The following is a 57,671-nucleotide window of genomic DNA, read 5'->3' as shown; positions in this document are numbered from 1 at the left end:
GATCGCAGCAAATAGCGTCTTGATACCGTTTGATTGTGATAGTTTTGCTCGCCAGAGCCTCTACGCACTGATGGATAACATTGCTGAATTGCGAGAGGATCACAACGAAGATCTCGCAGTTGAGGGTATCGTTATTAATCAGTTCAACAGTCAGGCCAGGTTGCCGGGGGAGCTGGTAGCTGAGCTTGAGGCAGAGGGTTATCCGGTCGTCTCAACCTTTCTTAACAGCTCTGTAAAAATGAAAGAATCGCACTACCTACATCGCCCTCTTATTGATCTTGCGCCGTCACATAAGCTCACGCAGCAGTACCTCGATCTGCATGCCGCGTTGGACAAAGGCTAGCGTAGGGGCGTCTTGACGGGTTCAAGGCCCGGCTCTGGCTGTGCAGCGATAGAACACCACGATTATGCATGGTTTACGGAGTCTCTAAAGTGACTTGGCGATCGGGTCTGGCTTGTACCATACTCAGGGTATGAACGAAGTCGCCAAGCCTGGCGCGGCAATAAAAACAGAGCCGCGACTGTCAGTTTCCGAGGCCCGTCAGCAATTGGCCGGCCTGCTATCGGGTGAATATGACCTGGTGGCCAATGCTGCTAATACCTCCGCGTTTCTCAATACCTTATTGCCAGACATCAATTGGCTGGGTTTTTATTTTCTAAAGGACGATGAATTGGTTTTGGGGCCCTTTCAGGGAAACCCCGCCTGCGTACGCATACCTGTGGGCCGCGGTGTATGCGGTACCTGTGTTGCTTCTGGTGAAACTCAACGGGTGGACGATGTGCACGCCTTCCCTGGTCATATCGCCTGCGATATCCGATCACGTTCCGAGCTCGTCATCCCAATCCGGGCTGACGGCGAGGTGATTGCGGTGTTAGACATAGACAGCCCTTCTACCGGGCGCTTCAGTGAGGACGACCAAAGCTACGTCGAGGCCTTAATCGATGAATTCACCCTGCACCAATTCGTGCGGGCAGGACGCTAGAGTGCTTAGGCTTGCGTCCCTGCATTTCACGGCTGTTTCGTCTAGCGCCGTGACGCCCGTGACTCGTATGATTTTGCTTGCGTGCACCGCACTGTTTCTCGGGGCCTGCGCCACCGGACCAAAGTGGGCTTTTGATGTACAGGATGTCCCGCCATTGAAGCTGGATGGTCAGATTTACACTTACGATCGAGAAGGTTCGTTAGCGGATGATCCTGAGATTTTGATGGTCACCGAGGAGATGCGCGATTTTGTCGAACTCTACACCGGTGAGTCCAACAACGCGCACAACAAGCTCATGGCTCTGCATCGCGCGATCAAGGGGCAGGGTGCCCTGGCTATGCAGTATGACCCCTTTGCCGATGGCACAGCCCGAGATGCCTTTGACCGAGGCACGGCAAATTGCCTGAGCTATGCCCATATGTTCACTGCGTTGGCTCGCGAGGCTGGGCTTAATGCCCAGTATCAGTGGATGGAGGTACGGCCCGAGTGGCATCGTATGGGAGACAGGGTTGCTGTACGACTCCACGTAAACGTGCAGGTGAAGATGCGCGACAGCACGGAGTACATGGTCGATATCGATCCTCTCAATCGCAATGAAGTGGCGGGTGCCCGCCTCATGAGTGATGCCGAAGGCTTTGCCCTCTACTACAACAACCGGGCCATGAATGCTTTGGCTGTGGACCGGCCGGTTATCGCCTGGCAGCAGTTGGTCCGTGGGCTCGAAGAGGCGCCTGGTTTGTCTCAGTTGTGGGTGAACCTTGGGGCAATTTATCGTTACGCAGGACAGTACGCCGAAGCCGAGCAGGCGTACTTTCATGCCCTGGAGATAGACGGCAGTGATCGATCCGCAATGAACAATCTGGTGGTGCTATATGAGCTCCAGGGCCGCGGTAACGAGCAGAGTTACTGGGAAGACCGTCTTGAGCGCTACCGAAGTCTGAATCCTTATTACCACGCGAGCCTTGGTGATGTCGCGATGGAAGAGAAGGATTGGGAGCAGGCTTACGAGCACTTTGCCCGCGCTACCAAGATGCAACCTGATGATGGACTACTCATTTATAGCCAGGGGCTGGCGGCTCACGAGCTGGGGAACGACGAAGAGGCGGAGCGTCTTATCTCCCAGGCGATAGAGCGTGCTTCCTTTCAGGTAGAGAAACAACGCTACCGTGTGCAGCTAAAAATCATTCGTGAACAGCAGGCTGCAGCACTCTGAATCACCGCTCGCCATGGCGGTAACTTGATTCTTTAGTTATCCTCCGCGCCTTTGAGGCGGAGGCTCCAGATGACAACATTTTCACGAGTTTTGGATCTATTGCGATCGGACCCCACCGCGGGCGGCGAAGTCGCTGTTCGGGGTTGGCTGCGTAGCAAGCGAGATTCTAAGGCCGGTATTTCTTTTCTGGCGATACATGATGGCTCTTCCTTTGACGCGATTCAGGCAGTGGTTCCGGCGGATCTAGATAATTACGAAAGTGAGGTTCTCGCGCTGGGCACCGGTTGCTCCGTGGAGCTCCGCGGGACCTTGGTGCCGTCCCAGGGCAAGGGGCAGCAGGTAGAAATTCAGGCGAGCGAAGTGCGCGTGCTGGGGTGGGTCGACGATCCCGAGACCTACCCCATTGCAAAAAAGCGCCACAGCTTTGAATACCTGAGAACCCAGGCGCATTTGCGACCGCGTACTAATACCTTTGGCGCGATCACCCGCGTGCGCCACAGCCTGGCAAACGCCGTTCACAGTTACTTTCACGACAACGGCTTTTACTGGGTAAACACGCCCATCATCACCGGCAGCGACTGCGAAGGAGCCGGAGAGCTTTTCCGCGTCAGCACCCTGGATATGACTAACATCCCGCGTACTCCTGAGGGAGGCGTTGATTATGCGCAGGACTTTTTTGGAGGCGATGCGTTTCTCACTGTGAGTGGTCAGCTGGCTGTGGAGTCTTACTGTTTGTCCATGAGCAAGGTGTACACCTTTGGGCCGACCTTTCGCGCCGAAAACAGCAATACAAGCCGTCACCTCGCAGAATTCTGGATGATCGAACCTGAAGTGGCGTTCGCGGATCTGGCAGAGAATGCAGATCTGGCCGAGTCGCTGCTAAAACATGTTTTCAACCGCGTCTTGAATGAGTGTGAGGACGACCTCGCGTTTTTTAATCAGCGGATTGATGACACTGTTCTATCCCGGCTCACCGCTATGGTGGATCAGGACTTCGAGCGCATGGATTACGGAGACGCCATCAAGATACTGCAAAGCAGTGGCGAGAAGTTCGAGTTCCCGGTGGAATGGGGGGTGGACCTGGCGAGTGAGCATGAGCGCTTTCTGTGTGAGAAACACGTCGGACGACCGGTAGTTCTTATGAACTACCCGCGAGAGATTAAGGCGTTCTATATGCGCCTGAACGACGATGAGAAAACGGTAGCGGCGATGGATGTGCTCGCCCCAGGCATCGGAGAAATTATTGGTGGTAGTCAGCGTGAAGAGCGGTTGGATGTGCTTGACGCGCGTATGGACCCGCAGCTTCGCGAGGAACTTTGGTGGTACAGGGATTTACGTCGTTATGGAACGGTGCCGCACTCGGGCTTTGGCTTGGGCTTTGAGCGCCTGATCAACTATGTGACGGGCATGGAGAATATTCGCGATGCCATCCCATTTCCGCGTACTCCCGGAAATGCACACTTCTAAGCGTCGATTTACCCAGCTGCTGGCGATAGATACCTTAGTTATCTGTCGCCTCGCTGGGCTTTGCCACAACCTCTAACTTCCGCCCGGAGTTGGGGTCGAGCTTAAACAACGGCAGATGTACCGTCTCTTCATCGCTGCCTATGAGTGTTACGTTCACTGGCGTGTTCACTCGAAAGTGACGGGTCTTGCTCTTTAGAGTTGCCGTCCACTTGTCGAAGTGGAATTTTTCGCCCGCCTTGCGCAAATCCACATAGCCCTCAAGACCGCTGTTATCAAGACGGACGCTGAACCCGTTATTTCCCATATGAGATACGTGGGCCGCCCAGGGGCCAGGCGTGCTCTTTGCCTGACGCTGAAGGTATTCCAGCGTTAACCAGCGCTCTGCCTCGTTGCTGATTAGGCGCAATTTCTGCAGTTTCTGGCTTAGGGAATCCAGCTCGGGCTGTTCGCAAATGGTGATCGTGTCACCTCGAAGCGTTGCCTTGATTTGCAGGTGCACCAGAAAATCCAGGTACTTGCGCAGCGGAGATGTGCAATTGGTATACAAGGGCAGGGACATGCCCATGTGTGCACCGGGCTTTTTGGAAAGCCGCGCGCGGGTCAGCAGGCGATTCACCATACTTCGAAGGGGGAGTTCATGGTCACTGCTGGCGAGTTGACGCAATAAGTCGCGATACCCCACCAGGGAGTCTGGATCGAGGCTTTCGGCGTCAGACACATAAAGCTCCAGGAACTTGGCGCGATCCTTCAAGCGATCCCTGCGAAACCCATCGTGCACCACAAAGGGGCCGTGGGCCCCTGCCTCTGCAAGGAACATCGCAGCGCAGCGATTGGTCGCGACCATGCACTCTTCTACGAGACGTTGGGAGCTGAGCTTTTCGCAGGGTTCAATATTTTCAATGTGGCCCCGGTCATCAAGGAGCCAGCGAAACTCCTGACGATCCTCCATGACCAATTCCTGAGCCTCTCTTCGACCGCGAAGCGCTCTGGATACTTGATAGAGAGCCTCCAGGGGCGTGGCATGACAAATCAGAGACTCGTCCTGCCCGCTGAGATAGCGGTCTACGGCGAAGTAAGAGAGCTTGGCCCGAGAACGGATTGTCGCTTCGAAGAAGCGATACTCTCCGACGCTACCGTCTTCGGCAATGGCTACGCGGCACACCAAGGCAGGTCGAAGTTCGTTCTCAGCGAGGGCGCAGCGCTGTTGCGCGATATTTTCGGGAAGCATGGGTACAACAGCCCCGTGGAAATAGGCGCTGCTGGCGCGCTCCGCAACGGTTGCCCTTAAGGGGGAGTCTGCGTCGATGTAAGCGGTGGGGTCTGCGATAGCGACGTAAAGTAGCCAGCCGTCATTGGTGACCTCCGCATAGAGTGCATCGTCGATATCCTGGGTACGTGCAGCATCAATAGTGACAAAAGCGAGATCAGAAAAATCCTCTCGATGACTGTCGGTTTCCGGCGTCATAGCACCGAGTACCTTTTCAAGTTGTTCCTTGTCGCTATCGGACCATTCGCTTTGGAGGCCGTACTTGGCCATGGTGTAGTTGTTTTCAATCCCAGGGTCGTCCGCCGCGCCGATAGTGCTCAGTACCTTCGCCTGAGGTTTCCCGTCTCGGATTGGGTGCCGCTGAAGCGCGCAGCGCAGGTAATCGCCGGCTTTTGCACCGTTGCGCGATTGGGGTGGTAGAAACAACCAGCGACTAACTCCCGGAATGTCAGGCTCTACGAACATTGCCTTGCCCTTGCTGACGCAACGACCAGTAAATTCGCCGATGGGGCTTTCGACGAGGCCCTCAATGTCGGCGACGGGTCGCTTGTCCTTGCCCGGTCGTATGCAGACGCGTACGCGATCTCCCGGAAAGGCTTTGAGCATTTCGTCGGGCGGTACAAAAACCTCGCGCCCGTCATCCGTGCGTGCAAAACCATAGCGCGCAGGAGTGCCTCGAAGCACCGCCTCGGTGCGCTCCTTCTCGGCTTCAATTTGAGTTTTCAGCCCTTTTAGCTGGGCAAGGGCATCTCGATCTAACATCGGAAAGTTGTGGTTGACCTACATCTTATTTAGGGGCGCTATGCTATCGGAAATGCCTGCGACTGTCAGTTTGTAAGCGCCTTAAGTGGCTCTTACTGATGAATCTCCGTGACGCCGCCCCTCGCGAAGCCGCTTTGGCAGCTGTGCGCTCTGCGCGCGCACACTTTGTCCGCGATATATTCGAAAAATACCAGTAAATCGAGAGAACTCCGTTGACAGTGTTTAGGACGAACGCTAATAATCGGGGTGTTTCCGGCTTCAGGTGGATGCGGCGATCTTTCCAGCCTTAGAGGGTGATCAGCAAGGCATCGGGCGTTTAGCCTCGGGTGTCATTGAAACTGAAGGTGCTATCAGAGCGCCGGGAGTGAGTGTCGCTCCAGCAGATGTCCCCCTCGCACAATTCTCTCGTTTCTTTTCTCGCGCCTCCACACCGGTTTTAGGACTGTTGCCCAGTTTTTTACTGCTTCTCTCTGTTTTGTGCTCGCTACTTGCCCTATCGATTGCTAGGGCTATTTCTGATCGTCCCGATCGTATGTTCTGAGGAATTGCTTATGGAATCTAGCTCCGTTGTGCACGACCTGACCCCGCTCGTCGAACCAGCCAAAAAAGTCTACGTGCTGGATACCAACGTGCTTTTGCACGATCCGACTGCTGTCACGGCGTTCAACGAGCACCACATTGTCATACCCATGACCGTGTTGGAGGAGCTTGATCACATTAAGGATCGCCGGGATAAAACGGTGAGTCGCGAGGCGCGTATCGCGATCAACATGATAGATAAGATAGTTGATTCAGCGTCGCCTCAAGCTATTCAAGAGGGCGTGGGAATCCCCTCTGCCGATACGCAAGGGAGCCGCGGCACCCTTGCGATTTACCCTGACCAACTAATCAATGATGACAGTGACGTTCCCTATCTGGATGGGACGCAAGACCAGGCAAACGATAATCGGATTATCAATGTTGCGCTGAAGCTTCAGGCAGAAAACGAAGCTGCGTTTGTGTGCCTGGTCACCAAAGACATCAATATGCGTATCAAGGCCAAGGGATCGGGGCTACTGCACGTTGAAGACTATCGACGGGATCGTGTGCTCGATGACATCGATCTGCTGTGCAAAGGATATCAGCATGTAGAGGGTGATTTTTGGGCGGGGATCGAGGAAGTCGACACAATCCGGGAAGACAACATAACGCTCCATCGCGTGCCTCGAAATGCTGTGCCCGATGCTTATCCCAATATGTTTCTTCATGATGATCAGGATTTTCTCGCCTTTGTACACAGAATCGATGCTGACTATCTGTACTTGCGTTGTGACAGTCGGGACAACTTGATGAATCGAAAATTCTGGGGCTTGTCACCCAGAAACCTCGAGCAAGCCATGGCGATGTCGCTCATCGGTAACAGCGAAGTCGATATGACCGTCATGACAGGGCCCGCGGGGTCGGGGAAAACACTCATAGCGCTGGCTTACGGCTTGCACGCGATTCTCGAAGAGGGTCGTTACAGTAAATTGATTGTGGCGCGCTCGACGCCGCCCATCGCCGAAGACATCGGTTTTCTTCCCGGCACAGAAGAGGAGAAAATGGCGCCCTGGCTCGCGGCGTTCGACGACAACCTCGAAATCCTCCACGGGTCCGACGAGTCCTGTACGGGTAGCATCGATTATGTAAAGGAGCGAGCCAATATCCAGTTTAAGTCGCTCAATTTTATGCGCGGCCGCTCTTTTAATAACGCCTATATCATCATCGATGAAGCGCAGGGTCTTACGCAGTTTCAGTTGAAGTCAGTGATAAGCCGGGTGGGGGAAGACTCGAAGATCGTGGTGTTGGGCAATCTCGCACAAATCGACAACAAGTACATTTCTCCACTCACCTCTGGTCTCACCTATCTGGTGGAGCGCAGTAAGGGGTATGATCACGCCGGAATCATGCATGTGAATGGCATCGTTAGATCGCGACTCGCGGCTTTTGCCGAGGAGAACCTGTAAACGGGTTTCTCGAGCCCCGTAGCTCACGAAGACTTACGGCATCGTGAATGTTTTAGAGCTCGTTGTAGCCGTTTTGTGGGTCGTTGTAGCCGTTTTGTAGGTCGTTGTAGACACTTTGTAGACCGCTGTGGAGTATTTGTAACTCGTCGTGGACACTCTCTTTATCTTGCTTCAGCGCTTGCTGCCTCAGCACGCGCTGTCCAGACTCGTTGGTCGCCTTGCCGCGGCCAAGGGCCCTCGTTGGTTAAAAGACCGCCTTATAGGCGCCTTTGCCAAACACTATGATGTAAATCTTCAGGAAGCCGAGAGGCCATTTCCCGAGGCTTACGAGAGCTTCAATGCCTTTTTTACTCGTGCCTTAAAGCCCGGCGTGCGACCGCTGTGCAGCAGCGGCATCGCTTGCCCTGCGGATGGGGCTATCAGTGAGATCGGCGACATTGATGGCCAGCGTATTTTGCAGGCTAAAGGTCGAAGCTTCTCCTTGGAGGCATTGCTTGCTGGAGATCGGGCTCGCGTCGAGCAATTTACCGGTGGCAGCTTCGCTACGATCTATTTATCACCGAAGGACTATCATCGTGTGCATATGCCTCTGGACGGTCAGCTGCAAGCCAGCAGCTATGTTCCGGGAGACCTGTTTTCGGTGAACGGCACTACCGCAGCCGCGATCGATGGCCTCTTCGCTCGAAACGAGCGGCATATCAGTTACTTCGATACGCCTCGGGGACCCATGGCCATGGTGTTAGTAGGCGCGATGATTGTTGCCGGTATCGAGACCGTATGGGCCGGGCAGGTGGCGCCACAGCGCAGACAGGTGCAGTGCTGGGATCATGCCGGAACGCCAACGCCAGTGTTACTGGATCGCGGCAGTGAGATGGGGCGTTTTTTGCTTGGTTCTACGGTGATTTTGTTGTTTCCAAAGGGCGTGGCGGCCTGGAACGAAGACTGTGTCGCGGGTGCCGCTGTGCGTATGGGCCAGCAGCTGTCGGCATAGTCGGGTTCGCGGCATCAGGCATCCCGGCTCTGGGCTTGCACCGCTATTATCCTTGCAGGGGCTGATCCAGCGATGCGATGATTCTTCGATAGCTATCCAGTCGCGCCGGGTGGATGGCTCCTGTTTCTATTGCCTCGGTGAGCGCGCAGCCTGGCTCGCTCTGATGTTGGCAGTCGCGGAAGCGACAATGGCCAATACAATCGCGAAACTCTCGAAATCCTTCTTCAACCTCATCTCGCGTCATATGCCATAAGCCAAACTCCCGAATTCCTGGCGAGTCGATAAGCGCGCCTCCCCCGGGAACGTCGAATAGGCGCGCTGTGGTGGTGGTGTGACGTCCCTTTTGCTTGTCAGGGGACAGTTCTGATACCCGCTGCTGCGCATCGGGGAGGAGCGCATTAACGAGAGTGGTTTTACCGACGCCAGACTGGCCTACCAGAATGCTGGTGTGTCCAGCTAGCAGTTTTGTGAGTTCGTCGATCGCGCCAAACTTACCCTGAGCCCTGATGCTTGCGTAACCCAGCGGAGCATAGGGTTCCAGGAGTATGTCTATGGACTCCTCGAGGTAGGGGTCCTCCAGTAAATCTGCTTTGTTGAGTAAGATCACGGCCTCGGCGCCGAGGTTTTCGGTCGCTACAAGATAGCGATCTATCAGGCCTCCATGGGGCTCTGGGTAGGGCGCTATGACGATGATGACGCGGTCTATGTTGGCAGCCACACTACGAAGCTTGCCAAACTTATCAGGACGCTGAAGCTCCGTAGTGCGCTCTTCCCGGGCGACCACCACCCCCGTCTCTTCGCCCGCGCAGAAAATCACCTGATCTCCAGCCACCACTGATCCGAGGTTCATGCGCAGATGGCAGCGATGGACTTCACAGTCTGTAGCCTCCACATCCGCTTGGGTGCCATAGCGGGCGATGACACGGCCTTTCTGCTCTGTGCCCAGCTGTCCCCCAGCGAGGGCTTCGTCACCGAGCGCTCCAGCGCGTTCAGCGCGATCAGCGCGCTCTTGCTGCTTGCGTTCGATGCGCCAGTTCTGGCGGCGATTAAGTTTGCGTTTACTCACGGGTGCATTATTCGTGTCTGCGGGGAGACTGTCGAGCGCGTGCTAAACTGCATTGCCTCTTGGAACGGGAAATAGACATGGTCGACGAGCGTAATTTCATCTGGGTAGACATGGAGATGACCGGTCTGGATCCCGATGCCGATCGCGTTATTGAGATTGCCACTATCGTTACCGATAGTGATTTGAACACGCTTGCAGAGGGTCCTGTGATTGCCATTCACCAGCCCGAAGCGGCTCTCGACGCCATGGATGAATGGAACACGACTCATCACGGCAATTCCGGTCTGTGTGATCGCGTGCGGGCTAGTTCCATCGATGAAGCTGAGGCGAGTCGTTTAACCATTAGCTTTTTGGAAGCCTGGGTCCCGGCGGGTGCTTCACCCATGTGTGGTAACAGCATCTGTCAGGACCGGCGTTTCATGGCGCGGCATCTCCCGGAACTGGAGCGCTACTTCCATTATCGCAATCTCGATGTGAGTACTCTGAAGATTCTCGCCCAGCGCTGGAGACCAGACGTTGCTGCGGGCTTACAAAAGCGCGCGGTGCACTTGGCACTGGAAGATATTCGCGATTCTATCGATGAGCTGCGCCACTATCAGCAGCATTTTTTGAACTGCGATTCGAGGGCCTGATCGCATAGGCATAGTCGTTTAGAGGGCGCCGTGTCGCCCCAAAGCCCAGCTTACATGTTCCTGCACAAGCTCAGATGGGTCGTTAGCGCGTTGTCGGAGGCCTGCAACAGTTTCGGGCGTACTCGGCGCATTCCCAAGAGCGATGGCAAGGTTTCTCAGCCAGCGCTCATATCCAATTCTTCGTAATGCCGATCCCTCGGTGTTTGCAGCCCAGGTTGCTTCGTCCCAGGCAAACAGTGTGAGTAATTCTCCGTCGTCCAACCCGTGACGGGGTTGAAAGTCCGGCTCCTCAGTAACTTGCGCAAACTTGTTCCACGGGCAGACAAGTTGGCAATCATCACAGCCGAAAATCCGGTTGCCCATCAATGGGCGCAACTCTGGATCGATGCTACCTTTATGTTCGATGGTCAGGTAAGAAATACAGCGCCGAGCATCCAATTCAAACGGCCCGACAAAGGCATCCGTCGGGCAAATGTCCAGGCAGGCTCGGCAGGTCCCGCAATGCTTGCTGTCCTGAGGCGGGTCGACGGTTAAGGGAAGGTCCGTATAGATTTCGCCAAGGAAAAACCAAGAGCCAGCATCCTGGTTGATCAGCATGGTGTTTTTTGCAATCCAGCCAAGGCCTGCGCGCTCGGCAAGCGCTCGCTCCAAGACCGGAGCGCTGTCCACAAATGCGCGGTATTGGCCTTTTCCAAGGTGGCTCTCGATACGTTTCGCGAGCTGTGCTAGTCGCTTTCGGACGAGCTTGTGGTAGTCCCGACCAAGGGTATAGCGCGCGATGTACGCTTTGCTCGGGTTCTCCAAAACGGACATGGGGTCGGTACCGTCGCTGAGATAGTCCATGCGCAGGGAGAGAACCCTGCAGGTACCGGGAACCAGTTCTTCGGGGCGAGAGCGCTTGGTGCCGTGGTCACCCATCCACTGCATCTCACCTTGATGTCCAGCCTCAAGCCAGCGTTTCAGATGCTCCTCATGATCGGCGAGGTCGATGTCGCTGACGCCAAGTTGCGAGAAGCCAAGCTCCTCCGCCCAGCCACGAATCGTTTCGACGAGAGCGTCTTCGTCGGAAATGGCCAGAATATCCGTCATTGCTGTGCAGCCCTTTTGACACGCTGACCGTATAATTGCGCTATGAGATTTGAAGCCATAGTGACGATTGTGCCAGAGGCGTGGTCTGTATGAGTATCCAGGCGCCGCGTTTTCTGTATACAGCTGAACAAAGTCGAATCGTTGATCGCGAAGCGATTGATGTGCATGGCTTACCCGGCCCTCTGCTAATGGCCCGCGCAGCGCGGGTTGCTTTCGACTTTTTGCTTGCGCAATACGCTGAATCTGCAAGCCTTGCTCCCCCTTTAGTGCAAGTGTTTTGCGGGGCGGGAAACAACGGCGGAGATGGCCTCTTGCTGGCCGCACTCGCCAAGGGACGAGGTCTGGAAACCCGTGTTTTTCTCGTGGATGGCGTGCTACGCAGCGAAGATGCGATAGCCGCCGCTGCTCGTGCAGAGTCTGCGGGCATCGAGCTCGAAGCAGCTGTTCCAGATACTGTAGCCGAGGGGGGGGTCATTGTTGACGCGATGCTCGGTACGGGCATTTCTGGCGAGGTGCGGCCAAAGTACAGGGCCGCCATTGATCTCATTAACGCGAGTGCGGCACCGGTGCTCGCTCTGGATGTTCCCTCAGGAATAGATAGTGATACCGGTGCTGTTTGCGGTGCGGCGGTGAGAGCGTCGTGGACCATGAGTTTTATCACCCCCAAACGCGGACTCTACACCGGGGCCGGTGAGGAGTATGCCGGAGCGTGTTTTTGCGACGACTTGAACGTCCCGGCGGCGGCCTTTGCTGCCGTGGCCCCGGTTTTTGAAGTATTGAGCCTGAAGGCAGAAATGCAATCCCTGCCTCCTCGGTCATCTGCAGCCCACAAGGGCCACTTCGGACGCTGTCTGGTGATTGGTGGTGATCACGGTATGGGCGGGGCGATCATCTTGGCCGCAGAGGCGGCACTGCGAACGGGCGTTGGTCTTGTGCGGGTCGCCACCCGGGAGGCTCATATCTCTGCATTGCTGGCGAGGCGGCCCGAGGCCATGGTCAGTGCGATTGATCATCGAAACGCATTGATGCCCCTTCTCGAGTGGGCTGACGCTGTCATTGTGGGCCCCGGACTAGGTCAGGATGTCTGGGGGGAGCAAATGCTGCATGCCTGTCTGGGTGCCCAGAAGCCGCTTCTAGTCGATGCAGACGCGCTGAACATTTTGGCAAAACGCGAACCACAGTCTTTACCCAACGGATCGGTGATTACTCCCCATCCCGGGGAAGCTGCGCGTTTGCTGTCCTTGGGAACTGAAACTTCGAGGAACCCCGTACAGAGTGATCGCTTTGCTGTGGCGCAGCAGCTAGCGGATCTTTGGGGCGCCTCGGTGGTGCTGAAGGGGAATGGAAGCCTTGTTGTTGGCCCCCAGCGCCATGCGCTGTGCCTTGATGGTAATCCGGGGATGGCGTCAGGCGGCATGGGTGACGTGTTGAGCGGTGTGGCGGGGGCATTGCTTGCTCAGGGGCTGTCCGCAGAAAAGGCCGCTGCTCTGGCTGTTGTCGTTCACGCTCAGGCAGGCGATAGAGCGGCGGCTGGATCTACTGAGAGATCACTTTTGGCTACGGACCTCATTCCTTGCATAGCGGAGCTGCTACAGTGATGGGCACTTCCTTTCAGGACCTGCAGATTGACTTACAAACTGAGGCCGAGGTGGTGGATTTTGGGCGTGTACTGGCAACACACATGCCGCTTGGCACGACGCTATATCTTTATGGTGAACTTGGCGCGGGTAAAACGACTCTAACTCGTGGAATTGCATGGGGTCTGGGACATACCGGGGCGGTGAAAAGCCCGACCTACACCCTCGTTGAGCCCTATGGTGATCTGCACAAGCCCTTGTATCACTTTGATCTTTACCGCCTGGGCGATCCGGAAGAGCTGGAGTACATGGGGATTAGGGATTACTTCGGTGGCCAGGCGCTGGTGGTGGTTGAGTGGCCTGAGCGTGGAGGACAGTTTTTGCCGCGGGCGGATATGGAGATTAGACTCGTGGTCAAAGGACAGGGAAGGCAGCTTGAGGTGAATGCCTACAGCGACATTGGTGTCGAGTGCCTGACTGCCATACGATCTCTGTTTGGGAAGAACTCCGAGTCATCAGTGGAATCGGGAGATGGTCACAATCAAGTGTGAACCGACATCACAGTCTCGTCCGCGGGCATGGTTCGCTGCGGCCCTTGTGCTGTGGGCCCTGCCGTCGCTGCTCCATGCCAAAGGAGTCGATGTAAAAGATCTGCGCTTATGGCGGGCGCCGGACCACACGCGTCTCGTGCTGGATTTGTCGGGGCCAGCGGAGCACCGTTTGTTGGAGTTGGACAACCCGAGACGTCTGGTTGTGGACGTGATTGATGCGAAGCTGCTGGCGAAGGTCGATGCTCTCGAATTGGACAAGACTCCTATTTCAGGTGTTCGCAGTGGTGTTCGCGAGGGCGATGATCTGCGTCTCGTACTGGATCTTAGCGAAGCTGTGAGACCTCGAAGTTTCGCTCTGAAAGCCTCGGAACTCGCCGACGATCGTCTGGTTATTGACCTTTACGATCTTGAGACAGAAGTCGCTGCACCCGCAGTTAAAAAGAGCGCTCGCAGCAGCGATCGCCGCGATATTGTTATCGCCATTGACGCGGGACACGGCGGGGAGGATCCAGGGGCGTCCGGCCCCGGGCGCCTTCGCGAGAAGCAGGTGGTACTGGAAATCGCAAAAGAGCTGCATAGTTTGTTCAAGGCTGATGCGGGATTCGCTCCGACGCTGATTCGCAGTGGTGACTACTATGTCAGCCTGAAGGGGCGTCGAGATCTGGCTCGCAAGCGCCAAGCTGATATGTTCGTTTCGGTCCACGCGGATGCCTTCAGAGATAAACGCGCCCGAGGTGCTTCGGTCTATGCCTTGTCTACCAGAGGTGCGACCAGTACGACGGCAAGCTATCTCGCTCAGCGAGAGAATGCAGCGGATCTGCTGGGCGGTGTTAGCCTCGGTGATAAAGAAGATGCCCTTGCAATGACCCTGGCAGATTTATCGATGACCGCGACTCTCGATAGCAGCTTGAATGTCGGTGCCAGTGTCCTCGGCGAGATGAACCAATTTGCCAGACTTCATAAAAAACAGGTGGAACAGGCTGGGTTTGCGGTGCTGAAGTCTCCCGATGTGCCATCGATATTGGTTGAGACAGGCTTTATCTCCAATCCCGAGGAAGCAAGAAAGCTCGCTTCCGCAAGCTATCGGAAACGAATGGCTAAAGCGATTCATAGCGGCATCGTGCAATGGTTTCGTGCCCATCCTCCGCCCGGCTCTCTCCTTGCACACCTACGTGACGCCGGAGAGACGGAGTACACCATAGTGGGTGGGGACACACTCTCGGGTATCGCCCATCGATTCAATGTGAACGTCAATTTGCTAAGCCAATACAATAATCTGCGTAACAGCAAGATTCTTGTGGGCCAAACCCTCCGCATTCCCGCGAGTTGAACCGAGTAGATACCCGCTATGCCCGTTATTAAGCGCCTTCCTCCGCGCCTCGCCAATCAGATCGCTGCTGGAGAAGTGGTTGAGCGTCCGGCCTCCGTGGTCAAAGAGTTGCTGGAGAACAGTCTGGACGCGGGTGCGCTTCGGGTAGATATCGATATAGAAGCAGCGGGAACCAAGCTCATCCGAATTAGGGACAACGGGACGGGTATCGATTCTGAAGACCTGCCTCTGGCCCTTGATCGTCATGCCACCAGCAAGATCAGTTCTCTGGATGACCTGGAGCAGGTGGGGAGTTTTGGATTTCGAGGGGAGGCTCTCGCAAGTATCGGTTCCGTGTCCCACTTGCTGGTTACCAGTAATACGGCGGAAGGGGGTAGCGATGGGCAGTCAGCGAGCTGCTCTGGACGGGATATGCAGGTTACGCTCAAACCGGCGGCTCACCCTCAGGGCACGACCGTAGAAGTCCGTGATTTGTTTTTTAACACGCCAGCAAGACGCAAGTTTCTACGTACAGAGCGCACAGAGTTTAATCACCTGGAAGATGTTGTGAAACGCGTTGCGCTATCGCGTTTCGACGTGAGTTTCTCCTTGCGCCATAACGGCAGGCAGTTACGTGATTTGCGTCGCTGTGACAGTGAGGCTGATCAACTGCGGCGGGTGGCAACACTTTGCGGGCCGGCCTTTGTTGATAACGCGGTTGCGATTGATCGTGATGCGGGAGAGTTGCGGCTGCACGGCTGGGTGGCACAGCCGAGCTTTTCGCGAAGCCAGGCTGATCTCCAGCACTTTTACGTTAATGGTCGCTATATTCGCGACAAATTGGTGGTCCACGCTGTGCGCCAGGCCTTCAGTGACGTTCTGTATCAGGGCCGTCATCCCGCGTTTGTTCTGTACCTGGAGCTGGACCCGGCTGAGGTGGACGTCAACGTACATCCCACCAAGCATGAAGTGCGATTCAGGGATGGTCGCAGCGTCCACAGTTTTATATATAGCACCTTGCACAAAGCCTTGGCAGACATCCGGCCGAGCGATACCTCAGTGCCAACCCAGGCGAGTACCTCTCCTGTATCGGCATCGACTGGCCGACTCGATTTGCTAACCGGTGAGCTTGTTCGCCAGCAAGAGATGGGTTTGGCAGATCAAGCGTCTCCCAGTTTAAGTGCGGGAAGTACCGCGGTGTTTTCAGACCGTGGGAGTCGCGGTGATTTTCAAGTGGGCAGGGGTGGTGCCACCAGCTTCGATAGTGCTACTGCCGCTAGTTATCAGCAACTCTATGGCTCGAGTCAGAGTGATACTGCGGTTGCTGAAGGTGACGCTGCGGATATCCCGCCCCTTGGTTATGCGCTAGCTCAACTCCATGGCATCTACATACTCGCCCAGAATAGGGAGGGAATGGTGCTGGTGGATACGCACGCGGCCCACGAGCGCATAACGTATGAACGCCTGAAGCAGGCGCGAGATGAGCAGGGGATTAGGAGCCAACCTCTACTAGTGCCCCAGAGCGTATCTGTGAGTAGTCGCGAAGCTATTTTGGTAGAGGAGCACGCGGCATTGTTCGAAAGCCTGGGCTTACGCGTCGATATTGCGGGCGAAGAAAGTCTGATGATTCGCGAGATTCCTGTGTCTCTGCAAGGCGCTGATGTAGAGCAGCTTCTCCGCGATGTGTTGGCGGAGCTTCTGGAGTACGGAACGTCGGAGCGGATTGCCCGTCACGAGGATGAGCTATTGTCGACTATGGCCTGTCATGGCTCTGTGCGTGCAAACCGACGCCTCACAGTGCCGGAGATGAATGCGCTGCTAAGGGACATGGAAGTGACAGAGCGATCCGGACAGTGCAATCACGGTCGACCTACCTGGACTGCGCTCAGCGTGCAGGACTTGGATCGATTGTTCCTTCGCGGACGTTAGCGTGGACACGCCACTGCTGTGCATCATGGGGCCTACAGCCTCAGGTAAGACCGATCTTGCGATATCCCTTGCAGAAGCCCTCAATGGTGAATTGATCAGTGTGGATTCAGCGCTGGTGTATCGAGGCCTCGATATTGGTAGTGCTAAACCTGAGTATCCTCATCACCTGATAGACATTTGCGATGCGAGTGATGCCTACTCCGCGGCACGTTTTGCCAAGGATGCCCACCAGGCTATTACTGCTGTGCGAGAACGCGGACGGCGTCCCATTCTTGTGGGCGGAACGATGCTGTACTACCGCGCTTTGGTGCAGGGTTTTGCGGCTATGCCGTCTGCCGACGCTACTGTGCGTAAAGACATTGCAACGCTTGCGGCCGCTGAAGGTTGGCCTGCGGTGCATCGGGAGCTGACGCGAGTCGACCCTGAGTCGGCAGCACGTATTCACCCCAACCATTCTCAGCGTTTGTCTCGCGCGCTGGAGGTTTACCGCCTCACTGGTAAGACCATGACTGAGCTTCACGAGCAGGACGCACAGTCATTGCTAGGCGAAGAGGTGCTGGCGGTTGCAATCGCGCCGGCGGATCGACAAGTTCTTCACCAGCGCATCGAGACGCGTTTTGCCCACATGATGAAAGCGGGTTTCCTCGACGAGGTTCGCTGCCTGAGAGCTCGGGGTGAGCTCCATGCAGATTTACCAGCGATCCGAGCTGTAGGTTATCGGCAGCTCTGGGCGTATCTAGAAGGCGACTGTTCACTCGAGGAGGCACAGGAGTTAGGGGTTATCGCTACCCGCCAGCTCGCAAAACGACAGTTCACCTGGCTGAGGAAATGGCCGGACTTACAGTGGATACATACAGACGCCATCGGAGAGGTAGTAGGGAGCGATCTGGCCCTAAATGACCCCAAACTCGCTAAATTCACTGATCCGGTAAATCTGCTCTTGAACTACCTAACGTACTACCCCATGTAGTAAGCTGCGAGAGCAGCAAACTAACGCCTAGCCTGTTTTTATGGGGAGCGGCTGCTACACACACGGCCTTTGAGCCGTACTTTGGTTTTTTTTGGCTCGACTTGAGCCCCACACAGCCTTCGTGGCTAAAGGAGAATAGCGTCATGTCTAAAGGGCATACCCTACAAGACCCTTATCTGAACCTCTTACGAAAAGAGCGTGTTCCGGTATCTATTTATCTGGTTAATGGCATCAAGCTGCAGGGCCAGATCGAGTCTTTTGATCAATTTGTTGTTTTGCTGAAAAACACCGTTAGCCAGATGGTTTATAAGCATGCGATCTCTACGGTTGTGCCTGGGCGTGTAGTTCGTATGCCCATGCAAAACCCACCAGAGGATGATGGTGAGAGCTAAACCTCCGACGCAAGGCAACACCTTTTCTCGTCGACCTGCTGTTTTTCGAATTGTTATTCGTAGGGTCGACGGGATAGCTAAGACACACGGGAATCCCATTGTTTTTTGATCGGCCGGACAGCGGAGAACGTGCTGTGCTCGTCAATATCAGCCTGGATAACGACGGTGGTGGTATTGATCCCAGAGAGTTTGAGGCATTGGTGATTTCGGCGGGAGGTGATCCTGTAGCTCTGGTTACCGGCCATCGCAGTACACCGAAAGCGCGAAGCTTTGTGGGCAGTGGAAAGCTCGAAGAGATTGCGGAAGTTCTGCAAGCTGAGGACGCGTCGCTGGTAATCTTCAATCACAGCCTGAGTCCCAGCCAGGAGCGGAACCTAGAAGCTTCCCTCAGTGCCCGGGTACTGGACCGCACGGGTTTGATTCTGGATATTTTTGCGCAACGCGCACGAACTCACGAGGGCAAGCTGCAGGTGGAGCTCGCTCAGTTGCGGCACATGAGCACGCGACTCATTCGAGGATGGACCCACCTCGAACGCCAGAAAGGCGGAATTGGTATGCGTGGCCCAGGGGAAACCCAGCTGGAAACGGATCGCCGCTTACTGCGCGCCCGGATTAAATCGATTAGCGCTCGGCTAGACCGTGTGAGGCGGCAGCGCGGACAGGGTCGCCGTGCGCGTCAGCGTGCCGAACTGGCGACCGTCGCCTTGGTCGGTTATACCAACGCAGGTAAATCGACCCTGTTTAACACTCTGACTGACTCAAAGGTGTATGCGGCGGATCAGTTGTTTGCGACCCTTGATCCGACCCTCCGTCGCCTGGAAGTGGATAATCTAGGGCCTGTGGTGATCGCGGATACTGTAGGTTTTATTGCACGATTGCCTCACGGGCTTGTCGAAGCATTTAAGGCCACGCTGGAGGAGACGCGAGAAGCGGACTTGCTCTTGCACGTGGTTGACGCCGCTAGCGAGGAACGTGACGACAACCGTCGCGAGGTGCAGGCGGTTCTTGAGGAGATCGGAGCAGAAGAGCGCCCCGTATTGGAAATTTACAACAAGATTGACCTGCTGGAGATGCAGGCGCGTATCGATCGAGATGACGAGGGACGCCCTTATCGTGTCTGGATCAGCGCTGAGAAGGGTTTAGGCCTCGATCTTGTTCTGGAAGCTTTGGCAGAGCTTCTGGGTGATGATGTACTGGCCCAGGACGTAGAGCTACGACCGGATCAGGCAAAACTTCGTGCCGCGCTTTATGCCTTGGGCGCGGTAGAGAACGAAAAATTTGGCGACGATGGTAGTGCGCATTTACAGGTGCGCTTGCCTCGCTCGGACTGGGAACGATTGATTTCCCGGGAAGGCGCCTAATCGCAGTAGCGGATTTTAGCGTTGGCCACATAGTTGGCTTGAGATTTTGCTAGAATGCCGCGCTTCCTGTTTTGAGGAGATAGATCATGGCCTGGAATGAACCGGGTGGCGGTAATAACTCACGCGACCCCTGGGGTGGCGGTAATCAGGGTCCACCAGATCTTGATGAAGCGCTGAAAAAACTGCAGCAACGCTTTGGCGGCCTGTTTGGGGGCGGCAAAGGTGGCGGTGGAGGTGGCGGCGGTGCGTCAGCCTCGTTGTTCATCGTACTTATTTGCGGTGCCGCTTTAGTCTGGGGCCTCATGGGCTTGTACCAGATTGACGAGCAGGAGCGCGCCGTTGTGCTGCGATTCGGCAAGTACCACTCCACGGTACGTCCGGGCCTGCATTGGAACCCCCCGGGCATCGACGAGGTTATTCGAGTCAACACTACCAAGGTTCGCGCGGCGAGCTTTAGGGAGATCATGTTGACTCAGGATGAGAATATCGTCGAGGTTCGCATGTCGGTCCAGTACGTGATCGATGAGGTCAAAGATTACGTTTTACAGGTTCGCGAGCCGGAAAACTCTTTGCAGCAAGCTGCGAAGAGTGCGCTTAGGCACGTTGTCGGTGGCATGACCATGGATCTGGTCCTCACCGAGGGTCGAACACGCATCGCGACAGAAGTTGACGAACGGCTGCAGAACTACCTGACCAGCTATACCACGGGTATACGCTTGTCGGCAGTCAACGTTGACGATTCAAAGCCGCCCTCGCAAGTTCAAGCCGCGTTTGATGATGTGATCAAAGCGCGAGAGGACGAAGAACGCGTAAAAAATGAAGCCCAGTCTTACGCTAACGGCATCGTGCCGGAAGCCCGAGGTCAGGCGCAGCGGCAAATCGAGGAAGCGAGCGCTTATCGAGAGCAGGTGATCGCAAATGCCGAAGGTGAGGCCGATCGCTTCAACAATTTGCTTGCGGAGTATCGCAAGGCACCAGAGGTTACCCGAGAGCGTTTGTATCTGGATGCAGTGCAAAACGTACTCACCAACACCAGCAAAATCATGGTGGATGTTGAAGGCGGCAATAACGTGATGTATCTGCCGCTGGATAAACTTAACGCTGGGGCTGGCGCGACTCGCAGAAGCGCGCCAATGGACATTAACTCCAGCAACATCCGTGAGCTGACTGACGCGGTAACCGAGCAGCTGCGCCGGGATGCTGCGGCGCAGCAATCACGACGGGGAGGACGTTGATATGACGGGACGTTCATTAACGCTATTGGTAGTTGTAACGCTTGTGATGTTCGTAGCGAGTAACTCGCTGTATGTCATCAAGGAAACGGAACGGGGCGTACTGTTGAAGTTCGGTGAGGTCGTCAATCCGAACCTCGAGCCTGGGCTCCACGTGAAAGTGCCCTTCGTGAATAACGTGCGTAAGTTTGATGGTCGAATTGTCACACTGGATTCCCAGCCGGAACGATTTTTCACCCAAGAGCAAAAAGCTCTGATCATTGATTCTTATGCCAAGTATCGAATCGCAGATACCGCAACGTTCTACACCGCAACAAATGGTGAGGAGTCGCGCGCAGCAGGACTGTTGGCCCAGCGTGTCAACAACCGCCTGCGTAACCAGGTAGCTATTCGTACAATTCAGGAGGTCGTTTCCGGCGAGCGGGATCAGCTGATGGAAACGATTACCCGAGAGTTGGATGTCGTTGCCCGCGAGGAGCTCGGTATCGAGATCGTCGATGTTCGCGTGAAGCAGATTGATCTGCCGCCCGAAGTGTCCGAGTCGGTGTATCGACGTATGAATGCGGAGCGAGAGAAGGAAGCCCGGGAGCGTCGCTCCCAGGGACAGGAGCTCGCTGAAGGTATTCGCGCTGCGGCCGATCGTGAAGTAACGGTAATCAGCGCTAATGCGTATCGCGAAGCCCAGCAGGTGCGTGGTCGAGGCGACGCTGACGCCACGCGAATCTATGCGGAGGCCTTTGGTCAGGATCCGGAGTTTTACTCCTTTACCCGAAGCCTACGAGCCTATCAGGACTCATTCCAGAGCAGTGGGGACATCATGCTGGTGCGACCCGATAGTGAGTTTTTCCGATATCTGAAGGACTCTAGCGGAGGCAATTAAGGCATCGGCTGCATTGGCAGCCCTGTGCTAAAATACGTAAACCGTGGAGGATGGTGCGCTAGGTAAGCGCGTCCAAATCCACGGTTTTTTCTTGGGGGAGTGTTTTGCAGGAATTTTGGCAGGTATTTCCCGTTGCCGTGGCGCTGGTCTTCGTGATGGAAGGCTTGTTGCCTTTTATGAGTCCTGGGCGCTGGCGCTCAATGATTGCGACCGTCGCTCAATTGGATGACGCGGCTATACGGCGCTTTGGGTTGGGTAGCATGTTGTTTGGCGTCGTGATGTTGTATCTGGTGCATTAACAGTGGATAAGCAAAGCCCCATTAGGGCGTGGCAGTTGCCGGACGGTATTGATGAACTTCTACCGGACGCAGCGGCACAAGTAGAGGAACTCCGTCGCAGCCTGTTGGATTGCGCGTCCCGTTGGGGCTACCGCTTGGTAATGCCTCCCATGGTTGAGTTTACAGATTCGCTGTTGGTGGGCGTCGGCGAGGATCTTGATCTCCTTACTTTCAAAGTACCGGACCAGGTGACGGGTCGGATGCTGGGTCTGCGCGCCGACATGACACCTCAGGTTGCGCGCATGGATGCCCACAGCCTCCACGGTGATCAGGTGAATCGCCTGTGTTACGCCGGTTCTACATTGCACACGCGTTCAGGGTCCCTGGCGGCCTCGAGATCCCCCTTACAGCTGGGCGCGGAGCTTTATGGGGCTCAAGGCCTCTCCGCGGACATTGAGGTTATTGCCCTGATGTTGAGCATGCTCGACGTGGCAGGTGTAGAGATCGGCAACGCCTTAACCCTGGATATAGGGCACGGCGATATTTTCAAACACGTTCTTGCAGCCAGTGGAGCCAAAGACGCTGGCATCGAATCGGAAATTTTTGATGCGCTGCAGCGCAAATCCCGGCCGGATCTCGAGCGGCTATTGGAGCAATTACCGGCTGGTTCGAGCTCCGGTTTGCGTGCCTTGATAGACATGCACGGCGATCTCGATGTTCTCGATCGAGCCGAGGCTGAGCTTGCGGGGACCGCGCCGGAGATTCGCAAGTCCCTGGAGGAGCTCCGAGCGCTGTCTTCTGCGTTACAAGCTCGCTACCCGGACGTATCGCTGTATGTAGATCTGGCAGAGCTTCGCGGATATCGATATCACACAGGGGTCGTGTTCGCCGCCTACACTCAAGGCTTGGGTGAAGCCCTTGCCAGAGGCGGGCGCTATGACAACGTGGGCAAGGTCTATGGTCGATCTCGTCCCGCCACCGGTTTTGCTACAGATTTACGACTACTGGCTTCGCAACTCAAAGCCCAGCATTCTTCTACGGATGCTATCGCTGCGCCCGATCTGGAAGACGCGGCACTGCAGGATGCCGTCCGATCGCTACGCAACGCCGGAGAAACGGTGATCGTAGAGTTCGATGGAGATACGGATTCTCGCTGCGCGCGGGAGATGACAAAAATTGATGGTCAGTGGCAGCCCCAGATGCGGCAAAAGTCACTCGTTGGAGAAGGTAAATGAGCCGGAATGTGGTAGTACTGGGCACCCAGTGGGGCGATGAAGGTAAAGGGAAGATCGTTGATCTCCTGACCGACCGCTCCGAGGCGGTTGTTCGTTTTCAGGGGGGGCACAATGCTGGGCATACCCTCGTGTGTGATGGTGAGAAAACCGTTTTGCACCTGATACCCTCCGGCATTCTTCGCGAGAACGTTGTCTGCTGTATTGGCAACGGTGTGGTTTTAGCGCCCGATGCTTTGCTGAAGGAAATCGTTGAGCTGGAAGAACGCCAGGTGCCGGTACGTGACCGTCTGAGAATTTCTCCCGCCTGCCCTTTGATTTTGCCCTACCACGTTGCTTTGGATAACGCGCGCGAAGTACGTCGCGGTGCGGACAAGATTGGTACCACCGGTCGTGGTATCGGCCCCGCTTACGAAGATAAGGCGGCTCGACGAGGCCTGCGCTTGGGCGACCTTCAGGATCCCGTGCGTTTTGAGCGAAAGCTCCGGGAAGTCATGGAATATCACAACTTCCAACTGGAAAACTACTACAAGGTAGATCCTGTCGATGTGGAGGAGGTTCTGCAGTCCAGTCTGACGATGGGTGAGCAGTTGCTGCCGATGATGACTGACGTAACCGCGATGCTGCATCAGTTCAGAGCTGAGTCCCGCAGCATCTTGTTTGAAGGAGCTCAGGGCTCTCTTCTGGATATCGATCACGGCACTTACCCCTTTGTGACCAGCTCCAATACCACGGCAGGTGGTACCGCAACAGGCTCTGGTTTTGGCCCCCTGTATTTGGATTACGTTCTCGGTATCACCAAAGCTTATACAACGCGTGTGGGTTCTGGCCCTTTTCCTACGGAGCTCTTTGATGCGACGGGCGAGCATCTCGCGAAACGCGGACACGAGTTTGGTGCTACCACGGGCCGTGCGCGGCGCTGTGGATGGTTCGATGCCGTGGCATTGCGAAATGCCGTGAACATTAACTCTGTCAGCGGTATTTGCCTGACTAAGCTCGATGTTCTGGACGGCCTTGAGTCGATTCAAATTTGCATTGGTTACACCAATGCGTCCGGGGAACCCGTAGCCAACCCCATGGACTCCGAGGATTACGAAGGGCTGGTACCAGTTTACGAGACTGTGCCGGGCTGGAGCGAGTCTACCGTGGGGGCGAAATCCCTTGATGATCTGCCCAAGGCAGCACGCGACTACATCTCGACTATAGAAACGGTGGTCGGTGCGCCTATCGACATTATTTCAACCGGTCCAGATCGCGTAGAGACAATTATTCTTCACGACCCTTTCAGCTAGGTTTAGTGATAGCGCTGGCGATAATCACTGTAGCTGATGCCGGTCCAGCGCCTGAACGCCCGATAGAAGCTGTTCACCTCTAGGTAGCCCAGTTCGTCAGCGAGGCACTTTCCCGGAAGCCAGCGCTCCCGGAGACGGGATTCGCAGCGGTACTGCCTCGCTCTATCCAAGAGGAACTGATAGCTAGTGTGATCGTTGCGCAAGCGTCTGCGCAATGTGGTGCAACTGATACCCAAGGTGTCAGCAACACTTTCGGCCCGCACTCGAGAAAGGTCATCATCCAGCAATATGCGCAGTACCCGGTCAGTCGTTCGCGAAAGGGGCATGTAACCCCCTTTGTGTTCTTCGTCGTGATTTGCGTTCGCGCTGGAGAGTGTCCGCTGTTGAATTTCATGTTGTGGCCCTCTATGACCTAGATCCTCTTTAGCACCCGGACAATATGCCTCTGTTAGGACGTCAGACTGATAACGCGCGAAGTCCCCCCAGTGGTTGCGGTTGCAGTCAGGAGCAATCAGATGAAGGTCTGAGCTTATGGGTTGTTCTCTTTCTGGGGGTTGCTCCCGGGGTATCTGGTGGTAGCCCACGGTGATCTGCCGGCCCCTGTTTCCAGGGTTTTGCCTTGGCTCTTGATGACAGTGCACAGGATGTTGTGGCGTGCTCTGCGGTAAGGGTCGTGGAGCGGGAACAGGTCGGGAATGAAAAATCTGCGTCATCGATGCCTCCTTGCTCGATAAATTGATTTCCTATTCGTCTCACCTGATGTCAGGCGAACTCAGGCTCGATATCGTCCTTGATGTCGAGGTGTCTAAAACACTGTAAAAGCTTAGCAGAGCACAGACAGATGAAAAGGTACTTCGTAATCGATCGGCCACAAATGATCGAATGCAGCGATCCTTGAGAGTGTTCTGCTTGGGAGCCTTAGCCCAGCGATAGCTCCGGCGGAAGCGGGCAGTCCATAACCGCGGCGACTGCGATAACCAACTCACGCTCGATGGGACAAACCTCTCCATCGTCGGCCGCTGCCAGGGCCATGGCTTTGAGGATTCGAGGCTTTAGTAAGGGATAGCAGTCAGCCAGAGTGTGCACGCCCCGACTGAACTCAGCGACGCTGCACTGGGCGAGGGGCAGAAGCTGCAGCCCCGGCAGCTCCAAGTCCTCGCAGGCCAAAGCAAAAGCACGGTCACTGTCGCCTGTACCCTGATGGGCTAGAACGGAAAGAACCTGACGCAGAGGCGCCCGCACTTTAGCCATGTGACGATAGCGAGGTCGACTGTTCTCTACACGCAGGTATTCCGGATCCAGGTAGTGTCTGAGCAGTTGAAACAGGCACCATTCAAAGAGATCAATCTGTCCATCGCTCTGGATAACAGATAGCAATGTGGTTTTGAACTCCCGATACTGAGGTGTAGACATGCTCTTTAGAGCCGGCATGGCAGTGGCCATGAGAGGGAAGCGTTGCCCTGGCCCCAGACTAGCCACTTGAGGTAACAATCTCGCGACCAGCTCTCCTTGGCCCCGAGTAGCTTTCTCTTTGAGAACAGCCAGCGCTGCGTTTAGCGTGTCACCCTGCCGCCGGGCGGTAACCAGGGCGAGAGCTACTGCGGTAGCGCCCAAGGGCTCCAAGACGGCATCGTGCAAAGCCTCAGGTATTTCTTCGACCGTTGCATTGACGAGATCATTCTTTGCGAACGCATCTGCATCACTTTGCTTTTGCGAAAACTCTGCATCTTCGATGATTGTCTGGCCATCACCGGCGCTACCAATCTCATCGGGAAGCGTGACATTCGCCATGGCGGCGGCGACCAGCGCGGCTCTGCCAACTCCTGTCTGCACGTCATTGGCTGAAAGGGGCTCAGTCGCGTAGCGAACTTCAGAGCGCTGGATAAACTGTCCGTTCCAGTTTTTATCCAGACGCCGGATGCGTCTATCCAGAGGAGGGTGGGTGGCGAATCCTTCCCACAGGCGGTGACGTACTTCGCCAAAGAAAATGTGCGACATTTCCGGCGCTCTTGCGCTATGAACGAGCGATCCGGGAACGAAACCACCAATCACTTTCAAGGCATCGGCGATGCCGCTGGTATCGCGGGTGAACTGTACGGCGCTGGCATCGGCCAGATATTCTTTCTGGCGGCTGATGGCAGCTTTGATAAATCCCGCGGCGAGAGAACCGAGCCACCCTATGATCATCAGGCCCAAACCAACGATCGGCAAGGCGGCGCTGCTCTCACTGCGTCGATTGCTTCGGCCGACGCCATAGGCCCCCATCCGTAGTAAAAAATGCCCTACATCGCCGATGAAAGTTATACCTTTGAGCAATGAAGCGAGCCGAATTCCCAGGCGCATGTCACCGTTAAGGATATGGCTGAATTCGTGCGCCACGACGCCTTGAAGTTCGTCCCGGTTTAGCTGAAGGGCGGCGCCGCGCGTAACGGCGACAACAGCATCGGTAGGATTAACGCCCGCAGCAAAGGCATTGATGCCGCGCTCGTCGGGGAGCACGTAGAGCGCCGGTACCGGCATGTTAGCCGCAAGAGACAGTTCTTCTACGATGTTCAAACAGCGTTTTTCGTAAGGGTCGGCGCTCTGGCGTAAGACTCGTCTGCCCCCGAGGCTTTCCGCGACGGCCTTGCCCCCGGAAGCGAGCTGCAGCCATCTCACCAATGAGACGAAGCCGACGGTGGATATTACCGCCAGGCCAATGACGGCGAAGCGGTCCCAGGAGAAGAGGGCCAGGTAGCCTTTCCAGCCCGTGCCGCCGACATAAATATTGTAGTCCCCACCCACCCACAGAAACGCCGTTACCAGTGCGTTCACCAGCAGTACGATGAGAGTGAGCGCCAGAATGAACAGCACTACGAGGTAGCGCGTGTTACGTCGGGCGCGATCCTGCTGAGAGAAAAAGTCCACGACGGGAGCTCATTAGTCTTGCATCAGAAGCTAACGGTAGGTGCGGCCTGAATCTGCGCCGAATCATCAAACTCGAGAAGTTCAGCGTCGCTAGGGTGACCAAAGGTGGCTGCCAGAACCACCGGCGGAAAGCTTTGACGATAGGTGTTAAAGGCCATGATAGCGTCGTTGAAGCCCTGACGAGCAAAGGCTACGCGGTTTTCAGTGCTTGTGAGTTCCTCAGACAGCTGCTGCATGTTCTCACTGGCTTTCAGGTCTGGGTAGGCTTCCATGGTGATGTTAAGTTTTCCAAGTGCTCCCTGGAGGTTGTTTTCGGCGCCCGCTAGGCTGGCCATGGAAGCACCACCGCCGCCTTCTCCCAGTGCTTTGAGCACAGCAGCGGCCTCGTTTCGGGCGCTGACTACCGCATCCAATGTCTCGCGTTCATGGGCCATGTAGGCCCTGGCGGTCTCAACCAGGTTGGGAATGAGGTCGTAGCGGCGTTTCAGCTGGACCTCAATCTGGGCGAACGCATTCTCATGGCGGTTCTTTAGGCTGACCAAGGTGTTGTAGATGTTGATGACGTAAATCACCAAGCCAAGTAACACCAGCCAAAACACGATCGACGAAATTTCCATGAGACTACTCCTTAGCTAACAAGAGAACCGGGTACGGTAGAGCTTACCTTATGCAATAGCGCGTAGCTTGACGGGCACTCCGTTAATGGCAGCGTTGCCCGAAAGTTCGTCCAGGTATGCGGCATCGGTAACGTCATTGCAGGATACCCCGGCGTTTGCGCTAGCGGTTTTCATGCGTATCCCCTGGCGATTGTGGCCGAAACCATGGGGAAGGCTAACCACACCTGGCATGACTTCGTCAGAAGCTAAGAGGGTTACCGTAACTTCTCCACTGCGCGACTGTAGAAGCGCCTGGTCGCCGTCCTTGAGTGCATGAGCGCTCAGGTCCTCGGGATGTACCATCAGTTGATCACGAGGTTTACCCTTAACGAGACGATGATAATTATGCATCCACGAATTGTTTGAGCGCACATGCCGTCGGCCGATAAGCAAAAGACCCTCCGCGGGTGTGTCTCCAAAAGTGCTCGCCAGGCGATCGAGATCCGCTAGGGCCTGGGGTGCTGCGCAATGAATCTGTTTGTCAGCGGTCATTAGGCGATCCGGCAGCATAGCTTGTAGCTCTCCGAGATCGATTCCTGACGGATTTTCCTTGAGCTTCTCGAGGCTCAGGTCGTGCTCGCTACCCTTTCCATAGGGGCCAAACTGCAGGCCGACATCGATCATGTCATGGGGCGCTACGAGCTCCTTTGGTTCCTCGCCGAGCGCACGCGCAACACGTTCGCCCAAGGCGGTGAATATCTCCCAGTCATGGAGCTTGTCGGATGCAGGCTCGAATACCGGTGGGTTGTAGCGGGTTGTGTTGCGCATTGCATTGATATGGAAGGCGATATCGTAATGGTCATGCTCCAACGGCGAGGTCGGCGGCAGAATGATATGGGCATGCCGAGTAGTCTCGTTGATGTAGGGATCCAGCGACACCATAAAATCCAGCTGTGGCAGCGCGTCGTCCAGCGCCCGGCCGTTAGGGGTGGAGAGTACGGGGTTACCGGCTCCAGTGAACATGACACGGATCTGACCTTCGCCCGACGTGGTGATTTCTTCGGCCATTGCTGCCGCGGGGAGTTCGCGGTCGAACTCCGGGAGGTTGCGAACCCTACTGCGATGCCGATCGAAACCACCGGGACCTGTGCGTGGCACTTGATCCACTGCAGGCAACGTAAACATGCTGCCACCGGGCTTATCCAGGTTACCCGTAACGATGTTGATGATCTGTATGAGCCATTGGCAGAGACCGCCAAAGATTTGGGTGGATACGCCCATGCGGCCATAGCAAATGGCTGCACCTGACTCGGCAAAATCTTTAGCTATGCGACGGATGGTTGCAGCCTCAATACCGCAGTGTTGCGCGGCGTGCTCCGGAGTAAATGTCGCAACGGCAGCGGCTACATCGTCAAGGCCGGTAGTGAACGCTGAGAGCTTCCCGGGATCAGCGATTCCGTCTTCAAACAAGGTGTTGAGCATTGCCGCAAGAAACAGCGCATCGCTACCGGGAACGATGGGAAGGTGCTCGCTCGCCAGTTCGGCGGTTTCTGTTCGACGAGGGTCCACGACGATAAGCTTGCCGCCCCGCGCTTTCATATCCTTGATGCGTTTCTTCACATCGGGGACAGTCCAGATGCTGCCATTGCTGGCGAGCGGGTTAGCGCCCAGCATTAGAAAGTATTCACTGCGATCAATATCCGGGATCGGGAAGAGAGACTTATGTCCAAATAACCATAGCGATGTGAGATGGTGAGGAAGTTGATCGACAGATGTTGCTGAGAAGCGATTCTTTGATCGCAGCCAGCGGAATAAGTAGTTTTGATGGGTCAGCATGCCGTAGTTGTGCACCGCCGGGTTACCCAGATACACGCCGATTGAATCCACGCCGTGCTCCCGATAGCTGCGCATCAGCGCCTCTGCGGTGCTATCGAGGGCTTCGTCCCAGCTAATTTCTACCCAGCTATGCTGCCCGTCCTCACCGCTAACCCGTTTTACGGGGTAACGCAGACGATCGGGATCTTCGTGAATGTCCTGTAAGGCTACGGCCTTTGGACAAATATGTCCCCGACTAAGCGGGTCGTCCGGATCACCTTTTATGGAGAGAATTTCTTCGCCCCGGGTTTCAATTTTTAAGCCACATATAGCTTCACAGAGATGGCAGGCGCGATAGTGGGTTTGTGTCATGGGTGAGGTCCAGTAATTTAAAAGCCGTTAACCAATAAAAAGTCGTTAAAAGTACATCTCGAGTCGGGATTCTTCAGCAGAATCTCCCGCTCGTCCACCTTGCATAAGAGTTCTGGCAAAGAGGTCGACGCATTGCTTTGTCTCAGCTTGCTACACTGTAGCACTGCCGACAACGGGAATCCCTAGTGGGCCCGCAGCTATTGATGGAGGGATCATGGACAAGAACTGGAACCGCTATAGCGCGTCTAAGTATTACGACGAGCTGATAACCCCCAAGGGCACTCCCCGGCAGGTGGCCCGGCCTGCGGTCAAGTTGCTGAAAGAATTGCCGGTAGACGATTTGGCCGCGCGCCGAACGGCTGCCGAAATGGCTATCCGAGAGATGGGTATTTCCTTCACCGTGTATAGCGAAGCGGGAAACATTGATCGTGCCTGGCCCTTTGATCTTATTCCTCGCGTGATTACTTCCCGGGAGTGGGAAAAAGTACGCCGGGGACTTGAGCAGCGCAGCCGTGCGCTCAACATGTTTATCCATGATGTCTATAACAAACAGAAAATCTTTGCCGATGGCATAGTCCCACCGGAGACAGTACTCGAGTCCACCAACTTCAAAGAGCAGTGCATGGGCGCGTCTCCGCGATTCGGTGTATGGGCGAATATCTGCGGCTCGGATCTGGTGCGCGACGGCGACGGACATTTCTATGTCCTTGAGGATAATTTGCGAGTGCCCTCAGGCGTGTCCTATATGGTGGAGAATCGCGAAATCACCAAGCGGGTGCTCCCGGAGATTTTTGAGAACTACAGCATCCTTCCTGTGGATGACTACCCCTCACAGCTTTACTCCATGCTTGCAGCGCTATCACCCAGAGAGCGGAAGAGGCCCGTTATCGTTGTGCTGACGCCGGGTATTTACAACTCTGCTTACTTTGAGCATGCGTTCCTGGCGCAGGGCATGGGCGCAGAGCTGGTCGAAGGCGCGGACTTGTTCGTTGGGGAAGATGACTGTGTTTACATGCGCACAGTCGATGGTCCGGTCCAGGTGGATGTTATTTATCGTCGTATCGACGAAGACTTTATGGACCCGGAAGCGTTCCGCGAAGACTCCGCTCTGGGCGTCCCCGGGCTGATGCGTTCCTGGTTGGGTGGCAAAGTGGGTATTGCAAACGCTCCCGGCTCCGGAGTGGCGGACGACAAAGTGGTCTACGCCTTTGTGCCCGACATGATTCGCTACTACTTAAATGAGAAGCCTTTGATTCGCAGCGTGCCTACCTATCTGTGTATGCGCGAGGCAGACCGTGAGTACGTTCTCAACAATTTGGAGAAGTTGGTTGTGAAGCCTGCGAACGAGTCAGGTGGCTACGGCATCATGGTGGGCCCCCATGCAGACAAGGCGACGCACCGTAAGTTTGCCAAACTCATTGAAGAGAATCCTCGCAATTATATCGCGCAGCCGACCTTGTCGTTGTCTACGGCACCTACGTACATCGGTGACCAGATAAAGCCACGACATCTCGATTTGCGGCCGTTCATCTTACAGAGCCGTGATACCTGGGTAACCGCCGGAGGGCTAACGCGAGTGGCTATGGTGGAGGGGTCACTGGTAGTGAACTCTTCACAGGGCGGCGGCAGTAAGGACACCTGGATTGTGGAGGGGCGACTATGATTATGCTGTCTAGAGTTGCCGAGCGTGTTTACTGGATGGCGCGCTACATCGAGCGTGCAGAAGATACAGCGAGGTTAGTGGCTGCTTACAACCACTTGATCATGGATATCCCAAGGGGTTCCCAGCCGGGTTGGGAGATTTTGGTGCGTATTCTGGATGCGGATCCCGTGTTTGATGAGTGGTTTAACGTGCGCAATGAGCAGAATGTGTTGCGCTTACTTATTGGCGAAGCTGAGGCGTCCTGCAGCATTCCCTATGCGGTACACGCGGCTCGTGAGAACGTCCGTACAACCCGAGATGTTATCCCGGACGAAGTGTGGGAGCTGGTTAATGAGCTGCATCTGTATACCGCTGAGGCTTCAGAACACTCCGTAGGGCGGCGTAATCGGCAGCAATACCTCGAGCAGGTCATTCAGCGTTGCCAGGTCATTAACGGCGTACTGCGCAGTACCTTGTGCCGTGATCATTGCTACCGTTTTATCAAACTTGGTCAGCTCCTTGAGCGCGCCGACATGACTACGCGAATCATTGACGTGGGTGCTTCGGACTTTTTAGAGCGCGAGGGAGCGGCGCAGGGTATAGAGCACTTGTTGTGGGGGACGCTACTCAAGTCCATGTCCGCACTGGGTGCCTATCGGAGGATGATTGGGCCACAGGTAGAGAAAAACGCTGCCGTAGACTTTGTGTTTATGGAGCAGACATTTCCGCGCTCGGTACGTTTTTGCGTACGAGGCATTCGAGAAGAGTTGGGTCCGCTCAGCAACAACAAGGCCGCGCTCAAGGTCGTGGAGCGCACTCGCCGCAAGTTGCGTGGCTTTGAGTCCACAGAGTTTGACCAGAATGAACTGCATGCCTACATCGACGAGCTGCAGCTCATTATTAGCGACGTACATCAGGCTATTTTCGAAAGCTGGTTTCACAGTAACTAGGAATGAGACGTTTTGCTTGTGACTGCGGTAGCCCCGTCTACTTTGAAAATGACTTCTGTATTAACTGTCAGTCAGCGCTGGGCTACGATCCTAATCGTGCAGATCTGATAACCCTCGCCGACTGGGGGGGAGGGGTGTTTAAAGATTTTCAGGGCAATGCGTTTCGTTACTGCTCCAATGGAGAGACCTTTGGCGTATGCAATTGGTTGCGTCCGGCGGACTCCCCAAGTCAGTTTTGTACAGCCTGCCAGTTCAATAGAACTGTCCCCGATCAGACCCGACCCGAGAACAAGGAGCGTTGGCTGGTGTTGGAGCGCGGAAAGAAGCGCCTCTTCTACACTCTTGCGCAACTAAATCTGCCTTTGTTGAATGGCTGGGCAGACCCTCAGCGTGGATTACTACTGGACTTTATTGAGGACGCTCGGAGTTCGGAAAAGTTTCCCGAGACCTTTGTATCCACGGGTTACCTTGGTGGGGTGATTACGATTAATGCCTTGGAGGCGGATGATGTGGCTCGGGCGACTGTGCAAGACGAGCTAGGGGAGAGTTACCGGACCGTGCTTGGACACTTGCGTCATGAGTCCGGACATTACTACTGGTCTTTATTGAATCCTGATGTGAGTTTGCTGGGGGAATTTCGTCAGGTGTTTGGCGACGAACGTAGTAATTATCAAGCGGCACTTGATGTGCACTATAAGAACGGCCCGCCTATGTATTGGAGGGATCGATTTATCAGTTCCTACGCCAGTTCCCATCCGAGTGAGGACTGGGCCGAGTGCTGGGGACACTATCTTCATATCTACGATGCTTTAGATACGGCTTGGGCTCACCAACTGTTGCCGCGCCAGCCGGGGTCAATGACGATGTCCGAGCGTTTGCGCGCCTGGTCAAAGGTAAGCCTGATGCTCAACGAACTTAATCGCAGTGTCGGGAGGGGAGATGCTTATCCCTTTGTGATCAACGAGGTGGTTGCCGAGAAGTTAGAGCTTATTGATCTGGCGATGGATCGGCTTCGAACACTGCGCTGAGCGAGGGCAGGTTGTCGAAGGCGAGTCTAATGTTGTCGTCCCAGCTCTGGCGAAGATCCGCAAGATAGGGGTGCCCTTCCTCAAGGACGCAATATTCCTCATGGGGCAGCAGACTGTCTTTTCGATAGAAAAGACACTCCAGGGGTGGTCCAACGGTCGCGTTTGAGCGCATCGTAGAGTCTACCGATACCAGAGCACAGCGCATGGCGGTTTCTACGGGCGTGTCGCTCCTTACGATTCTGTCCAGAATGGGCTTTCCGTACTTGGTCTCACCAATCTGAAGATAGGGGTACAGATCAGAGGCGGTAATGTGATTACCTTCCGGATAAATCATATACAGCTCAGGCGCGTGCCCTTTGATTTGTCCACCCAAAATAAAAGTCGCACTGGCGTTAAAGCCCGCATTGGGACCGCCTTTCTTGGCGTACTTCTGCTGCTCTTTCAGGCTTATCTCGCCGATATAGTCTGCGACGTCACTGACGTAGCGGGCATTGAAAATGTTGACCTCGGTGTCTTCTTCCAAGTCTCTTTGTATCTGCGCAATGACTGCCTGGCTTGTTGCCAGGTTGCCAGCGGTCAGGATTACCATGGAGCGCTCGTAGGGCACGGAGAAGCGATGCATCTTGCTGTACTTGCTTACGCGATCCGGTCCGGCGTTAGTCCGAGAGTCGGAGCAAAAAACCAGTCCTTCCTCTAGCGCGATGGCGAGGCAATATGTCATGAAATAGCGTCTGCGGATTCTTACCAATGAAGCGGGGGAATATAACAAATATTGCGCGGCGGGCACCCTTGACGAAATACGTTAAGCTCTGCTCCGATTATCGTTTTCAACAGGGCCCTCTGTACTGTGAGGGTTCGTGTGGGCATTGGTGGGCATTGGTGGGCCTTTGATGAAAGCACATTTACAGTGTATTGGAGCGTGGGTGGCAGCGGGCTTCGTCTGCATGTCGGCCACTGTTAACGCGCAGGAACTCGTTCCTAGAGCCTTCTGGCCAAGTCCCGTGGGCACGAACGTGCTGTCCCTAAGCTATCAGCACAGTCGCGGTGACATTATCGTAGACCAGTCACTGCCCGTGACCGGCGTGGATTCCAGCATCGATTATCTCCAGCTGACGTATCAACGCACCCTTGATGTGGCTGGGAGGACGGCGAACCTGTCGGTGATACAGGTCGCTTCTGATGGGAAGACCTCGGGGACGGTGGAGGATGAATTGATCACGCGGCGTACCGTAGGTATGGGCGATACCATCGTGCGAATGGCGGTCAATCTGACCGGGGCGCCGGCCATGGACCGAGAGGCTTTTGCAGCAATGCGCGCCGATCCCAAGCCCATTGTTGGCGTGAGTCTGGCGGTAACGGCCCCGACGGGGGAATATGATGCAGACAGGATCATCAATCTCGGCGGTAATCGATGGTCTGTAAAACCTGGCCTTGGCGTCATTTACCCCCTGAGCTCGTCCTGGCTTCTCGAGGGAGAGCTTTCCGTGGCTTTCTTTCAGGATAACGATGAATTTCTGGGGCAGACGCGAGAACAAGAACCGATTACCAATGCTCAGCTGCACCTCATCAAGCGCTTCTCCCGAGGGTTCTGGGCAGCGCTGGACGCCAACTACTACATCGGTGGGAGAACGCGGCTTGAGGGTTCGAAAAATCAGGACTTGCAGCGTAATTCCCGTTTTGGCGCGACGCTTGTTTTCCCTCTGGCTCAAGGACACGCTCTGCGTTTGAGTACCTCAACGGGGACGGTTACAGAGAGTGGAGGCGACTATGATTTGTTTTCCGTCTCGTGGATCCACGCTTTCTAGCGCGAGTGCCTGAAGTCAGTTACCAAGCGTAACCCAAGCGGAAACGGTAGGTCTGGTCCAGCTCTTCGGTACCTTCTACAGCACCAGAGTTATAGTCCAGTACAACTTCCGTTGCACCTTGTATTCGCCCCAGGACAGGGAAGGCGAGGCCCAGAGTCGTGTTGAGTATGAGGTTGTTTCTGTCAGCGAGATTTTTGACGCCCTTGTGGTCCACATACAGGCGTGACTCCGCACCAAAGTATTGGCTTTCAGAGCGCACGCTCCAGGTGAGACCGACATAGCTACGATCAATGGCGGTTCCGAAGTCTTCATTGACCTGAGAGAGACCGGTTTCCAGCTCCAATACGAAGGGTGTGCCGACCAACAAGCTTCGTCCCAAGTAGGGGCCGATTGCGGTACGCAGATCCAGATCTGCAAAGCGGTCTTCTTCAGCGGAGGCTGAGATCCCCCAGTAGTAGTCGCCGGTCTGGAAACGGTCGTACTTCCCGGTAATCATCCAGTTCTCTGTGTTGCGCTCTCTGTTCGCCTCGCGAACCTCACCCTCAAGTTTCAGGGTGTAGCGATCTTTGAGGCCGCTCCAACGTGTGTCTATTTTGTAATCGAGCTCGTCGAGCACCGTGTTGCCTCGCTGCAGCGAGAATGCTGAACTGATAAGACCGGTGTGGCGATAGCCGTGGCCTAGCTCCCAGGGCTCTGGGTTGATGCGCATCAGTTCATCAAGGGCGTAACTGGTTTTACCTTGGGTGGTAAGGCTCAGGGTTCTGTTGTCCACGACTAGGTTATCTGTCTCAAGTACCGCGCCGTCTCTCATTTGTAAGGTAACGCTGGAAGCCACATCCATGGACACGATGTTGCTTTTTTCGATGGTCAGCATGCCCGCAAAGTCGGTGTCGATCATGACTTTGCCGTTGTCCGCATCGTGAAAGCTACCAATGATCACGGAGCCATTCGTGAGTTCGATGCGGTCAATATTGGCCTGAGCCAGCAGGCTGACCAGTAATAGCTGGAGAATAGCTGCGCCGCGGATGCAGTACAGAATAAAGCGAGGAAGGATGACGTGAGAAAGTCGAAGCATAGCGTTGTGGAGGAGAGACCCTGAATGTGCCCAAAGGCGCGAATTCTAGGGTCTCTGTGGCTGACAGGCCAGAGGCTTCTGAAGGTTTCCGCTGTAATTGAGGTCTACTGTCTACTTAAAATCTTGCGAATATCGCTGTCGTCGCCCGTGAGCTGCCAATGCACTAGCGAAATGGGCACGCTACCTGCGTCGCGCAACTCTTTAAAGAACATCGACAGTGTGTACTCTTTGCCCTCGGCTTCCATTTGTTGAGTACGTTTTGCCAGCAATCTCTCAAGCAAGTATTTGCCCGTGACATAGCTGGTTCCGTAGCCGGGTTGGCGCAAATAGAGGTGTTGCTCAAACTTCAAGAGCTCGGGCTCGTTGCTCATCCAGCCACGCGGTGTCCACTCCACGTGTACTGTGCCAGCTTCGGCCATGGTCATTTCGTTGGCATGTGCTTTCAGAGAGCCCAGACCTCTCGCCGCGCGCTGCGCAAGCATGATCCATACAAGCTCTCGCGAGCGCGGGCTTTCCTCGTAGAGTCCTGCATGCATAAACATTTCTTCTACGCCTGTGGCGGTGCCTTCGTTGCGACTGTCAAAGATGTTGTAGAGCAACGGTCCACGACGTATGGGACTGGGATGGGGGAACTCCTGAATTTCTGCCAGATCGAACCAGTGGTAGAAGTGCGAGAGCAAGGGACGCGGATCGTAGTGAGTGCCTATAGTGAAGAAATTACGGACGTCCTCAGGCTCGTATCCTCCCAAGTGCGCGACAAGCTCCTCAGCCATGTAGTCCCGCATGGGCAGAACCTCTTCTTCGTCAAACCAGCGCAGCATTTGCTCCGACGTGCTCTTGACTAAAGCATCATAAGCCTCGGGGCTATCTGCGGCTTTCTGTTGAGGCAAATGACGGTTGCGATGCTCCTCGAGTTTGAGGGAAGACCAGGATCGGTCGAGTTCACGCTCCAGAAGGAGAGTTTCTTCTTTGAAATCGATGGGAAGATAATGAACTTGCGATTGATACCAGCTGTACTCATCAGCCCCGATACCTGACGGCCCCGTTTTGCTGGGAGCTTGTGCTTGAAGCCAAGTCACAAGATCGCTGGTGGCAGTGCTCGCCTCTTCCAGTGCGCTGTTAAGCTCCTCACTGATGTCTTCACCCGCTTTTTCACGGATGACATTTATCATCTCTCCCTGATCTTCGATGTTACGGATACCCGCAACCCACAAGTCCCGAGCGTTTCCTGTGAGGTTGCCCTGCGCTTGCTTCATCAGTGGAGGGATAACTTTGAGCTCGCGAACAATGCGGCTCTCTTCCTTTTCACTCAGGGGGAAATCGTAGGTCCATAGTTCAAGGATTGCGTGGTGGGTGGGTCCCTCATGGGCGGGGACGTCGCTGCGATAGGCCCAGATGGTTTGGTAGTACGCTGGATCCCGTACCCAGGGCTTGAGAATTCGATGGTTGAAGTCGAAGCCGTTCATCTCCGCTCGCAGCACATGCCAATCCACCTGCTGATCGATGGGCCAATCAGAGGTATCTATATCGTTGAGCCGGTTTTGCAGCGCAGGCAGCTCCGCGTGGGCTTTCGAGAAACGTTTCGCCGTGTAGTCTGGAGCGCCGTCCAATAGCGGCGGCTTTTCAAATGCTCTCCAATCGCCGAACAAATCTACGAGTTCTTCGTAGCTGCTCGCGCTGGCAATAGCGCTTCCACACAAAGCGGTAATAACCAGACAGTGACTGAATACACGTGCCAGATAGCTGCTCCTACTGTTGACAAACCGAGGAGACGACTTTGGAGTTCGCTGGCTCTTTTGCTGAGATTTATGCATAACGAATTACCCGACTAAAGGAATTATTGAAGCGTTTCTCTTCTCCGCACATCCCTTGCGGATTAGCAGGGTGCAGATGAATAGAGCGCGGAAGTTGTGCTCGATGTTAATGCACTCACGCGTGTAGTGCACATTAATCAGCCTGACTAGGCACGCCCTTCACAGGTGTCGTAAAACATACAGAGCGTTGGGTCCCGAATTTTGGGAGAATCCCACAATGAATCATTCTGAATCAAACGACGTGGTCGACACGCGCTACGACCCGGCAGAAGGCCCTGTAGTAGCCACGTTTATTCGTTACGCAGTGCCCTCTGTGCTCGGCATGCTCGCGGTAACGTCGGCGGGGATCATTGATGGGGTTTTCATCGGTAATTTTGTGGGGTCGAGTGCGCTAGCGGCAGTGAATTTGGCGCAACCCGCTTGGGCTGCTTTTGCGGCCATTGTGTTCATGCTTGCCGTCGGTGGCTCAGTCATGTGCGGTCGTTTTCTTGGGCAGGGTGATCATGCTGCCGCCTCGTCTATTTTCACTCGCACCCTGGTGGCCGCTGTGGCGGTAGGTATTGCTATTGCTGGGTCAGGCCTCGTCTTTCTTGAAGATCTTGTTCGCTTGCTCGGCGCGACTCAGGAAGTTAAGCCTCTGGTTATCGCATACATGAGGGTGGTGCTGATTTTTGCTCCGGTCTTTGTGGCTGCACTGACGATGGACTACTTTGTTCGCGCAGATGGACGCCCAGTGCTTGCTGCGGTGGGGTTGGTTGCCTTTGCCGGGACTAACATCGCTTTAAACACCCTCTTTGTCGTCTATCTTGATTGGGGGATCGTAGGCGCCGCCTGGGCTTCGGCCCTGGCCGAGTTTGCCATCTTCGTGATCTTGCTGACCCATTGGTTTCATCCTAAGTGCTCCCTAAAACTAATGCTTGCAACGGGGCGTTGGCGTGATCTTCTGGATGCGGCCTGGAACGGGTTTTCCGAGTTCATCAACGAGCTATCTGTCGGATTGATAGTTCTATTTTTTAATTGGGTAATGATTACTCGACAGGGTGTAGAGGGCGTTGCGGCTTACACCATCATTACCTACCTGATGATGATCGGTCTTGAAGTGAGTTACGGAGTTTCGGAGTCGCTGCAACCCACGGTGAGCAGGAATCTCGGTGCGGGGAAACCCGAGCGAATTCGTAAGTTTCTTCTCACCGCTGTTTGTACGGTATTTTTCGTGGGTCTACTTGTCTCAACGTTGCTGGTGGCGCTCCCACAGCAAATGATCGGCCTGTTTCTTCGTTCGGACGAGCAGGCTACGGCAGTTATCGCTTTGATTTTTATCAGCTACTTCTGGCCGACGTTCCTTTTGAACGGTACCAATATCACCTTGGCAAGTTACTTCACCGCACTCCATCGTCCTGTGCCTTCAGCGATCATAGCGGTGAGTCGTAGTCTGGTGCTTCCGGGGCTTGGACTACTTCTACTCCCGCTATGGTTTGGTGATCCGGGCGTATACCTTGCCATTCCAATTGCGGAACTTCTTACTTTGATCGTCGCGGTAATTTTGGTGCTGCGGGTCAAGCCTCTCACCGGCGCAGTACCGGTAAAGTAAAAAAGCTAGCTTGTAGGAGCAGTGCGATGGCAATCCTTAATCTAAAAGGCCCTAATCAGAAAAGCATGATCGCGGGTGCTCTACGCGTTCGAGTGGCCATTTTGGGACTCCTGCTCACGTGCAGTCAGGGGCCTGCACTCCAAGCTCAGGAAGCCGCGATTGCCTCCCCGGAGCCTCATGCCACGGAGATAGGCCTGGCGGTACTGCGCGAGGGCGGAAACGCGGTAGATGTGGCGACGGCGGTCGCCTTTGCCTTGGCGGTTACCTTTCCGGACGCTGGCAATATTGGCGGTGGTGGCTTCATGACATTGTATTTTGATGATGAGCCCATGTTTCTGGATTATCGGGAGGTTGCTCCTGCGGCGGCTTTTCGAGATATGTATCTTGATGAAACCGGGACAGTCGATTCGGATGCGAGCCTCACCGGGCATCGTGCGGTGGGCGTGCCTGGCACCGTCGCAGGGCTTTGGGCTGCCCATCGGCGCTATGGCAAGTTGGATTGGCCTTCGTTGCTGGAGCCTGCTATCGCACTGGCCGCGAATGGTTTTGTTGTACCTCAAACACTGCTCGACGAAATAGACTATGAATCGGAACGTCTGAAAAGCGCCAAGAGCTTCTTGAACTATTTTGGTGAGCTGAAAGCCGGTGAGCGCTTCATTCAACCAGAGCTGGCAAACACGCTGCGACGCATCGCAGAGCAGGGGGCCAGAGGATTTTATACTGGAGAGACGGCGCGCCTCATCGCTGCCGAGATGCAGCGGGGCAATGGCCTTGTCACCGAGGCCGATCTTGCGTCTTACAAAGTGCGTTGGCGTGCACCCTTGAGTTTCCCGTGGCGCGGATACCAGATCGTTACGGCGCCTTTGCCTAGCTCCGGTGGACTGGCGATCTTTCAATATTTGCAGATGAAGGAGTTTCTGAGAGATGACTTTAGCGGTCTTGAGCACAACTCACCGCAGTACATTCATCTGAAGGCAGAAATCGAGAAACGTATTTTTGAGGACCGCGCCAGCTTTCTCGGAGACGCAGACTTTGTGGACGTTCCTGTCGACCGTCTTATGGATATGGAACGCCTCGCGCAAAGGGCAGCCACTGTAGAAGTATCTTCAATTTCGCCGACTCCAAGCAGTAAGTCCGTTCGTGAGCCGATACATACAACACACTTCTCTATTTTGGATTCACAGGGGAATGCCGTTTCGAACACCTACACGCTCAACACGAGTTTTGGGTCTGGTGTCGTTGTCGGTGGAGCAGGGTTTTTACTTAACAACGAGATGGACGACTTTTCGGCTGCGCCGAATGAGCCAAATTACTACGGCGTCGTGGGAGACGAAGCTAATGCAATTGCGCCGGGTAAACGGATGCTGTCGTCTATGTCGCCGACCTTGCTGCTTCGCGACGATAAGCTTGCGATGGCCTTGGGGGCGATGGGTGGTTCAACGATTTTCACCACTGTCTATCAAATGATCAGCAACATGCTTGAGTTTGGAATGTCTGCACAGGACGCACAGGCAGCGACGCGGGTGCATCACCAGTTGCTGCCCAAAGATCTCATTACTTACTCCCCAACAACGCCCTTGGCGCCGGGAACCATCGATGCTCTACGAGAGCGCGGTTACCGGGTAGAGCCCCACAGCTACGAGTACGGCAATGTGCAACTCATTGTTCGAGAGAACGACGGTTCGTTGACGGCGGTATCTGATCCTCGCTTTGGCGGAACAAGTGCGGTGATCACTCTCCCAGACGATCAATAGTTTCACGTATGTCACTTTGCGTAGTTAGAGGGTTGATGATGCACAAACGCAATACGATCCGATTTTTGAGTTTTGTGGTCGTCACACAGGCGAAACCCGACTCTGACAGAGATTGAGCGCGGCGCTCGTGCTCTTGTGCAGATTGGCCCTGCACTGCGAAGCAGATGATGCCTAGCTGAGCGGGGGTAACTACTTCCCAGCGCTGCGGGTCCTTACGCAAGTATTCCTCTGCAAACTCTGCCAGTCGAATACTGTATTCAATAGCTTCGCGAAATTTGGATACGCCGTAAGTTCGAAAGCTAAACCATAACTTGAGGGCTCTCGAGCGGCGCGTCAGCTCAAGGCCTCGGTTACGAAAATCCACCGCGTTATCACTGCCTTGTACATCCTTGAGGTACTCAGGGTTCATGGTGAAACTCGGCTCCAGCACGCCGGGTTTGATGAGCAGACATCCCGCATCGTAGGGCTGAAAGAGCCATTTGTGGGGGTCGAGGGTGAGTGAGTCGGCTCGATTCATACCGTGAAGGCTCTGTGCTCCCGAAGGCGTTAGGGCGGCGGGTGCCCCATAGGCGCCGTCCACATGCAGCCATAGACCGTAAGATTCACAAAGGTCGGCGAGTTCATCAAAGGGGTCCACCGCACCGGTGTTGGTGCTTCCCGCCGTGGCAATCACCATCAAAGGCCGACGTCCGCACTTGAGATCGCTGGCGATCGCTTCTTCGACGCTGGCAGCAGAGAGCCTGTACCTGTCGTCGCTCGGGAGCACGCGGATGTGCTCTTTCGAAAACCCCAGAGTAAACAGCGCTCTTATTAAAGATGCATGGGTTTGATCGCTCAGATATACACAGCCATCACCCCATTGCGTACGCACGGCCGCGATCGCCGTCAGGCTGGCGTGAGAGCCTCCACTCACCAGCACGCCTTCATAATCCTTGGGCAGGTCCATCAATTGGCGAAGCCAGTCTATTACGATGAGCTCTATGGCTGATGGGCCTGCACCGCCAGGCCAGGACGCTGCAATCGTATTAAATCCGGTGCCTAGCCACTCTCCGATGATCGCGGCGAAAGAACTCGGACCCGGGACTCGCGCAAAGTAACGCGGGTGATCGCCGTGTTGTTGATGGTGGAGTGCGGTGTTTATCAGCAAGTCAAAGCTCTCATCCGATGGCATTGCGTGCTCGGGGAGCGCTCCACCGAGGGCACTTAACAATGAATCCGGCGTGGAACTGTCAATGGCAGGCTCTTTGTTTTTATTCTCCAGATGCTCAATGACCGCGTCCACCGCAGCGTAACCGAGGCGTCGCATGGACTCTCTGTCCATACCGAGGGTATCTGCCGGGTAAGAGCGACTATCATCTTTTGAACCCATATGTTCCTCTCGGAGATGCGTAGCTAAGGGAGTAGTAGTCTCCCCTGCGTGGCCAAAGAATACGTCAACACTTATCGACCCGTTGCTGCTGATCGATTAATGTGACCGCACTATCTCTCGCAATGAGGGGTGTTGTAAATCGATCTGCCTGAGTTGTTTTACAGCTTCATCGCAGAAACTAAAGGAGTTGTCTTGCCATGAATCGTCAATCATTCGTTTCCATCGTATTAGGTGGTCTTTTCCTCTTGAACAGTGGGAGTTCAAGCGCCGATGAGATTACCCGGAACAAGACGCCAGGTTCCGATTTTCCCATTGCGCAGTCAGTACAAGTGCCTGCTGAATCGGAGCTGATCTTCGTCAGTGGAGCAGTGCCCAAGCCCATAGTGGTCGGTGGAGATCCAGATGACCCCGCGACCTATGGTGATACTGAAGCGCAAACCGTGAGTGTCCTCAAGGAAGTGCAGAGCCGTCTTCAGCGACTGGGTCTGGATATGGGTGATGTCGTCATGATGCGCGCCTTTTTGGTGGGAACTCCGGAGACGGACGGGCGTATGGACTTTGCTGGTTTTATGCGTGGTTACACACAATTCTTTGGCACGGCCGAGCAGCCTCACCTGCCCGCGCGTTCGGCATTGCAGATTGCAGGTCTGGTGCGCGCTGGATGGTTTGTAGAGATCGAGGTGACAGCTGCTCGCACGCCTTAGTGCCCTGCACGCCGGACCCATGAGAGGACTGTATTCAACGGCAGTCCGTTTATGGGCGAAGAGCGTAAGTTAGTCATGCATCGATTTATGCTTTTCGTTCTCACTCTCGTAGCATCGCTGATCGCAGGGTGTATCGCGGCGCCGGCCTATGAAGGCGAGGAATCAGCCCGCTTCGACGGTAAATACTTTAAGAACACCGTGCCTATGAGTAAGTCCGTCGGTGACTTACTGCGTTTGGCTTGGGGTACCTTGACTCAGGCAGAAGACTGGCCCAACTGGATCGATGTAGGGCAAGGACAAGTGCCCGAAGAAAGGGTCTGGTCCGGTATGGCGGTCACCTATGTAAATCACTCTACTTTTCTCATCCAGGTTGATGGGTTCAATATTCTGACGGATCCCATTTATTCCGAGCGAGCTAGCCCTTTTCAATGGGCCGGGCCGAAACGCGTGCATGTTCCGGGCATCGCACTGGAGGATTTACCGCCCATCGATGTGATTCTTATCAGTCACAATCATTACGATCATCTTGACGAGGCAAGCTTGCGCGCTTTACTTGGCCGAAGCTCAGCGGCGGCACCGATGTTGCTTTCGGGCCTTGGCAACAAACAGTTGCTCGCGTCTTTGGGTGCGTCACGGGTGCGGGAGTTGGATTGGGAGGAAGGCGTAGAGCTTGGTGGTATCGATTTCGTCTTCACCGAGGGTCGACACCGTTCGGGGCGCGGTCTGAGCGATCAAATGAAGACATTGTGGGGATCCTTTGTGATTAAGACATCTGAAGGGAATATCTACTTCGCGGGTGATACGGGTTACGGCGGCCATTTTGCTGAGGCTGGTGAACGCCATGGCCCCTTTGCCTTGTCGCTGCTGCCAATTGGTGCCTATGCACCCCGATGGTTCATGAAGGATGTGCATCTCAATCCGGAGGAGGCAGTAAAAGCACACCAGCAGTTGGAGAGTGAGTTAAGCATCGGTATTCATTTCGGTACATTCCAGCTTACCTACGAAGCCATAGATCAGCCGCTGATCGATTTATCCTCCGCTAAAGGCGCCCATGAACTTCTTGATAAGGAATTTGTCGTAATGAAACCGGGTGAAACTCTCGGAATCGTTTCTGCCCCCAAAGCAATGTGAATCGCTGCTTCTAGCGATACTGATACGGGCTTCCCTAAAACGCGTAAAATGCAGGACCGCTGCTGATAAATGTTTCCTATGTCTCGATTGATTTCTCTCATTCGCCCGCTGGCAATTTTAGCCGTAGCTCTTTTGGTCGCCTTATTGATGGTAAAGAGTCGGCCGCAGCTTGAGGCCCGGAGCGTCAGCATCCCGCCACCGATAGTGTCGGTGCAAACTGTGGTCAATGGTGCGCAGAGTGTCAGCGTTGTGGCCCATGGAAATGTGACAGCCTGGCGGCAGTTGGAGTTGACCGCACAAGTCGGTGGAGAAGTGATCTGGAAGTCTGTGCGCTTTGAGCCGGGTGTTGTGGTTGAGAAGGGCGAGCCGCTGCTGCGCATCGACCCCACGGATTACGAGTTGGCCCTTGCTGAGGCAAAACAGGCGTTAAGCAGCGCAAAGTTGTCTCTCGCTGAGGCTGAGTCCCTTCGCCAGGCCGCGCGCGTAGAGGAGGCTGAAGCGTCCGTAGCCGCAGCAGAGGTGAGAATCCTGCGCGCAAAACGTGATCTAGAGAATACGGAAATTGCCGCCCCCTATGCGGCGGTGATCGACGAGCAGACGGTGGAGCTCGGTCAGTTCATCGTCGTTGGTGCAAGGCTGGGTAGAGTGCTTGGAGCCGATAAGGCCGAGATACGCTTACCCATACCGCCACAGGATATTCGGTTCATACAGGATATCGATAACGCACGAGTGACCTTGCACGGAGAGAGTGCTGGTGACACGCGAAGTTGGGAAGGAAACATCTCGCGCGTTGAAGCACGTATCGATACGCAGACTCGAGCTTTCCCGGTGGTTGTTGAGGTTGAAAACCCGCTGGATACAGATGTGCATTCAGCCCCCATGCGTTTTGGACTGTTCCTGCGAGCAGAAATAACCGGTGGCTCAGTGCCCTCAGCGGTGCGAATCCCTCAGAGTGCCCTGCACGGCGATAACGATGTTTTTATCTATGTAGACGGTGTGCTGCAAAGACGTAGTGTCACTGTGGTCAGGGTGAGTGCCGAGGGAGCACTGGTGACCGAGGGACTTGCTGAGGGAGAGCAGGTCGTGGTTACCCGTTTGGACCTGATGTTTGAGGGCATGGCGGTGGCGCTTTCCGATGTCTGATTCCACTCGTGATCCTTTGCTAAGTGGCCCCATTGCATGGATGGCACAAAACCCCGTGGCCGCGAACCTGTTGCTGGTTATTGTGGTCATTGCGGGACTGTTTTCGATTCAGTCGTTAGACAAAGAAGTGTTTCCGACCTTTCCCTCAGAAACTTTCACCGTAACTGTTCCCTACCCGGGGAGCTCCCCCGAGGAGGTAGAGCGGGGAATCGTCCTACGGGTGGAAGAGGCCATCCGGGATATCGTTGGAATCAAGGAGATCCGTAGCGAAGCGCGAGAAGGTGTTGGTGTTGTCACGGTCATCATGGAGCCGGGCAGTGATATGTCCAAAGCGGTAGGCCTGGCAAAAGTTCGCGTAGATGGCATCGCCTCTTTTCCGGGAGATTCTGAAAAACCTATCGTTGAAGAAATAGAATCGTCGAGTAGAGCAATTCGACTTAGCCTTTTTGGCGACATAGAGCCCAGAAAGTTCAAAGAACTCAGTGAACAAGTTCGTGAGGATATTCTTGCCCTGGGCGGTATTAGTGAGCTAACCGTCGATGGAGAGCGCGATTACGAAATCTCCATTGAGCTCTCAGACGAAAAACTTCGCCGCTATGGTTTGACCTTTGATTCCGTGGTCGCAGCAATTCGCGCGGGTTCCCAGGACCTCCCCGGGGGACTGATGCGGACGGACAGCGGCGCAATTACTTTGCGTTCAAGTTCCCAAGCGTACAGAGGCTCTGACTTCGAGCAGTTAACGCTTATAAGCCGCACAGACGGAACCCGGATTCGCGTAGGCGACGTCGCCACGGTGCGCGATGGTTTTGGGGAGCAACCGGTGCTCAGCTTGGTGGATGGCAAGCCGGCGCTCACCTTTACTATCGACCGCGTAGGTGATCAGAACGTGCTTGAGATCACTTCCTCGATTCGTGAGTACGTCGAGCGCAAACAGGCTCAACTTCCGGAAGGCGTCCGTTTGCAGGCTTGGGGTGATGCCAGTCGAATCCTCCGTGGACGTATCGACCTTATGCTCAGAAATGCTGCCCAAGGTGGCATTTTAGTGATTATCGCCCTTGCCTTGTTCCTTGATCTGTCTCTGGCGTTTTGGGTGGTGCTGGGATTGCCCTTCGCGGTGCTTGGATGTCTTGCCGCACTAGAAGTTTTTGGCCTGCCTGTCTCCATCAACGTGTTATCGGTCTTTGGGTTTATTTTGGTCCTGGGACTTCTCGTCGATGACGCTATTGTGACGGCGGAGAGTGCCTACGCCCGTCTGGAGCGTGATGGGGATGGTTTAAAGAGCGTAGTCGGAGGGGTGCACCGAGTCGCCACGGCGACGATATTTGGAGCGTTGACTACTGCGGTAGCGTTTGGTCCGAGCTTGTTTCTGACGGAGGGCTTTGCTCGGATCATGTCCCATATTGGTTGGGTGGTCATCTTGTGCGTTATTTTTTCGCTGATAGAAACCAAGCTCGTATTGCCTGCTCACCTCCGCCACATAAAAGTCCCCAGGCCCGGGGACGATGTGGGTGTGATTCGCAAAGCACAGCAGCGAACTGCCCAGGGTTTGATTAATTTTGCCCAGGGACCTTATCGGCGTTTGCTAGGCGTTGCGGTGAGCTATCGCTACACCACCCTAGCAATATTTTTTGCGGGCCTCATCGTGTGTCTTGCGCTAATCCCTTCGGGCATCTTGCGCGTGACGTTCTTCCCCTCTGTGCCGTCAGACAGTATCGGTGTCACCGTTGATATGCCTCAGGGCACGCCTTGGCAGAAAACCCATGAATACGCTCGCCGCATAGAAAGTGCCGCGAGGGTGATGAACGATCGCTTCAAGGAGCAGGACGAACAAGGGCGCGATGTGATTCGCACCCTGCAGGTGCTGTCCGAGAGTGACACGCAGGCTAGGGTTATCGCCGACCTCATCGTGAGTGAGGAACGGGATATCGATTCCGTGGAGTTGGGCAAGTGGTTGCGAGAATCCTTGGGTCCTCTGCCCGGTGTGCGTTCTTTGCGCATCGATGCCGCGGCTGGGCCCGGTGGCTCGCCCATCGATATACAGCTAGAGGGATATGACCTGGAGCAGTTGCGTCAGGCTGCGAGTGAGCTGAAGCTCAGTCTTGCACGCGTCGACGGCGTTCGAGACATCCGAGACAGTTTTAATGCCGGTGGCAGAGAGTTAGATATTAGCGTGACACCGGAAGGTGAAGCCCTTGGGCTTGGCGATGTGGAATTGGCGCGGCAGATTCGTCAGGCCTTTTTTGGCGCCGAGGTTCAACGGGTGCAGCGTGGCCGGGACGAGGTGCGTGTGTACGTGCGGTTGCCGAAGCTTGATCGCACGCAATTGGATTCTTTGCAGTCTCTTTGGATCAATCTTCCCAATGGAGAGCGCGCGCCGTTCTCCGTGGTGGGCCGTGCTCGGGAGCAAACCAGTCTAAGCGTGATCAACCGTATCGACTTGTCCCGGGTCGTGAATGTGCAAGCTGATATCGACAAGACCCTGACATCCTCCAGTGACGTAATGGCGTTGGTCGAAAGCAGCATGCTGCCGGAGATTCTGGCGGAGCATCCTCTGGTGCGTTATTCCGTCGCCGGCGAGGTGGATGAGCAACGGAAAACCTCAGACGGCCTTCTTTATGGGGGCATTTTGGTCATGGTCCTGATCTATGCGGCGTTAGCAATTCCCCTCAAGAGCTACCTAGAGCCGTTGCTCATCATGGCGATCATTCCTTTCGGGGTGACCGGTGCATTGCTTGGGCATCTAATTCTGGGTATGGATGTCAGCATATTGTCGGCCATCGGGATCATCGGATTGATTGGTGTGGTGGTGAATGACAGCTTGGTTATGGTCGATTTCATTAATCACTACATTGAAGAGGGCCACGATTGGAAGTCCGCTGTGTTGGAGGCAGGGCCATCCAGATTCAGAGCGGTGATCTTGACCTCGCTTACGACCTTTATCGGCTTGCTGCCGATTCAGTTGGAGACATCCATTCAGGCACAGTTTGTGAAGCCTATGGCCACGTCTGTGGCGTTTGGAATTTTCTTTTCGACAGCGGTGACGTTGTTTTTGATCCCGACCTTGTATTACGTAGGGCAGGACGTGCGTCGTGTGTTTCGTCGCAATGCTGCTGAGATTTGACGAGTGTAAGGTAGCTTACTAAGGCTACACTAAGTCGCTAAATCAGTGGCTGCAGTGCGGTGACTCGACTAGGGAGGGCGCGATCGCTGAGTTTCAAGTCTCGCTGGTCAAGTTGCTTGGCTTCTCGGCGAGAAAAATATCATCGGCGTGCTCGGTGATACCAAAGGTTTTTCGATCAAGCAGCGTAAGGTATGTCTCAGGTGTGATCCGCGTCACCTTAAAACCCGCTGCGGCCACCCGGTCTGCAAAATCCAGCCCGTAAATGCGCACGTGGTCACTCTGACCGAAGGCTTTGAGACGCTCCTCGGGTAAAACGATGCTTGAATCCTCGTAGGTCTCTTGTCCGGAAATGGGGACTGCCAGCAGCGCCGTGCCGTCTGGCTTGAGTACCCGGAACAGCTCACTCAGCGCCTTATTATCATCCTCTACATGCTCCAGCACATGACTGCAGTAGATGCTGTCGAACTTGTTATCGGGCAGTTGGATGTCGGTTATATCCATTTGTACATCCACGTTTGACGCGAAAAGGTCAGCGGTGATATATCCGTCGCCAATGGCCTGCCGTAGTCGATTGGAGATGCAGGCTTCCGGGGCTATGTGCAGGAATGACAGCCCCAGACTGTCCTTTGAAGTCATTTCATTGGCGATGTAGTGCCACATAAAACGGTGGCGCTCCAGACTGTGACATCGCCAACACTGCGCCTCTTCTCTCTGCGGCGTGCCAAAGGGTAAAAAGGCCGTAGCCGTTGCGTTGCAGATCGTGCACACCCGGCCCGACCCTCTGTAGGGAATAGAGCGGGTCCAGCGCGCAACTGTCTGAAGATCTTTTAGCATTAGGTACCTGACGCACGTTTTGAAGTGAGAGCGCCGAGGATAGCGTAAGTCTCATCAGAGTCTAGTCGTGAGCCCCCTTGGTGCACGGTAAACGCCGCCTCCATAGCGACTGCTTCATATCGCTTTTTAATCGGTCTGGGATATCTGGCAATATGGTAAAGTCACGCGCGGTATCCAAGGGGCTTTAACTGATGAAAGCTGTTATTTTGGCCGGCGGTCTCGGCACGCGTATTAGTGAAGAAACGAGCCTGCGTCCCAAGCCAATGATTGAGATCGGTGGCAGGCCCATTCTCTGGCACATCATGAAGCTGTATTCGCATCACGGGGTCAACGACTTTGTAATTTGTTGCGGCTATATGGGCCACGTGATCAAGGAGTACTTCGCCAACTACTTCCTGCACATGTCTGACGTCAGCTTTGATTTGCGTGAGAACACAATGTCTGTTCACATTCAGCGCGCCGAGCCCTGGTCGGTCACGTTGGTAGACACGGGTGAAAGCTCAAGTACCGGTGGACGTATCAGACGCGTCAGCTCCTATTTAGAAAACGAAGACTGTTTTTTTCTGACCTATGGCGACGGGGTCAGCAATATTGATATCGCCTCCAGTCGCGAGTTTCATCTCAGTCATGGAAAAAAGGCGACGGTAAGCGCCGTATTGCCGCCCGCGCGCTTTGGTGCCCTTGATATTCACGACGGTGTTGTCCGCGGCTTTGAGGAAAAGCCCCATGGAGATGGGGCGCACATTAATGGCGGATTTTTTGTGCTTTCTCCTGAGATTCTCGATTATATCGACGATGACGATACCGTCTGGGAAGGCGGACCCATGGAAAAGCTGGCCTCCGAGGGACAGATGATGCCGTTTATGCATGAGGGGTTTTGGTACCCCATGGATACCCTGAGGGATAAAACGCGTCTTGATAATCTCTGGCGAAGCGACCGGGCGCCATGGAAAGTCTGGAGTGACTAACTCCGTCAATCCCGATTTTTGGCAAGGGAAACGCGTGCTCGTCACCGGGCATACGGGACTCAAGGGCGCCTGGCTCTCCAGCTGGTTGTTATCGATGGGGGCGGAGGTGCATGGCTATGCACTAGCGCCGGCGTATTCCCGAAGTCCCTATGAATTGGCAGATCTATCGGCGCGAGTGACTGAGACCCTTGCGGATATTAACGACGCGCGATCACTGGCCGATGCTGTGAACGCTGCCGATCCTCACATCGTCCTTCATCTGGCGGCGCAGCCCCTGGTCAGGTCTTCCTATCGGCAGCCAGTGGAAACCTACGCGACTAATGTCATGGGTACCGTAAACCTACTGGCGGGACTGCAGAACTGCCGATCTCTGGAGGCGGTCGTGGTTGTTACGACCGATAAGTGCTATCTCAATCAAGAGCTGGAAAGAGGTTACAACGAAGATGACCCCCTTGGCGGTTCGGATCCTTACAGCAGCAGCAAGGCCTGCGTAGAGTTGCTGGCGAAGAGCTGGTATCAGTCGTTTATGCGCGAAGGTGACGACCGCAATCACATTACGGGCTTGGCAACCGTCCGTGCGGGCAACGTGATTGGCGGTGGCGACTGGTCAGAGGATCGACTGATTCCCGATGTTCTGCGAGCCCTGGAGCGCGGTGATGAGCCGGTCATACGCAATCCTGCCGCTGTGCGTCCCTGGCAATATGTTCTGGATCCGCTGGCTGGGTATTTGACGCTGGCCCAGCGTCTTGCTGTTGATCCCAGTGGATATTCCGAACCGTGGAATTTTGGTCCGGACCGCGGTGATGCCAGACCCGTCGGTGAAGTCGTCCAAAGGCTTCTAAAGTTGGTCTCCCCCGACAGTACCTGGAGCTACGAGGCTGACTCCGCCATGAAAGAAACATTCAGGCTCTATCTCGATTGCTCAAAGGTGCATTCCCGGCTTGGCTGGCGTCCACAGTTTAGTCTGGATGGTGCGCTCGATCGCGTCGCCGCCTGGCATGCATCAGAATCTGACGGTGCAGACATGTTGGCGTTCATGATCAACGAAGTGACCAACTATACCCAAGAGGCAAAGCAGCAAACCCATGGATCGTGACCAAGCCCGCCAGGCAATTCTGGATGCCGTTTTAGCGTACGGAAACTCGAGCGCGTCAAAAAAGCTCTTCGTAGCCGGAGAGACGGTTATCCCGCCCTCGGGAAAAGTAATAGGCGGCAGTGAGCTGGTGCATATGGTGGATGCATCACTGGATGGCTGGCTCACGACCGGGCGCTTCAATGCGCAGTTTCAAAAGGAGCTTGCCGACTACGTGGGCGTGCGTCACGCACTCACCACCGTATCGGGGTCTGCAGCAAACTTGCTGGCAGTTACCGCGCTGACTTCACCGCGCTTTGGACACCGCGCCCTGAAGCCCGGTCATGAGGTAATTACCGTGGCAGCGGGGTTTCCGACCACGGTGAATCCCATTCTGCAGAACGGGCTGGTGCCGGTCTTCGTGGATATCAATATCCCCACCTACAATATTGATGTGAGCCAATTGGAGAATGCACTGTCCGAAAAGACCCGGGCTATCGTTATCGCGCATACGCTGGGTAACCCTTTTGATCTTGCGGCGGTGAGGGCTTTTGCAGACGAGCACAAGCTGTGGCTGGTTGAAGATAGCTGCGACGCTCTGGGGACCACCTATGACGGACGCATGGTCGGTACTTTTGGGGACGTGGCAACGCTGAGTTTTTATCCTGCGCATCACATCACCATGGGAGAGGGCGGGGCGGTGATGATGAAATCCTCCCGGCTGCGCAAGGTGCTGGAGTCTTTTCGGGATTGGGGCCGGGATTGTTACTGCGAACCTGGAGAGGATGACACCTGTGGGAACCGTTTTGATTGGCAGTTAGGTGGTCTGCCCCAGGGTTACGATCACAAATACATTTACTCTCATATGGGCTACAACCTTAAAATCACGGATATGCAGGCGGCCTGTGGCCTGGCTCAGTTACAGCGCATTGACAATTTTGTCGATAAACGAAAACGCAACTTCCGCATCGCCATGGAGTCGCTGAAAGCCTTTGAGCGCTACTTCATACTACCCGAGGCCACGCCGAACTCTGATCCCTCGTGGTTCGGCTTCCCGTTGACTCTGCGTGAAGACTGCGGTTTCAAGCGTGTCGACTTTTTGCGTTTTTTGGATGAGAAGAAAATCGGTACGCGGCTGCTCTTTGCCGGCAACTTGACGCGACAGCCCTACTTCGAGAACCGGACCTACAGAACCATCGGCAATCTCGTGAACACGGACATCGCTATGAATCAGACGTTTTGGATTGGTACCTGGCCTGAACTCTCGCAGGTGCACTATGATTACATCGCAGATTGCATTGACGATTTTGTTCGGCGGACCAGGTAGCGTACGTCGTGGCGATTAAAACCAGCATCTTGAATGAAGACCTTGATTCCATCGTCGGCAATGTGTGCGGTTGGGAAAAACTCGCGGGGCAGACCGTGCTCATCACCGGTGCAGCGGGCTTTCTGGGTAACTACCTCGTGCGAACGCTACTGCGTCTCAACGCTACCGGGGTCGTCGCCGAGCCCGTGCAGGTGATCGCTGGCGTTCGCAGCATGGCGAGCACGCCTGAGCGGCTCAAAGACCTGGACGGTGTTCCCGAACTATCGTTCGTCCAGCTGGATCTTTCTAGAATCGCGATTGCCGATTTACCACCCATTGACTACGTCGTTCACGCGGCAAGTAACGCGAGCCCCCGGTTTTATGGCCCGGACCCTGTCGGAACCTTGCTTCCGAATACCGTGGGCGTGGCTTCCCTGCTAACGGCCGGCGGAGATCGTCACAAGGGCTTTTTGTTTATCAGCTCCAGCGAGGTATACGGTGCAGCGAGCAGCGAGACGCCATTGACAGAAACCAGTCCCGGGGCGCTGGATTCGGCCTTACCGCGCTCCTGTTACGGTGAGGGCAAGAGAGCCGGTGAAGCGCTGTGCGTCGCCTGGCATTCGCAGTATGGTGCCCCCGTATTTATTGCACGGCCTTTTCATACCTATGGACCGGGTCTGGCTGAGGACGACGGTAGAGTTTTTGCCGATTTTACGTACAACGCTATCAGGGAAGAAGATATTCATATTCGCGGTGATGGCAATGCTCAACGGGCGTTTTGCTACGTTAGTGATGCCATTGCCGGGTTCTTTTCCATTTTGTTTTGGGGCCAGCCCGGGCAGGCCTATAACGTGGCTAACGCTGATGCCGAGCTTTCGGTGAGGGAGCTGGCCGAGCTGATTGTCGAGGTGGCTCCCAGTCCCGGGCTTAAGGTCACCGTGGGTGCTGCTGGGCATCGTCCCGGCTATATGCCAAGTACGCTGCAAAGACTGCTACCCAGCACCGCCAAATTGGAAGCTCTTGGCTGGAGCGCGCGAGTGTCTCCACGCGAAGGCTTTCGGCGCACCATAGAGGCTCACCTTTGACCTTACTGGAACTGCAAAAGGCTTTTCACGAAGGCTCTATCAACAAGGCGACGTTTATCCGGGAGGCGAACGAGCTTCACCGCTCTCTCGGTCACTATCCCGAAGTGCTGGACGGCGGCGCTGTCGACGAGATTAAGATCAATGTCAGCGGGGTTGCCTTCCATATTGCTGAAGACGATCTGTGGATTCGTTGCCCGCCGGGTGAGTCCCGGGTAGCACCCGTAGAAATACTCAATTTTGGCGCCTACGAGCCGCAAGAAACCCAGCTTATGTTGCAGCTCTTGCGTGACTCTCAGGTCATCTTCGATGTCGGCGCGAATATTGGCTGGTACTCGTTGCTGTTTGCCAGGCGCTTTCCTGGCGCAACAATCCACGCCTTCGAGCCATTGCCGTATTTCAGCAAGTTCCTTTCTGCAAACGTGGCCGCAAACGCGCTCGACGAGAACGTCAGTATCCATTCCATCGGTTTTTCAAATGAAGCTAAGTCTGCAGACATTTTTCTCGATAAAGGCAATGGGACAAATGCATCCATGCGCAATGTCGCCGATGCCGAAGCTGCTATCACCGTGCCGGTCGAGGTCGTGAGACTGGATGACTGGTGCGCAGAGCACTCCCTGTGGCCCGACTTTATCAAGTGTGATGTTGAAGGCGCCGAGTTGCTGGTGGTGCAGGGGGCAGAAAAAACACTGGCTGAGCGACGTCCCGTTGTGTTTTTGGAGATCCTGCGCAAGTGGTCCAAAGCCTATGATTATCATCCCAACTATCTGATCGATTTGCTCACTGGGATGGGATACGAATGCTTCGGGATAGGACCCAAGGGAGCTCATCGGATGCAGGAAGTCACCGATGCTACCTTTGAGACCAACTACGTTTTTCTGCATCGAGAGGCGCACACTGACTTTTGTGAGCAGATGGTCGGAGCATCTGCTTGAACTCCCTGTCGCTAGCCTTGTCGGTTCGCGAGCAGTCATTGCGCATGGTCCATCGCGCCAGGGCCTCTCACATCGGTAGCGCACTCTCGATAGTCGATATTTTGGCAGTGCTTTACGCAAGGGTGTTGAGGTTTGATCCAGCGCAGCCCAGTGCCCCAGATCGAGACCGCTTTGTGCTGAGCAAGGGGCATGCTTGCGTCGCGCTCTATGCGACGCTTGCGGAAATTGGCTGTTTCCCTGTACAGGAGCTTGAGGAGTACGGACAGGATTTTTCTAGGCTCATGAATCACGTGAGTCACCACGTCCCGGGCGTTGAGTTTAGTACGGGCTCGCTGGGACACGGCCTTCCCTTTGCAGCTGGCAAAGCGCTTGCGGGCAAGATCGCAAAACAGCCGTGGCAGGTCTTTGTCCTGCTGAGTGATGGCGAGATGGACGAAGGGTCGAATTGGGAAGGACTCATGTTTGCTGCGCATAATGGGCTGGACAATCTCACGGCGATTATTGACTACAACAAGATTCAGAGTCTGGATACGGTGGCCAATACCCTGGGCTTGGAGCCTTTGCGCGAGAAGCTCGCCGCTTTTAACTGGAGCGTTGTTGAGGTCGATGGGCATGACCACGATGCATTAGAGTCCGCGATTGCAACGCGGTCAACGGGGCAGCCTCTTGTCGTTATCGCTCATACCGTTAAGGGCAAAGGCGTCAGCTATATGGAAAACGAAGTCTTATGGCACTATCGCAATCCCGATGATGGTCTGCTCGACAGGGCATTGAAGGACATTGCGGGATCGCACGACGATGCGTGATGCGTTTCTTAATGAGCTTCTTGCGCTCGCCGAAGTCCAGTCGAATGTTGTGCTGGTGGTCGGAGATCTGGGTTTTGGCGTTGTAGAGCCATTTGCGGAGCGCTTTCCTGATCGGTTTTTTAACGCGGGAGTCGCCGAGCAAAACATGATGAGCATCTGTGCAGGGCTTGCGTCCGAAGGCTGCCATGTATTTGCCTATTCCATCGCCAACTTCCCAACTTTTCGCTGTGCGGAACAGATACGCAACGATGTGGACTACCACAATCTTCCGGTAACCATCGTATCGGTGGGTGGCGGTGTCGCTTACGGCAACCTAGGGTATTCCCATCATGCCCTGCAGGACTATGCCTTAATGCGCGTGCTGCCGAACATGCTGATCGCGGCACCGGGTGACCCCTGGGAGACGCGCGCTTGCTTGCGTTACTTGATCGAAAATCCCGGGCCGTCCTACCTTCGCCTGGGTAAGTCGGGCGAAGCGCCCGTGCACAGTGAGGTGCCAGAGGTTGCCCCCGGTCAATGGGTAAAGGTGCAGGAGCAGCCAGAGTCGAGGTCAGCAATTGTGACGACTGGTGCAACGCTTGCTATCGCTCAGGACTGGCTGGCGCGCGGTGAATACCCTGAGCACAGTCTGTATTCACTGCCCTTGTGGGGTATGCGCCAAAAGCACTACCAGATTTCACAGGCAGAGCCTTTTCAGCGCGTAGTGACTGCTGAGGATCATATTGCAGACGCAGGTTTTGGCAGTTGGTTTCTCGAAGCGCTTCACGATAGCCGATTGACCTGTGAGGTGACTTCGCGGGCCCTGAGCGCAGAGGTCTTTGGGAAGGTCGGCGCGCAGAGCACGCTTAACTCTCTTGGTGGACTTTAGGCGTGGCTGGCGATGTCACCCCTGTGCCATCGACAGACGGTCACGACGGCCTGGAGCGCATGACACTCGATATTCTCATCCCGACGTTCAATCGTTGCTCCGACCTTGCCAAGAACGTGCGCTTGCTGAACACGCTGATTGAGGAAGAGGGGGGCGGTTTAAGTTGCCGAATCTTCGTCTCCAACAACTGCTCCGAGGACGACACCTTCAGCATCCTGGAATCGCTGCAGACTGAATCCCCAACTGAGCTGACTGTATTCAACCAAACAGAGAACCTGGGTGGCGAGCCTAATGTGGTTTTCCTCCTTCAGCAGGCCACAGCCGAACGCGTAATGATCGTGGGAGATGACGATTTTCTGCCTGCGGGTTATCTGCGTGAAGTGATAGGCCTTTTGGAGCAGAGTCCCGAGCTGCGGGCCATCATCCCGGGGATAGCGTCGCTGTATTCTGACGGTACCGTGGTGCCCGAGCGTAATGAGCCGTTTGATAGAAGGCTGTATTCGGCGGGCCACTCAAGTGTTAGGG

49 protein-coding genes (1 of these 49 running past the window's edge) are annotated in these 57,671 nt (G+C 55.1%); 37 read left to right on the top strand and 12 right to left on the bottom strand.

Annotation, left to right across the window (positions count from 1 at the left end):
* The 4 genes from AB8B76_RS04525 to asnS all read left to right on the top strand — a co-directional run.
* Positions 1-343, top strand: the 3' portion of a protein-coding gene (locus tag AB8B76_RS04525) for a ParA family protein (RefSeq protein ID WP_405270695.1). Its footprint begins 440 nt before the window's first position; only the last 343 of its 783 coding nucleotides appear in the window; its start codon lies off the left edge, out of view; the stop codon is at positions 341-343.
* Between the two features lie 130 nt (positions 344-473).
* Positions 474-983 carry a GAF domain-containing protein gene (locus AB8B76_RS04520; RefSeq protein ID WP_405270693.1) on the top strand — a complete coding sequence of 170 codons (510 nt, stop codon included), beginning with the start codon at positions 474-476 and terminating at the stop codon, positions 981-983.
* A 67-nt stretch (positions 984-1,050) separates the two neighbouring features.
* Positions 1,051-2,196 (top strand): transglutaminase domain-containing protein, encoded by a 1,146-nt coding sequence (locus tag AB8B76_RS04515; RefSeq protein ID WP_405270763.1) that lies wholly within the window; start codon positions 1,051-1,053, stop codon positions 2,194-2,196.
* A gap of 69 nt (positions 2,197-2,265) precedes the next feature.
* Positions 2,266-3,663, top strand: a complete 1,398-nt coding sequence (asnS, locus tag AB8B76_RS04510; RefSeq protein WP_405270691.1) for an asparagine--tRNA ligase — start codon at positions 2,266-2,268, stop codon at positions 3,661-3,663.
* A 34-nt stretch (positions 3,664-3,697) separates the two neighbouring features.
* Here asnS and AB8B76_RS04505 read toward each other — a convergent pair whose 3' ends face one another.
* A complete protein-coding gene (locus AB8B76_RS04505; RefSeq protein WP_405270689.1) occupies positions 3,698-5,692 on the bottom strand; it encodes a VacB/RNase II family 3'-5' exoribonuclease in 1,995 nt (664 codons plus the stop codon).
* A gap of 551 nt (positions 5,693-6,243) precedes the next feature.
* Here AB8B76_RS04505 and AB8B76_RS04500 point away from each other — a divergent pair.
* Together AB8B76_RS04500 and asd are read left to right on the top strand one after the other, a co-directional pair.
* On the top strand, positions 6,244-7,677 hold the full coding sequence (locus tag AB8B76_RS04500) for a PhoH family protein (protein ID WP_405270687.1): 1,434 nt from the start codon (positions 6,244-6,246) through the stop codon (positions 7,675-7,677).
* Between the two features lie 148 nt (positions 7,678-7,825).
* Positions 7,826-8,668, top strand: a complete 843-nt coding sequence (gene asd / locus AB8B76_RS04495) for an archaetidylserine decarboxylase (RefSeq protein ID WP_405270685.1) — start codon at positions 7,826-7,828, stop codon at positions 8,666-8,668.
* Between the two features lie 46 nt (positions 8,669-8,714).
* Here the strand turns inward: asd and rsgA are convergent, their stop codons facing one another.
* A complete protein-coding gene (rsgA, locus tag AB8B76_RS04490; protein WP_405270683.1) occupies positions 8,715-9,734 on the bottom strand; it encodes a small ribosomal subunit biogenesis GTPase RsgA in 1,020 nt (339 codons plus the stop codon).
* A 77-nt stretch (positions 9,735-9,811) separates the two neighbouring features.
* Between rsgA and orn the strand changes: the two genes are divergently transcribed.
* On the top strand, positions 9,812-10,366 hold the full coding sequence (orn, locus tag AB8B76_RS04485) for an oligoribonuclease (protein ID WP_405270681.1): 555 nt from the start codon (positions 9,812-9,814) through the stop codon (positions 10,364-10,366).
* Between the two features lie 18 nt (positions 10,367-10,384).
* Here orn and queG read toward each other — a convergent pair whose 3' ends face one another.
* Positions 10,385-11,455, bottom strand: coding sequence for a tRNA epoxyqueuosine(34) reductase QueG (queG, locus tag AB8B76_RS04480; RefSeq protein ID WP_405270679.1), 1,071 nt, complete (start codon positions 11,453-11,455; stop codon positions 10,385-10,387).
* An 89-nt stretch (positions 11,456-11,544) separates the two neighbouring features.
* Between queG and AB8B76_RS04475 the strand changes: the two genes are divergently transcribed.
* The 12 genes from AB8B76_RS04475 to AB8B76_RS04420 all read left to right on the top strand — a co-directional run bounded on the left by AB8B76_RS04475 (position 11,545) and on the right by AB8B76_RS04420 (position 24,458).
* Positions 11,545-13,053 carry an NAD(P)H-hydrate dehydratase gene (locus AB8B76_RS04475; RefSeq protein ID WP_405270677.1) on the top strand — a complete coding sequence of 503 codons (1,509 nt, stop codon included), beginning with the start codon at positions 11,545-11,547 and terminating at the stop codon, positions 13,051-13,053.
* Positions 13,053-13,583 (top strand): tRNA (adenosine(37)-N6)-threonylcarbamoyltransferase complex ATPase subunit type 1 TsaE, encoded by a 531-nt coding sequence (gene tsaE / locus AB8B76_RS04470; RefSeq protein WP_405270761.1) that lies wholly within the window; start codon positions 13,053-13,055, stop codon positions 13,581-13,583. The genes AB8B76_RS04475 and tsaE overlap by 1 nt, the downstream gene beginning before the upstream one ends.
* Positions 13,564-14,913, top strand: coding sequence for an N-acetylmuramoyl-L-alanine amidase (locus tag AB8B76_RS04465; protein WP_405270675.1), 1,350 nt, complete (start codon positions 13,564-13,566; stop codon positions 14,911-14,913). Before tsaE ends, AB8B76_RS04465 begins: the two co-directional genes overlap by 20 nt.
* 18 nt (positions 14,914-14,931) lie before the next feature.
* The gene (mutL, locus tag AB8B76_RS04460) at positions 14,932-16,821 is read left to right on the top strand and encodes a DNA mismatch repair endonuclease MutL (RefSeq protein WP_405270673.1); all 1,890 of its coding nucleotides are present in this window, start codon (positions 14,932-14,934) and stop codon (positions 16,819-16,821) included.
* 25 nt (positions 16,822-16,846) lie between these two features.
* A complete protein-coding gene (gene miaA, locus AB8B76_RS04455; RefSeq protein WP_405270759.1) occupies positions 16,847-17,791 on the top strand; it encodes a tRNA (adenosine(37)-N6)-dimethylallyltransferase MiaA in 945 nt (314 codons plus the stop codon).
* 143 nt (positions 17,792-17,934) lie between these two features.
* Positions 17,935-18,183 (top strand): RNA chaperone Hfq, encoded by a 249-nt coding sequence (gene hfq, locus AB8B76_RS04450; RefSeq protein WP_008292735.1) that lies wholly within the window; start codon positions 17,935-17,937, stop codon positions 18,181-18,183.
* A gap of 98 nt (positions 18,184-18,281) precedes the next feature.
* Positions 18,282-19,544 (top strand): ribosome rescue GTPase HflX, encoded by a 1,263-nt coding sequence (hflX, locus tag AB8B76_RS04445; protein ID WP_405270670.1) that lies wholly within the window; start codon positions 18,282-18,284, stop codon positions 19,542-19,544.
* Between the two features lie 86 nt (positions 19,545-19,630).
* Positions 19,631-20,779 carry an FtsH protease activity modulator HflK gene (gene hflK / locus AB8B76_RS04440; RefSeq protein WP_405270668.1) on the top strand — a complete coding sequence of 383 codons (1,149 nt, stop codon included), beginning with the start codon at positions 19,631-19,633 and terminating at the stop codon, positions 20,777-20,779.
* A 1-nt stretch (position 20,780) separates the two neighbouring features.
* On the top strand, positions 20,781-21,656 hold the full coding sequence (hflC, locus tag AB8B76_RS04435) for a protease modulator HflC (RefSeq protein WP_405270666.1): 876 nt from the start codon (positions 20,781-20,783) through the stop codon (positions 21,654-21,656).
* 104 nt (positions 21,657-21,760) lie between these two features.
* Positions 21,761-21,955 carry a DUF2065 domain-containing protein gene (locus AB8B76_RS04430; protein ID WP_405270664.1) on the top strand — a complete coding sequence of 65 codons (195 nt, stop codon included), beginning with the start codon at positions 21,761-21,763 and terminating at the stop codon, positions 21,953-21,955.
* A 2-nt stretch (positions 21,956-21,957) separates the two neighbouring features.
* Positions 21,958-23,169 carry an ATP phosphoribosyltransferase regulatory subunit gene (locus AB8B76_RS04425; protein WP_405270662.1) on the top strand — a complete coding sequence of 404 codons (1,212 nt, stop codon included), beginning with the start codon at positions 21,958-21,960 and terminating at the stop codon, positions 23,167-23,169.
* Positions 23,166-24,458, top strand: a complete 1,293-nt coding sequence (locus AB8B76_RS04420; protein ID WP_405270660.1) for an adenylosuccinate synthase — start codon at positions 23,166-23,168, stop codon at positions 24,456-24,458. Before AB8B76_RS04425 ends, AB8B76_RS04420 begins: the two co-directional genes overlap by 4 nt.
* Before the next feature lie 2 nt (positions 24,459-24,460).
* Here the strand turns inward: AB8B76_RS04420 and AB8B76_RS04415 are convergent, their stop codons facing one another.
* The 4 genes from AB8B76_RS04415 to AB8B76_RS04400 form a co-directional block, all read right to left on the bottom strand.
* Positions 24,461-25,171 (bottom strand): helix-turn-helix domain-containing protein, encoded by a 711-nt coding sequence (locus AB8B76_RS04415; protein WP_405270658.1) that lies wholly within the window; start codon positions 25,169-25,171, stop codon positions 24,461-24,463.
* 205 nt (positions 25,172-25,376) lie between these two features.
* A complete protein-coding gene (locus AB8B76_RS04410) occupies positions 25,377-27,365 on the bottom strand; it encodes a M48 family metallopeptidase (RefSeq protein ID WP_405270656.1) in 1,989 nt (662 codons plus the stop codon).
* A gap of 23 nt (positions 27,366-27,388) precedes the next feature.
* Positions 27,389-27,982: a LemA family protein gene (locus tag AB8B76_RS04405; protein ID WP_405270654.1), complete on the bottom strand. Its 594-nt coding sequence runs from the start codon at positions 27,980-27,982 to the stop codon at positions 27,389-27,391.
* Positions 27,983-28,030: 48 nt separating this feature from the next.
* Positions 28,031-30,148, bottom strand: a complete 2,118-nt coding sequence (locus AB8B76_RS04400; protein ID WP_405270652.1) for a molybdopterin-dependent oxidoreductase — start codon at positions 30,146-30,148, stop codon at positions 28,031-28,033.
* A gap of 214 nt (positions 30,149-30,362) precedes the next feature.
* On the opposite strand from AB8B76_RS04400, the gene AB8B76_RS04395 reads away from it, so the two are divergent.
* The 3 genes from AB8B76_RS04395 to AB8B76_RS04385 are packed head-to-tail and all read left to right on the top strand — an operon-like array spanning position 30,363 to position 33,768.
* Positions 30,363-31,811 carry a circularly permuted type 2 ATP-grasp protein gene (locus tag AB8B76_RS04395; RefSeq protein WP_405270650.1) on the top strand — a complete coding sequence of 483 codons (1,449 nt, stop codon included), beginning with the start codon at positions 30,363-30,365 and terminating at the stop codon, positions 31,809-31,811.
* Entirely contained in the window at positions 31,808-32,740 is a 933-nt protein-coding gene (locus AB8B76_RS04390; protein WP_405270649.1) for an alpha-E domain-containing protein, read from the top strand. Before AB8B76_RS04395 ends, AB8B76_RS04390 begins: the two co-directional genes overlap by 4 nt.
* 2 nt (positions 32,741-32,742) lie before the next feature.
* On the top strand, positions 32,743-33,768 hold the full coding sequence (locus tag AB8B76_RS04385; protein WP_405270647.1) for a putative zinc-binding metallopeptidase: 1,026 nt from the start codon (positions 32,743-32,745) through the stop codon (positions 33,766-33,768).
* Here AB8B76_RS04385 and AB8B76_RS04380 read toward each other — a convergent pair.
* Positions 33,728-34,489, bottom strand: a complete 762-nt coding sequence (locus AB8B76_RS04380) for a proteasome-type protease (protein WP_405270645.1) — start codon at positions 34,487-34,489, stop codon at positions 33,728-33,730. The two genes, AB8B76_RS04385 and AB8B76_RS04380, sit on opposite strands and share 41 nt — an antisense overlap.
* A 169-nt stretch (positions 34,490-34,658) precedes the next feature.
* Here AB8B76_RS04380 and AB8B76_RS04375 point away from each other — a divergent pair, with 169 nt between their 5' ends.
* Positions 34,659-35,573 carry a transporter gene (locus AB8B76_RS04375; RefSeq protein ID WP_405270643.1) on the top strand — a complete coding sequence of 305 codons (915 nt, stop codon included), beginning with the start codon at positions 34,659-34,661 and terminating at the stop codon, positions 35,571-35,573.
* A 19-nt stretch (positions 35,574-35,592) separates the two neighbouring features.
* Here the strand turns inward: AB8B76_RS04375 and AB8B76_RS04370 are convergent, their stop codons facing one another.
* Entirely contained in the window at positions 35,593-36,648 is a 1,056-nt protein-coding gene (locus tag AB8B76_RS04370) for a DUF481 domain-containing protein (RefSeq protein ID WP_405270641.1), read from the bottom strand.
* Between the two features lie 104 nt (positions 36,649-36,752).
* Positions 36,753-38,462 carry a hypothetical protein gene (locus AB8B76_RS04365; protein WP_405270639.1) on the bottom strand — a complete coding sequence of 570 codons (1,710 nt, stop codon included), beginning with the start codon at positions 38,460-38,462 and terminating at the stop codon, positions 36,753-36,755.
* Positions 38,463-38,679: 217 nt separating this feature from the next.
* Here AB8B76_RS04365 and AB8B76_RS04360 point away from each other — a divergent pair, with 217 nt between their 5' ends.
* Together AB8B76_RS04360 and ggt are read left to right on the top strand one after the other, a co-directional pair.
* Positions 38,680-40,053, top strand: a complete 1,374-nt coding sequence (locus AB8B76_RS04360) for an MATE family efflux transporter (protein WP_405270637.1) — start codon at positions 38,680-38,682, stop codon at positions 40,051-40,053.
* 26 nt (positions 40,054-40,079) lie between these two features.
* Positions 40,080-41,807, top strand: coding sequence for a gamma-glutamyltransferase (gene ggt / locus AB8B76_RS04355; protein WP_405270636.1), 1,728 nt, complete (start codon positions 40,080-40,082; stop codon positions 41,805-41,807).
* On the opposite strand, the gene AB8B76_RS04350 is transcribed toward ggt, so the two are convergent.
* The gene (locus tag AB8B76_RS04350) at positions 41,785-43,176 is read right to left on the bottom strand and encodes a pyridoxal phosphate-dependent decarboxylase family protein (RefSeq protein ID WP_405270634.1); all 1,392 of its coding nucleotides are present in this window, start codon (positions 43,174-43,176) and stop codon (positions 41,785-41,787) included. The genes ggt and AB8B76_RS04350 overlap by 23 nt on opposite strands.
* Before the next feature lie 197 nt (positions 43,177-43,373).
* Here AB8B76_RS04350 and AB8B76_RS04345 point away from each other — a divergent pair, with 197 nt between their 5' ends.
* The 4 genes from AB8B76_RS04345 to AB8B76_RS04330 all read left to right on the top strand — a co-directional run bounded on the left by AB8B76_RS04345 (position 43,374) and on the right by AB8B76_RS04330 (position 49,275).
* Positions 43,374-43,880, top strand: a complete 507-nt coding sequence (locus AB8B76_RS04345; protein ID WP_405270633.1) for a RidA family protein — start codon at positions 43,374-43,376, stop codon at positions 43,878-43,880.
* Between the two features lie 51 nt (positions 43,881-43,931).
* Positions 43,932-45,011 carry an MBL fold metallo-hydrolase gene (locus AB8B76_RS04340; RefSeq protein ID WP_405270631.1) on the top strand — a complete coding sequence of 360 codons (1,080 nt, stop codon included), beginning with the start codon at positions 43,932-43,934 and terminating at the stop codon, positions 45,009-45,011.
* 69 nt (positions 45,012-45,080) lie between these two features.
* Positions 45,081-46,154, top strand: a complete 1,074-nt coding sequence (locus AB8B76_RS04335) for an efflux RND transporter periplasmic adaptor subunit (RefSeq protein WP_405270629.1) — start codon at positions 45,081-45,083, stop codon at positions 46,152-46,154.
* On the top strand, positions 46,147-49,275 hold the full coding sequence (locus AB8B76_RS04330; RefSeq protein ID WP_405270627.1) for an efflux RND transporter permease subunit: 3,129 nt from the start codon (positions 46,147-46,149) through the stop codon (positions 49,273-49,275). Before AB8B76_RS04335 ends, AB8B76_RS04330 begins: the two co-directional genes overlap by 8 nt.
* 93 nt (positions 49,276-49,368) lie before the next feature.
* On the opposite strand, the gene AB8B76_RS04325 is transcribed toward AB8B76_RS04330, so the two are convergent.
* Positions 49,369-50,109, bottom strand: a complete 741-nt coding sequence (locus AB8B76_RS04325) for a class I SAM-dependent methyltransferase (RefSeq protein WP_405270625.1) — start codon at positions 50,107-50,109, stop codon at positions 49,369-49,371.
* 191 nt (positions 50,110-50,300) lie between these two features.
* Here AB8B76_RS04325 and rfbF point away from each other — a divergent pair, with 191 nt between their 5' ends.
* From rfbF to AB8B76_RS04285, 8 genes are all read left to right on the top strand, one after another.
* Positions 50,301-51,077, top strand: coding sequence for a glucose-1-phosphate cytidylyltransferase (gene rfbF, locus AB8B76_RS04320; RefSeq protein WP_405270623.1), 777 nt, complete (start codon positions 50,301-50,303; stop codon positions 51,075-51,077).
* A complete protein-coding gene (gene rfbG, locus AB8B76_RS04315) occupies positions 51,070-52,173 on the top strand; it encodes a CDP-glucose 4,6-dehydratase (protein ID WP_405270621.1) in 1,104 nt (367 codons plus the stop codon). The genes rfbF and rfbG overlap by 8 nt, the downstream gene beginning before the upstream one ends.
* On the top strand, positions 52,163-53,476 hold the full coding sequence (gene rfbH, locus AB8B76_RS04310; protein ID WP_405270619.1) for a lipopolysaccharide biosynthesis protein RfbH: 1,314 nt from the start codon (positions 52,163-52,165) through the stop codon (positions 53,474-53,476). Before rfbG ends, rfbH begins: the two co-directional genes overlap by 11 nt.
* 8 nt (positions 53,477-53,484) lie before the next feature.
* A complete protein-coding gene (locus tag AB8B76_RS04305) occupies positions 53,485-54,540 on the top strand; it encodes an NAD-dependent epimerase/dehydratase family protein (protein ID WP_405270617.1) in 1,056 nt (351 codons plus the stop codon).
* Complete coding sequence (locus AB8B76_RS04300; RefSeq protein ID WP_405270615.1) at positions 54,537-55,472, top strand: FkbM family methyltransferase; 936 nt, start codon at positions 54,537-54,539, stop codon at positions 55,470-55,472. The genes AB8B76_RS04305 and AB8B76_RS04300 overlap by 4 nt, the downstream gene beginning before the upstream one ends.
* On the top strand, positions 55,469-56,278 hold the full coding sequence (locus tag AB8B76_RS04295; RefSeq protein WP_405270613.1) for a transketolase: 810 nt from the start codon (positions 55,469-55,471) through the stop codon (positions 56,276-56,278). The genes AB8B76_RS04300 and AB8B76_RS04295 overlap by 4 nt, the downstream gene beginning before the upstream one ends.
* Positions 56,271-57,146, top strand: a complete 876-nt coding sequence (locus AB8B76_RS04290; RefSeq protein ID WP_405270611.1) for a transketolase family protein — start codon at positions 56,271-56,273, stop codon at positions 57,144-57,146. The genes AB8B76_RS04295 and AB8B76_RS04290 overlap by 8 nt, the downstream gene beginning before the upstream one ends.
* A 2-nt stretch (positions 57,147-57,148) precedes the next feature.
* The coding region (locus AB8B76_RS04285; RefSeq protein ID WP_405270609.1) for a glycosyltransferase family 2 protein at positions 57,149-57,671 on the top strand (523 nt) is incomplete at its 3' end.

Source organism: Congregibacter sp., from assembly GCF_045107095.1.
In the GTDB taxonomy this organism is placed as follows: Bacteria; Pseudomonadota; Gammaproteobacteria; order Pseudomonadales; family Halieaceae; genus Congregibacter.
Note: the sequence above shows the minus strand (reverse complement) of the source record. Positions and strands in the feature narration are given on the sequence as shown.

Coding starts and splice junctions, on each gene's coding strand:
- AB8B76_RS04340 (WP_405270631.1), top strand. CDS start 43,932: ATGGGCGAAGAGCGTAAGTTAGTCATGCATCGATTTATGCTTTTCGTT.
- AB8B76_RS04380 (WP_405270645.1), bottom strand. CDS start 34,489: ATGACATATTGCCTCGCCATCGCGCTAGAGGAAGGACTGGTTTTTTGC.
- AB8B76_RS04500 (WP_405270687.1), top strand. CDS start 6,244: ATGGAATCTAGCTCCGTTGTGCACGACCTGACCCCGCTCGTCGAACCA.
- AB8B76_RS04475 (WP_405270677.1), top strand. CDS start 11,545: ATGAGTATCCAGGCGCCGCGTTTTCTGTATACAGCTGAACAAAGTCGA.
- AB8B76_RS04515 (WP_405270763.1), top strand. CDS start 1,051: ATGATTTTGCTTGCGTGCACCGCACTGTTTCTCGGGGCCTGCGCCACC.
- AB8B76_RS04375 (WP_405270643.1), top strand. CDS start 34,659: ATGAAAGCACATTTACAGTGTATTGGAGCGTGGGTGGCAGCGGGCTTC.
- AB8B76_RS04345 (WP_405270633.1), top strand. CDS start 43,374: ATGAATCGTCAATCATTCGTTTCCATCGTATTAGGTGGTCTTTTCCTC.
- ggt (WP_405270636.1), top strand. CDS start 40,080: ATGGCAATCCTTAATCTAAAAGGCCCTAATCAGAAAAGCATGATCGCG.
- AB8B76_RS04350 (WP_405270634.1), bottom strand. CDS start 43,176: ATGGGTTCAAAAGATGATAGTCGCTCTTACCCGGCAGATACCCTCGGT.
- AB8B76_RS04390 (WP_405270649.1), top strand. CDS start 31,808: ATGATTATGCTGTCTAGAGTTGCCGAGCGTGTTTACTGGATGGCGCGC.
- AB8B76_RS04415 (WP_405270658.1), bottom strand. CDS start 25,171: ATGACGCAGATTTTTCATTCCCGACCTGTTCCCGCTCCACGACCCTTA.
- miaA (WP_405270759.1), top strand. CDS start 16,847: ATGGGGCCTACAGCCTCAGGTAAGACCGATCTTGCGATATCCCTTGCA.
- AB8B76_RS04395 (WP_405270650.1), top strand. CDS start 30,363: ATGGACAAGAACTGGAACCGCTATAGCGCGTCTAAGTATTACGACGAG.
- AB8B76_RS04385 (WP_405270647.1), top strand. CDS start 32,743: ATGAGACGTTTTGCTTGTGACTGCGGTAGCCCCGTCTACTTTGAAAAT.
- asnS (WP_405270691.1), top strand. CDS start 2,266: ATGACAACATTTTCACGAGTTTTGGATCTATTGCGATCGGACCCCACC.
- AB8B76_RS04465 (WP_405270675.1), top strand. CDS start 13,564: ATGGTCACAATCAAGTGTGAACCGACATCACAGTCTCGTCCGCGGGCA.
- AB8B76_RS04290 (WP_405270611.1), top strand. CDS start 56,271: ATGCGTGATGCGTTTCTTAATGAGCTTCTTGCGCTCGCCGAAGTCCAG.
- queG (WP_405270679.1), bottom strand. CDS start 11,455: ATGACGGATATTCTGGCCATTTCCGACGAAGACGCTCTCGTCGAAACG.
- AB8B76_RS04360 (WP_405270637.1), top strand. CDS start 38,680: ATGAATCATTCTGAATCAAACGACGTGGTCGACACGCGCTACGACCCG.
- rfbH (WP_405270619.1), top strand. CDS start 52,163: ATGGATCGTGACCAAGCCCGCCAGGCAATTCTGGATGCCGTTTTAGCG.
- rfbF (WP_405270623.1), top strand. CDS start 50,301: ATGAAAGCTGTTATTTTGGCCGGCGGTCTCGGCACGCGTATTAGTGAA.
- AB8B76_RS04520 (WP_405270693.1), top strand. CDS start 474: ATGAACGAAGTCGCCAAGCCTGGCGCGGCAATAAAAACAGAGCCGCGA.
- AB8B76_RS04405 (WP_405270654.1), bottom strand. CDS start 27,982: ATGGAAATTTCGTCGATCGTGTTTTGGCTGGTGTTACTTGGCTTGGTG.
- AB8B76_RS04330 (WP_405270627.1), top strand. CDS start 46,147: ATGTCTGATTCCACTCGTGATCCTTTGCTAAGTGGCCCCATTGCATGG.
- tsaE (WP_405270761.1), top strand. CDS start 13,053: ATGGGCACTTCCTTTCAGGACCTGCAGATTGACTTACAAACTGAGGCC.
- AB8B76_RS04400 (WP_405270652.1), bottom strand. CDS start 30,148: ATGACACAAACCCACTATCGCGCCTGCCATCTCTGTGAAGCTATATGT.
- AB8B76_RS04365 (WP_405270639.1), bottom strand. CDS start 38,462: ATGCATAAATCTCAGCAAAAGAGCCAGCGAACTCCAAAGTCGTCTCCT.
- hfq (WP_008292735.1), top strand. CDS start 17,935: ATGTCTAAAGGGCATACCCTACAAGACCCTTATCTGAACCTCTTACGA.
- AB8B76_RS04420 (WP_405270660.1), top strand. CDS start 23,166: ATGAGCCGGAATGTGGTAGTACTGGGCACCCAGTGGGGCGATGAAGGT.
- AB8B76_RS04325 (WP_405270625.1), bottom strand. CDS start 50,109: ATGCTAAAAGATCTTCAGACAGTTGCGCGCTGGACCCGCTCTATTCCC.
- AB8B76_RS04335 (WP_405270629.1), top strand. CDS start 45,081: ATGTTTCCTATGTCTCGATTGATTTCTCTCATTCGCCCGCTGGCAATT.
- hflK (WP_405270668.1), top strand. CDS start 19,631: ATGGCCTGGAATGAACCGGGTGGCGGTAATAACTCACGCGACCCCTGG.
- AB8B76_RS04505 (WP_405270689.1), bottom strand. CDS start 5,692: ATGTTAGATCGAGATGCCCTTGCCCAGCTAAAAGGGCTGAAAACTCAA.
- AB8B76_RS04370 (WP_405270641.1), bottom strand. CDS start 36,648: ATGCTTCGACTTTCTCACGTCATCCTTCCTCGCTTTATTCTGTACTGC.
- hflC (WP_405270666.1), top strand. CDS start 20,781: ATGACGGGACGTTCATTAACGCTATTGGTAGTTGTAACGCTTGTGATG.
- mutL (WP_405270673.1), top strand. CDS start 14,932: ATGCCCGTTATTAAGCGCCTTCCTCCGCGCCTCGCCAATCAGATCGCT.
- orn (WP_405270681.1), top strand. CDS start 9,812: ATGGTCGACGAGCGTAATTTCATCTGGGTAGACATGGAGATGACCGGT.